This is a genomic window from Sphingobacterium sp. UBA5789 (assembly GCF_002418355.1).
Taxonomy (GTDB): domain Bacteria; phylum Bacteroidota; class Bacteroidia; order Sphingobacteriales; family Sphingobacteriaceae; genus Sphingobacterium.
This window is the reverse complement of record NZ_DIDX01000004.1, coordinates 104,918-162,588: the sequence shown is the minus strand read 5'-3', so window position 1 is coordinate 162,588 and position 57,671 is coordinate 104,918. Positions and strand designations below refer to the sequence as shown.

At 39.1% G+C, this 57,671-nt stretch carries 41 protein-coding genes (1 of these 41 cut by a window edge); 15 read left to right on the top strand and 26 right to left on the bottom strand.

Annotated elements, in window-relative coordinates:
• Both B4B65_RS10045 and B4B65_RS10040 read right to left on the bottom strand, forming a co-directional pair.
• Positions 1-1,522, bottom strand: partial view of a tetratricopeptide repeat protein gene (locus B4B65_RS10045; protein ID WP_293915526.1) — the 5' portion only. 80 nt of this gene lie to the left of the window's left edge; 1,522 of the gene's 1,602 nt are visible here — the first part of the coding sequence; it begins with the start codon at positions 1,520-1,522; its stop codon lies off the left edge, out of view.
• Between the two features lie 148 nt (positions 1,523-1,670).
• Positions 1,671-2,519: a hypothetical protein gene (locus B4B65_RS10040; RefSeq protein ID WP_293915525.1), complete on the bottom strand. Its 849-nt coding sequence runs from the start codon at positions 2,517-2,519 to the stop codon at positions 1,671-1,673.
• A gap of 319 nt (positions 2,520-2,838) precedes the next feature.
• Between B4B65_RS10040 and B4B65_RS10035 the strand changes: the two genes are divergently transcribed.
• On the top strand, positions 2,839-3,489 hold the full coding sequence (locus B4B65_RS10035; RefSeq protein ID WP_293915524.1) for an SLATT domain-containing protein: 651 nt from the start codon (positions 2,839-2,841) through the stop codon (positions 3,487-3,489).
• A 216-nt stretch (positions 3,490-3,705) separates the two neighbouring features.
• Positions 3,706-4,443: an NERD domain-containing protein gene (locus tag B4B65_RS10030; protein WP_293915523.1), complete on the top strand. Its 738-nt coding sequence runs from the start codon at positions 3,706-3,708 to the stop codon at positions 4,441-4,443.
• Between the two features lie 279 nt (positions 4,444-4,722).
• Here the strand turns inward: B4B65_RS10030 and B4B65_RS10025 are convergent, their stop codons facing one another.
• From B4B65_RS10025 to B4B65_RS09990, 8 genes are all read right to left on the bottom strand, one after another.
• Entirely contained in the window at positions 4,723-5,817 is a 1,095-nt protein-coding gene (locus B4B65_RS10025; protein ID WP_293915522.1) for a Fic family protein, read from the bottom strand.
• An 817-nt stretch (positions 5,818-6,634) separates the two neighbouring features.
• Positions 6,635-8,266 carry a type I restriction-modification system subunit M gene (locus B4B65_RS10020; protein ID WP_293915521.1) on the bottom strand — a complete coding sequence of 544 codons (1,632 nt, stop codon included), beginning with the start codon at positions 8,264-8,266 and terminating at the stop codon, positions 6,635-6,637.
• Positions 8,267-8,283: 17 nt separating this feature from the next.
• On the bottom strand, positions 8,284-9,468 hold the full coding sequence (locus tag B4B65_RS10015) for an AAA family ATPase (RefSeq protein WP_293915520.1): 1,185 nt from the start codon (positions 9,466-9,468) through the stop codon (positions 8,284-8,286).
• A 3-nt stretch (positions 9,469-9,471) separates the two neighbouring features.
• Positions 9,472-10,740, bottom strand: coding sequence for a restriction endonuclease subunit S (locus tag B4B65_RS10010; protein WP_293915519.1), 1,269 nt, complete (start codon positions 10,738-10,740; stop codon positions 9,472-9,474).
• Entirely contained in the window at positions 10,727-11,764 is a 1,038-nt protein-coding gene (locus B4B65_RS10005; protein WP_293915518.1) for a PDDEXK nuclease domain-containing protein, read from the bottom strand. Before B4B65_RS10005 ends, B4B65_RS10010 begins: the two co-directional genes overlap by 14 nt.
• A 4-nt stretch (positions 11,765-11,768) precedes the next feature.
• Entirely contained in the window at positions 11,769-14,780 is a 3,012-nt protein-coding gene (locus B4B65_RS10000; RefSeq protein ID WP_293915517.1) for a type I restriction endonuclease subunit R, read from the bottom strand.
• Entirely contained in the window at positions 14,777-14,965 is a 189-nt protein-coding gene (locus B4B65_RS09995; protein WP_132775921.1) for a helix-turn-helix transcriptional regulator, read from the bottom strand. Before B4B65_RS09995 ends, B4B65_RS10000 begins: the two co-directional genes overlap by 4 nt.
• A 525-nt stretch (positions 14,966-15,490) precedes the next feature.
• Entirely contained in the window at positions 15,491-16,237 is a 747-nt protein-coding gene (locus tag B4B65_RS09990) for a metallophosphoesterase (RefSeq protein ID WP_293915516.1), read from the bottom strand.
• An 876-nt stretch (positions 16,238-17,113) separates the two neighbouring features.
• Between B4B65_RS09990 and B4B65_RS09985 the strand changes: the two genes are divergently transcribed.
• Complete coding sequence (locus B4B65_RS09985) at positions 17,114-17,701, top strand: hypothetical protein (protein WP_293915515.1); 588 nt, start codon at positions 17,114-17,116, stop codon at positions 17,699-17,701.
• Positions 17,702-17,779: 78 nt separating this feature from the next.
• On the top strand, positions 17,780-18,316 hold the full coding sequence (locus B4B65_RS09980) for a hypothetical protein (RefSeq protein ID WP_293915514.1): 537 nt from the start codon (positions 17,780-17,782) through the stop codon (positions 18,314-18,316).
• Between the two features lie 41 nt (positions 18,317-18,357).
• On the opposite strand, the gene B4B65_RS09975 is transcribed toward B4B65_RS09980, so the two are convergent.
• From B4B65_RS09975 to mnmE, 9 genes are all read right to left on the bottom strand, one after another.
• On the bottom strand, positions 18,358-18,747 hold the full coding sequence (locus B4B65_RS09975) for a hypothetical protein (protein WP_293915513.1): 390 nt from the start codon (positions 18,745-18,747) through the stop codon (positions 18,358-18,360).
• 29 nt (positions 18,748-18,776) lie between these two features.
• Positions 18,777-18,986: a hypothetical protein gene (locus B4B65_RS09970; RefSeq protein WP_293915512.1), complete on the bottom strand. Its 210-nt coding sequence runs from the start codon at positions 18,984-18,986 to the stop codon at positions 18,777-18,779.
• Between the two features lie 33 nt (positions 18,987-19,019).
• Entirely contained in the window at positions 19,020-20,477 is a 1,458-nt protein-coding gene (locus tag B4B65_RS09965; protein WP_293915511.1) for a relaxase/mobilization nuclease domain-containing protein, read from the bottom strand.
• Positions 20,461-20,796, bottom strand: a complete 336-nt coding sequence (locus B4B65_RS09960) for a plasmid mobilization protein (RefSeq protein WP_293915510.1) — start codon at positions 20,794-20,796, stop codon at positions 20,461-20,463. Before B4B65_RS09960 ends, B4B65_RS09965 begins: the two co-directional genes overlap by 17 nt.
• A gap of 611 nt (positions 20,797-21,407) precedes the next feature.
• Complete coding sequence (locus tag B4B65_RS09955) at positions 21,408-22,394, bottom strand: replication initiation protein (RefSeq protein WP_293915509.1); 987 nt, start codon at positions 22,392-22,394, stop codon at positions 21,408-21,410.
• A gap of 16 nt (positions 22,395-22,410) precedes the next feature.
• Positions 22,411-22,740, bottom strand: a complete 330-nt coding sequence (locus B4B65_RS09950) for a helix-turn-helix domain-containing protein (protein ID WP_099366114.1) — start codon at positions 22,738-22,740, stop codon at positions 22,411-22,413.
• Between the two features lie 124 nt (positions 22,741-22,864).
• The gene (locus B4B65_RS09945) at positions 22,865-23,350 is read right to left on the bottom strand and encodes a hypothetical protein (RefSeq protein WP_293915508.1); all 486 of its coding nucleotides are present in this window, start codon (positions 23,348-23,350) and stop codon (positions 22,865-22,867) included.
• A 443-nt stretch (positions 23,351-23,793) separates the two neighbouring features.
• Entirely contained in the window at positions 23,794-24,921 is a 1,128-nt protein-coding gene (locus B4B65_RS09940; protein ID WP_293915507.1) for a tyrosine-type recombinase/integrase, read from the bottom strand.
• 189 nt (positions 24,922-25,110) lie between these two features.
• Positions 25,111-26,487 (bottom strand): tRNA uridine-5-carboxymethylaminomethyl(34) synthesis GTPase MnmE, encoded by a 1,377-nt coding sequence (mnmE, locus tag B4B65_RS09935; RefSeq protein WP_293915506.1) that lies wholly within the window; start codon positions 26,485-26,487, stop codon positions 25,111-25,113.
• A gap of 211 nt (positions 26,488-26,698) precedes the next feature.
• Between mnmE and acnA the strand changes: the two genes are divergently transcribed.
• From acnA to B4B65_RS09910, 5 genes are all read left to right on the top strand, one after another.
• Positions 26,699-29,473, top strand: coding sequence for an aconitate hydratase AcnA (gene acnA / locus B4B65_RS09930; RefSeq protein ID WP_293915505.1), 2,775 nt, complete (start codon positions 26,699-26,701; stop codon positions 29,471-29,473).
• Positions 29,474-29,743: 270 nt separating this feature from the next.
• Entirely contained in the window at positions 29,744-30,823 is a 1,080-nt protein-coding gene (locus tag B4B65_RS09925) for a zinc-binding dehydrogenase (RefSeq protein ID WP_293915504.1), read from the top strand.
• A gap of 6 nt (positions 30,824-30,829) precedes the next feature.
• Entirely contained in the window at positions 30,830-32,080 is a 1,251-nt protein-coding gene (locus tag B4B65_RS09920) for an MFS transporter (protein WP_293915503.1), read from the top strand.
• Positions 32,073-32,801, top strand: a complete 729-nt coding sequence (locus B4B65_RS09915) for an HAD hydrolase-like protein (RefSeq protein ID WP_293915502.1) — start codon at positions 32,073-32,075, stop codon at positions 32,799-32,801. Before B4B65_RS09920 ends, B4B65_RS09915 begins: the two co-directional genes overlap by 8 nt.
• Positions 32,802-32,833: 32 nt before the next feature.
• Positions 32,834-33,820 carry a metallophosphoesterase family protein gene (locus tag B4B65_RS09910; RefSeq protein ID WP_293915501.1) on the top strand — a complete coding sequence of 329 codons (987 nt, stop codon included), beginning with the start codon at positions 32,834-32,836 and terminating at the stop codon, positions 33,818-33,820.
• A gap of 101 nt (positions 33,821-33,921) precedes the next feature.
• On the opposite strand, the gene B4B65_RS09905 is transcribed toward B4B65_RS09910, so the two are convergent.
• The 3 genes from B4B65_RS09905 to B4B65_RS09895 all read right to left on the bottom strand — a co-directional run bounded on the left by B4B65_RS09905 (position 33,922) and on the right by B4B65_RS09895 (position 39,842).
• The gene (locus tag B4B65_RS09905; RefSeq protein ID WP_293915500.1) at positions 33,922-36,309 is read right to left on the bottom strand and encodes a PQQ-binding-like beta-propeller repeat protein; all 2,388 of its coding nucleotides are present in this window, start codon (positions 36,307-36,309) and stop codon (positions 33,922-33,924) included.
• Between the two features lie 233 nt (positions 36,310-36,542).
• Positions 36,543-39,011: a mechanosensitive ion channel family protein gene (locus B4B65_RS09900; RefSeq protein WP_293915499.1), complete on the bottom strand. Its 2,469-nt coding sequence runs from the start codon at positions 39,009-39,011 to the stop codon at positions 36,543-36,545.
• A gap of 96 nt (positions 39,012-39,107) precedes the next feature.
• Positions 39,108-39,842, bottom strand: a complete 735-nt coding sequence (locus B4B65_RS09895) for a GntR family transcriptional regulator (protein WP_201678900.1) — start codon at positions 39,840-39,842, stop codon at positions 39,108-39,110.
• Positions 39,843-39,963: 121 nt separating this feature from the next.
• Here B4B65_RS09895 and B4B65_RS09890 point away from each other — a divergent pair, with 121 nt between their 5' ends.
• From B4B65_RS09890 to B4B65_RS09880, 3 genes are read left to right on the top strand one after another with little or no spacing between them, the layout of a single operon-like run.
• A complete protein-coding gene (locus tag B4B65_RS09890; RefSeq protein WP_293915498.1) occupies positions 39,964-41,286 on the top strand; it encodes a sugar porter family MFS transporter in 1,323 nt (440 codons plus the stop codon).
• A 38-nt stretch (positions 41,287-41,324) separates the two neighbouring features.
• Positions 41,325-43,061, top strand: coding sequence for a class I mannose-6-phosphate isomerase (locus tag B4B65_RS09885; RefSeq protein ID WP_293915497.1), 1,737 nt, complete (start codon positions 41,325-41,327; stop codon positions 43,059-43,061).
• A gap of 37 nt (positions 43,062-43,098) precedes the next feature.
• Positions 43,099-44,391, top strand: a complete 1,293-nt coding sequence (locus B4B65_RS09880; protein WP_293915496.1) for an amylo-alpha-1,6-glucosidase — start codon at positions 43,099-43,101, stop codon at positions 44,389-44,391.
• Positions 44,392-44,503: 112 nt separating this feature from the next.
• Here B4B65_RS09880 and B4B65_RS09875 read toward each other — a convergent pair whose 3' ends face one another.
• The 3 genes from B4B65_RS09875 to B4B65_RS09865 are packed head-to-tail and all read right to left on the bottom strand — an operon-like array spanning position 44,504 to position 52,390.
• The gene (locus B4B65_RS09875) at positions 44,504-47,659 is read right to left on the bottom strand and encodes a GH92 family glycosyl hydrolase (protein ID WP_293915495.1); all 3,156 of its coding nucleotides are present in this window, start codon (positions 47,657-47,659) and stop codon (positions 44,504-44,506) included.
• 30 nt (positions 47,660-47,689) lie between these two features.
• Positions 47,690-49,279, bottom strand: a complete 1,590-nt coding sequence (locus B4B65_RS09870; protein WP_293915494.1) for a RagB/SusD family nutrient uptake outer membrane protein — start codon at positions 49,277-49,279, stop codon at positions 47,690-47,692.
• Positions 49,280-49,315: 36 nt separating this feature from the next.
• Positions 49,316-52,390 (bottom strand): SusC/RagA family TonB-linked outer membrane protein, encoded by a 3,075-nt coding sequence (locus tag B4B65_RS09865; RefSeq protein WP_293915493.1) that lies wholly within the window; start codon positions 52,388-52,390, stop codon positions 49,316-49,318.
• Positions 52,391-52,976: 586 nt separating this feature from the next.
• Between B4B65_RS09865 and hisG the strand changes: the two genes are divergently transcribed.
• The 3 genes from hisG to B4B65_RS09850 all read left to right on the top strand — a co-directional run bounded on the left by hisG (position 52,977) and on the right by B4B65_RS09850 (position 57,375).
• Positions 52,977-53,828, top strand: a complete 852-nt coding sequence (gene hisG, locus B4B65_RS09860) for an ATP phosphoribosyltransferase (protein WP_002996247.1) — start codon at positions 52,977-52,979, stop codon at positions 53,826-53,828.
• 24 nt (positions 53,829-53,852) lie between these two features.
• Positions 53,853-55,139: a histidinol dehydrogenase gene (gene hisD / locus B4B65_RS09855; RefSeq protein WP_293915492.1), complete on the top strand. Its 1,287-nt coding sequence runs from the start codon at positions 53,853-53,855 to the stop codon at positions 55,137-55,139.
• Between the two features lie 208 nt (positions 55,140-55,347).
• Positions 55,348-57,375 carry a M3 family metallopeptidase gene (locus tag B4B65_RS09850; protein ID WP_293915491.1) on the top strand — a complete coding sequence of 676 codons (2,028 nt, stop codon included), beginning with the start codon at positions 55,348-55,350 and terminating at the stop codon, positions 57,373-57,375.
• Positions 57,376-57,426: 51 nt separating this feature from the next.
• Here the strand turns inward: B4B65_RS09850 and B4B65_RS09845 are convergent.
• The coding region (locus B4B65_RS09845) for a hypothetical protein (RefSeq protein ID WP_293915490.1) at positions 57,427-57,671 on the bottom strand (245 nt) is incomplete at its 5' end.

Here is a 57,671-nt window from a genome sequence, read left to right as displayed (position 1 = left end):
GCAGACTATCAGTAGATATCCCCAACATCACGGCTATCTCGGGTGAACTTAGATTCATTTTCATCAACGCAATAAGACGAAGATCTGAAGCTGTCAATTCTGTGCTGTAATTTTTCAGCTTTTCAAAAAACTGCTGATGGACCTGTTCAAAAGCCTGAGCAAATTCTTTCCAGTATTGTTCTTCACCGAAGGAATTATCGATCTCCTGTATAAGCTGCTGAAGCTGTCTTTTCTGATCACGACGTTCATCTTTTACCATGGCAGAGAGGTCTGCCCGCAATTGTTCCAGAAACTGTTTATTCTTGATCAGATTTAAGGTATGAATGGAGAGTTCATTTCCTTTGAGTACGAGTTGTTCGCGCAGCAAATCCTCTTCCAGCAGTTTATTTTCCAGCTGCAACTGCACAAAAGCATGTTCTGCCTCCCGCTTTTCGACCGTATTTTTCTGATCCCTGTTTTTCAGACGCTGCTGGCTGATGATCACCAATATCAGAACAACAGACAGTAAGGCACCAATAGAGAATGCAATCACCATAATACGGTTTACCTTACGGATACCATTCAGCCGGGCAATCTCATCAGCCTGTTTATTCATATCATAGAGTACCTGTAAAAAAGAGGTTTGCTTGAGTACCTCTTCCGAATAGACTTCCAGACTATAGGTACGGCTGAGTTCGGCATAATGATAAGCGCTGTCCAGTTGCCCCATTAGACCATAGGTCTTGCCCAGATCTTTGGTTGCTGAAGCCTTTTGATAGGTGTTTTTTGTTTTTTCGGACAGACGCAGGGCTTCTTTGGTTTTCGCGATACTTGCAGCATACTTTCCGGTTTTGCGTAAGATATCCCCCAGGTTATTGATGACTTCTATTGTGCCGGTCTCATTGTTTTGTGCTCTGTAAAGCAACAGAGACTGATTAAAATGTTCCTGCGCTTCATCATACCGCTCCAGGTCTTCATAGATGCTACCCAGATTTTCATATATTTTGGCTGCTCCTTCCGGATTATTACTGTGCTGAAACTTTTCGAGGGCCATTTTTTGGTAATAAAAGGCGCTGTCATATAACTGTCTCTTTTCATACACCTGCCCCATACTTCCCAGAATATTGGCTTGCCCTTCCTGATTTTTGGTCTTTTGATATAAGGTCAGCGCCTTCTTAAACAAATGCTGTGCCTTATCGTGTTGCTTATTGTAGAAATAGAGCATTCCGGTCTTCCCGAAATTCTGCGCCAACAGATCGGAATTTCCGACCTTTTCAAATGCGCTTTCGGCATCAATATAAAATTCAAGTGCCTGCTGATAATGTCCCTGATGGAAGCAGATCTCTCCCATTGCCTGCAGATATTCCCCTTCCAACTGCGGATTGTCAGCCTGTCTGGATTTCGCATAAAGCTCCTGTAAGGATCGCAAGGCGGTATCCGGGTGTTGTGTAGCCACAGCCTGTACCTTCCGTGGTACCTCCGACTGACCATACAGCAGATTTGCAATGGACAACAAATAACAGAAACAGAATAAGCGCAGCATAAGGTTGTTTGTCTTAATTGCCACAAAGTAACTGATACAGTATTAAGTTAATGTTAAATTAACAAGTAAGGTTGGGGATTGGGGGATATAAGGATGGAAGCTACAGGCGATTGTATAAATAGCAAAAGCACGAAATTATGCAGATTCTTTATTCCTCATTACTTACTGCACAATTTTTCATTTCAATACTAAACTCCAGATCTGGCATTTGGTTTAGAAAATCGATATTCCTTTTATCCAACAGCTTACCACTGCTTTCTATGGTGAGCTCCTGTAAATGGATTAAGTTTTGTAAAGGCAATAAGGTATTAAAATCGCTCGTATTCGCCAGAAAAATTGTCTTTAAGGATTTTACCTGAGAGAGAATTTCGATTACATTTTCCATGTTTTTGCAAGAAGTGAAATCTATATCTTCAAGTTGTGAAATCCCCGTAATCCATGTGATATCCACAATCGAAGGAATACTAACCAGATACAAAGCTTTTAAATTTTTGAAATTGGGTAAAGAAGCCCAGTTACAATCCTTACTCTTATCAATGGAAAGTGTTTCCAGTTGGGAATTAACCGGGAATTCAAATCCTTCTTCCTCAAATTTTTCGATGTACAGTGTTTTGAGCACCGGATGAGTAAACAGATTTTGAAAACGTTTGGAATAGCTTGTAAACAGTTCTTCCAGATGTTTCAACTGCGACCAGTCAAGATCTTCTTTGCCGTTGAACTTACAGTTTTTGATTTCTAATCGCTTTACGTTTTTAAATTGAAACAGCTCTTCACTTTTCCCGAATCCGATATCGCTCAGATGGACAATTTCCATTTCACTAAAGACTTCAGAAAACGCAGTATTGCTTAGCACATCTGACCCGGCTTCTTTTCCTGAGACAATCAGATTGCGAATATTTTCTGCTTTCATCATAGCAGAAATATCTGCTGCTGAATCTCCCTTTTCCAGTACAATAAACTGATCTGTTCTACCTTGTGTGGTTGTTCCCAGATACATGTTGCGATCTTTTATGTTTTTTTAGTTTCAATTTCCGGATAATAAACTTATCATACATTATGTGTAGTGGGGATTTTGGTTTTGGTTACATCGCAACAAAAATTATAAAACAAACGTAAATTTAGAACGTATTAAAAAAAACATGTGGTTTAATAAAAATAAATCTATAATTTAACTTAAATAGATACAATCAAATATTAAAATAACAATTAGTACATTTGTATTAATAATTCTAACCTGCTATAACAAAGATCAATATTAACTTTATTCTAATTCATTTTACGTACACATAATCTTTGAATATAGCAATAAATAACTTATGACAGAAAAATCTATATTTACAGGAGAAAAGGCATACTTAGAAAAAAGCTTTTTAGAAGAACTTTCATTAAAGGTGTGGACAACAAAAGGAGCAAGATTTCAGGCTGATCAAAGACTGCGTGCTAAAGCAAGGATGTCAAACATAAGTATGTCCATTTTTTCAGCCTACTTAATTATTGCAAGTTTGATATCAGTCTATGTGGATAATCATACGAATAACAATTTCCAACTGATTAATTACTTCGTAACAGCCTTATCTATTATATTATTAGTTCTTTCACAGTATGAAAACGCACAAGATTATAAATTGCGTGCTGAAAAACTGCACCAATGTGGATTAGATATAAGTGAGATTTATAATGAAGTAAGAATATTTAAAACTCTTACAGGTAGCACTGATGAGGAAATCAGAGTATTCTGCAAAAATATATCTTACAGATATCAGGCAATCTTAAGTAAATATGAAAATCATATGTCGATTGACTATTCTATGTTTAAAACGACTCAATCCCACTACTTTGACAATCTTAAGCCAAAGGACAGCAAAAAAATAAAGCGAAAGCTATGGTGGATAGTAAACGGTTGGTATACAATGTTAATAATAGGAACTCCTTTGGTATTTATAGCATTGAGTTTAATGAGATTTTAAAAGAATTTCACAACGCAATTAAATTTTCTCCATTAATTCGTCAGTTGCTAATTGCTTTAATTAATACGCTACATATAAATTCTATTAACTACTTTAATTATACACCATACAACAAGATTGGCATTCTATTATGCTCACAGATTAATAATATCAAAAGAACTACAAGAAATTAAATAAAGAGAAGCTAATTATTAACTTCACAAATGCATAGGTTTCATGAGTATCTCTAAAAATGACAAATTCTTAATTATTATTGTGCTTTTAGTAGGTTTTGTAATCTTAACTAGATTATTAAAACCAAAAATAAAAGGATACTTTGGTGAATTGCTAATCCGGTTTATTCTTTTATTTCTCAACAAAAAAGAATATAAAGTAATAAACGATGTAAGGCTTTATTACAATAGTTTAATGTCACAGATAGATCATATTGTAGTATCTCAATATGGAATATTTGTTATAGAAACTAAAAATTATAAAGGGTGGATCTTTGGAAGTGAAAACTCCTATGAGTGGACTCAAGTTATATTCAATAATAGATATAAACTATATAATCCATTACGTCAAAACTTAGGACACATTAAAGCTCTCAAAGCTAATTTAGAGAAGTACCCATATCTGGATTATTTTCCAATCGTTGTATTTACAGGTAAGGCACATTTGAAAGTGAATAGCTCATTTCCTGTAATAAAGTTTTATCGACTACTTAAAACAATAAAAAACTCAAGAGAGATCAATATTAGTGAATCAACAAGAGATGACATTTACAATTTATTGCTCCAATTAAATGGAAATAAGCCTAATATAATTCCTAAAAAATATGATAGTGAGAATTTAGAGAATAAAAATAATTTATGCCCAATGTGTAATAGTTCATTAATTTACAAGGAAGGAAAGTATGGGAGGTTTTTGGGATGTGCAGATTTTCCCAGATGCAGATATACTAAGAGAGTTTAATAACTTTTTCTAATCTTTCATAAACAGCTTCATTTATATCTAAATAAATGAAGCTGTTTATGATTTACCTTCAAAGAATATTATCATTTCCATATTTGCTATTTCATACAAAAAAACAACCTTAGTATAAAGTTGAAAATTTACTGACTACGTGTCTTTCTGATTATAAAATAGTAATAATTAACAATAAAAAATAACTTAGATTGATTTATGAGAGTTTTACTAATTTCATTTCTACCGGATACAAACAGTGATTTGTAGTCAGTAAAAATGAAATTACTACCAATTTAACTTATAATTTGTACTTCTACCTCCAGAATCTGTCTTAGATAAAATACCTTTACTCACGAGATCAGTAATATCACGGAGTGCGGTATCGGCAGAAACTTTTGTCATCTTTGCCCACTTTGATGAAGTCAAATTTCCTTCAAAATTATCCATTAATTTATTCAACATCATTCGTTGCCTGTCATTACTGATATTAACATTGTTTTGCATCCAAAAGTGATGTTTTCTGACGACTTTATCTATTATTGTATTTGAAGCAATAATAGCTTCTTTCAGGCAGTATAAAAACCAAACTACCCAACCGGTAATATCCGAATCTCCTTTTTGCGTTTTTTCTAGAATCATATAATACTCCTTACGTTCCTGTTTAATTTGCGCAGACATACTATAAAAGCGTTGATTGACACCATCTGCTTTCGACAATTGCATATCTGTTAATGCACGAGCAATCCGTCCATTTCCATCATCAAATGGATGTATAGTCACAAACCATAAATGTACAATAGAAGCTTTTAAAACTGGATCTATAAGGGAATCCGTATTAAACCAACCTATAAATTTCTCCATTTCTTCTTCGAGCCGTTCAGCTCCAGGTGCTTCAAAGTGTACAACTTCTTTTCCCATTCCTCCTGAAACGACTTGCATATCACCGCTTCTCCATTGCGCCACATCAATTTTGTACAATCCACTTCTTCCGATTGGAAATAATGCACCATGCCATCCAAATAATCTTTCTTTACTTACGGTCTTATCAGTATTCTGTGTAGCGTCTAGCATCATTTCTACTACACCATCGATATGACGATCAGAATTTACAAGACCCGAAGTGTCCAATCCTAATCGAGTAGCTATTGATGAGCGCACTTGTTCTGGATTTAATATCTCCCCTTCTATTTCTGATGATTTAACAACATCTTGGATAAGTGTTTCCAAGTTTGCTTCGTCTTTTAACTCAAATCCTAGCAATTCTACTTTTCCAATAAGCTTTCCTTGAAGATGCCGAACTTCGCTTAATAGATGAAGTATCTTCTCATCTTCCCATTGAAAATCTGTCCAATTATGTCGTTCGTGTATATAGACTGCCATAACCTCAAAATTATATGCGGTAAATATAAGCATTATTTACCGCAAAAAAAGCGGAGAATAAACTATTTATTCTCCGCTTTTAAAAACATTAATCGACATCGTTTTTCCCGTACAACAAAACATTAGATATTAGATAACGCAATTGAAATTTTAGGTCAAAATCCATATCAATCAACTCAGCGAGCCCGTATAATTTCAAAAGTTTAGCTAAATTATCGACATGCCCAGCATTCTCACGCTTGAACAAATTACTTAATTCTTTAATTCCTTTAAAAGGACTTCTTGTACTAAAAATTTTCTCTGCTATTTTCGCTCTTAATTGGTCAGGGTCTACAGCATCAGATAAAAAATAAAAGTCATTTTCAAAATTATCAACTTCAGCAAAAAACTCATTAATTTGGTTAAAGCTTTCAACAAAAGTTTTAGAAGTGACAGTGTGCTGATAAGTTCTGTTAGTTTCAAAGATAATTCCGACATTCCAAACTCCTGATGTAAATCACTGATTATTTGAATCTTCATCTTTTTAAAACTTTACAACATAAGAGTTCAATCAAAGTATCTCATTCAAAGAAAAGTCAAAAAGAACTAAATAACTGGTTAACAAACGAAGAAACACAAAATAAAAACAGCTTTACTTCCCGATACAAAAAGTGTTACACTCTGATTTTTAGCGTATTAAATTTTAAAAAATACAGATTACGTACAAGCGATTTTACATTCAAATCTAGGTATGTAGTAATTTTCCGATTTTGTAGACTTCAGCGTCCTTTCATCAAATTCTGTATTTTTTTGTTTAAAGCCAATTTATGAAGGACTATTATATTGTTTTCAATCCCAATTCTTTCAAAAATTCATTGTGTTTATTGGTACTGCTATTGATTTTTCGTTCAATTATTTCCAATTTCCTATGCACCTCTTTTAAATCGATAATCACTTCATCTTCTGCTGTACTTACATAACGGGAAATATTCAAATTATAACCGTTCTTTTCGATTTCATCCATCGAAACTTTGCGTGAATACCGCTCTCTTTCACTTCGAAATTGGTAAGTTTCTACAATATTTTTAATATGGTTCTCACTAAGTGAATTTTGTCGTTTTTCTTTTTCGTAATGTTCTGCTGCATTGATAAATAATACATCCTCTTGCTTCTTACACTTTTTTAACACCAAAATGCAAACTGGAATACCTGTAGAATAGAACAAATTAGGAGGCAGACCAATAACCGTATCAATATGGTTGTCTTTCAACAATTTCGTTCTTATGCGCTCTTCTGCACCACCACGAAACAGTACTCCGTGTGGCAAAATAATCGCCATCGTACCTTCTTTGCCAAGAAAGTGAAAGCCGTGCAATAAAAACGCAAAGTCGGCTGCCGATTTGGGAGCTAAGCCATAGCTTTTGAAACGAAAATCTTCACCCATTGTTTCGTTGGGTTCCCAACGCAAACTAAATGGTGGATTGGCAACGATGGCATCAAACTCTGTTTTTTTGCTTGGGTTCATTTCATTGAGTAAATCCCATTGATTGAGCAAAGTATCGCCGTGGAATATCTCAAACTCGGTATCTTTCATTCCGTGCAATAACATATTCATTCGGGCAAGGTTGTAGGTAGTAATATTCTTTTCCTGACCGTAAATTTTGCCAATACTTCCCTTAGCGTTTTTTAATTGATTACGAACATTCAAAAGTAAGGATCCCGAGCCGCAAGCCATATCCAGCACTTTATCCAACTTCGGTTTCAAACCTGTTGTAGGGTCTTGGCTGTCTAAAGTAACGATTTCGGAAAGAATGGTTGAAACTTCTTGCGGTGTGTAAAATTCTCCTGCTTTTTTTCCTGAACCTGCTGCAAATTTACCAATTAAATATTCATAAGCATCTCCAAGTGTATCGGTATCCGTTGAGAAATCAGCAATGCCCTCGGCAATCTTTCCAATAACCTTACAAAGTTTATCATTCCTTTCTTTTGGTGTTTTTCCTAACTTCTCCGAGTTGAGATTAATTTCAGAAAAAAGTCCTTTAAAGGTAGTACCAAACGATTCATTTTCGATATAGCGAAATCCATTTTCGAGTGTTTCTAATAAATCAGCATTTTGCGTACGAGCCAATTCGGTAATGTTACTCCACAGATATTTAGGTTCTATAACATAATGCACTTTTCTACGCATCTGTTCTTCAAACTCTTCTACGTCTTCCTCATTATTTTTGTACCATTCTTCTAACGGTGGCGGAATTACAAAATCGGGTCTTAAATCTTTTGACTTAATTTCAGGATAATCCTTTCCCAATTCTTTTTTAGCAGCTTCTTCGTAATTAAACGATAGATACCGAAGAAAGAGAAACGAAAGCATATAGTCACGAAAATCATCCGCATTCATTGCTCCCCGTAAATCATTCGCAATGTTCCAAAGTGTATCGCCTAATTTTTTATGTTGTTGTTTTTGTGTCATTCTTTTCTATTATTTCTTTAATTAAAAATATCTGGGAGTTTAAATTGATATTTATCAATAAATCCTTTAAGAATTTTTTTGAATAAATCCTTATTGTCATCATTCATAGGTGAAGGAGTAAATATGGAGTGCCTTCCGTGACTAAGTAACTGTACTGCTCTGTGATAAAGCACTTCATCTTCTAATCCATGGATAACTTCATCAATTTTATTATATCCAAAAAAACTCACAGCTTTTTCCATAACTGTTCTTAAACCATTAAAGTGATACGTATGAATAATTCCCGATTTTGCTACTTTTTGCAATTCACTCAGTAAAGCGATGTGATGAAAAAATGGGGTATCATCCGTATTTTGAAGACTATAATTTTGAGGGCTAATTGAATGAAGAAAATAGGTTTTCCCTTTCATTTTTAACTCATTGTGCATCACGTTAAAAAAAAGACTGTGATGTGTGGATATTACCACTTTTACTTTTCGATCTTTTTCTTCTTTTCTTTTCTCTCCAGCATCTTCAATTTCATTATATATCCCACCTTCTATCATAGTTGCTAAACCACAGGCTAGAGCAATAGCATTGTTTTCGTCCAAAGAGGAAATAGGGTCGTCTATATAAACATATTTTACCCAATCGTAACCTTCAGCACTATCGATTGCCAATTGATAAATTGCAAGAAAAAAACACCAAATAAAAAGATTCTCTTCACCTCGAGATACTTTTATTTTTTCGACATTTTGTGTAACTCCATTTACTAATTCTTCTCTAATAAATCTTACTGCCCAATGAATTTCTGGATTAGGCATATTCTCTTCACTAGGTTTAATATAATTAAAATCAATTCTAAAATTGAAATTACTATAATTATGGAGTATAGGTCTAATTTTATTCTCGATATCTAAATCCTCAATACCACCAAAAAACTTAGAATGTTTGTTTAAAAGAAGAACTCTGTGTTCATCATTATCCAAATCATTATCCCAAGTAAATAAATCTTCAGTGAATGCATTAAAGTATAGTGTGTCAATTTCTGGGCTTTTCTTTCTTCTTTTACTAATATTTTTAAACTCAACAGAAAGACGAGTTTTACCTGTCCCATTATGAGCATATAATAATACAAAGTTATGGTCGTTTAAATCGTCCCTTAATCTTACTGCAACATTTCTCAATGTCTTGTACTTATATATTTTTTTTTGATCACTCATCTTCTAATCATTCATTTTAGGAAACAAGCCCTGCATCAATCCTTTTTTATGCTGTTTCAATTGTTCTATTTGCTCGGTTTGTGATGTGATGAGTTCATCTAATGCATAAAGACAAGATGCGATTTTTTGTTGTTCTATCATTTTCGAAGGCAAAAAAACTTCTATATCTTCAATTTGTTGGAAAGACAAATTCGGAGGTTCATTCCCTGCAATATTTTTATTAATATTCTCAATCATTTTTGTTGTTTGAAGAAGATAATAAACAAAACTACTGTCATTGGAAGTTACTATTTTTCCGACACGTTGATTTAATAATGAGTTATTAAAAGCTTCATCAATTCGAGCGATTTTCAGCTTCATATTTAAAATGGGACGAGTTAAAGCTAATACATAATCACCTTTCTTTACTAAGAACTTCTTATATTTTTCTTTAAACTCCATAGGTAAAAAAGACTGCGTGTCATTTTTCATTTCTTGAATACCAACATCAGCAATTTTTATCCATCTTGTTCCGCTAGTGACATTATCATTACTTGCAAATGCATATCCTTGAAATATTGAAAACACTTGCTTTACAGGTTTTTTCTTCCACTCCCCATCATTCTCAAACTCCTTAAACCTATATCTAGGTACTTTCTCCCCCTCTTGCGGAAAAAGATTTTGCATCAATCCTTTTTTGTGGGATTTAAGTAAATCTAACTTTTGGCTGTGAGCTGTAATCATTTCTTCTAAAGATGAAATGCAAGACGCTATCTTTTGTTGTTCTTTTTTATCGACTGGTAGAATTAGAGATTTAGAAAGAAATGTATCATTATGAATGTTTATGGTATTTTTAGCTCCCTTTTGGATGATAGAAGATAAATAATTAATTGTTCTTTCTGGATATTCAAAATATGCATCCAGTATAATACCAATGTCGTTATTTTCAGGTCTAAAGACACCATATAACGGTGAAACAATAACTGGTGTTGAAACTTTACTTTGCTTTATAATTCCAAATGGAAAATCTCCAGTGGGACTTTTAGTATATATAATATCACCTGGCAATACTTTTTTGTAATTACTCGTATTACTTGCGGCAAAGACACGCCCCAAATGTTCAATTTGATTAACTACACCTTTATGTACTGACACTGAATAAACCTCTTCTTTTCCAGTACTTTTTTCTTTGTGTTCAAAGAGTACATCTGAAAGTTTTCTCTCAGCCCAAGTTTCATTCTTCTCAAACTCAGGGAAACGCAATTCGGGTATCAATTTTTTACTCTTGCTCATTTTCTCCTTCTGTTGCGTTTATTTCATTTAATACTAAGGCTTGCAATTCATCTTTTGGTAATAGCAATTGGTATTCGGCTACACCAATGGGCTTATTAATGTCCTGCAAAGCAATTTCTACATCCAAATGATCTTTATCGGCACAGAGAATAATGCCAATAGATGGATTCTCGTTTTCGCCTTTCTCCAATTTATCCAATAGGGAAAGATAAAAGTTCATTTTGCCTACGTATTCGGCTTTAAAACTGCCAATCTTTAATTCAATAGCCACCAAAGACTGTAATCCTCTGTGGAAGAAAAGCATATCTACAAAGTATTCTTTGTTGTTGTATTCCAATCGGTATTGGTTACCTATAAATGAAAAACCTTTGCCTAATTCCAATACAAAAGCCCTGATTTTGGTTATTAACCTGTTTTCTAATTCCAGCTCTTTTACAGGTTCTGTAATACCCAAAAATCCGAGATTGTACGAGCTTTTAAATACTTCGTTGGCATATTCGGCACTTATTTCGGGTAATGTATTCCTAAAATTATTGGTTTTTAGTTGGTTGTCAGCACTGCTATAGCTGTCCATTTTGATGGCGTTGAGTAATAAATCTCTTGACCAGCCTTTTGTAGCTACTTCATTAGAATAAAACGCAACAGCAGAAAGCGATTGGACTTTGTCTAAAAGCAACAAATTATGCCCCCACGGTAAAACTGCTACACCCTGTAGCAGTTTTGTATCTGCTTGATAATAACGTTCATAAAAGCGTTTCATATTCCACAAGTTGCGTGGGGATAAACCCATATCGGGAAATTCATTTTTGAGGTCAATAGATAATTGTTTTACAACACCACTACCGTAACCTTCTTCTAACTGTTTTTCAAAGAGTAGTTTTCCCAAATTCCAATACACGGAATTTGCAGTACTGTTTACCTGCTTTGCAATTAGCGTTCGGGCGGTATTAATTTGGCTTATCGCTTGATGTAAAATCTCCCGATACTCCGAAATATTTATATTTATTGGAGGTTGATTACTCATTTTTTTATTTATTATCATAAGCAGCCAAACCGCTTATTTCTCTACCTTGAGCTAGTTTTTTTAATTGAGGTACAAGGTCTTCCATTAATGACAATTCTTTTGCTCTACGTTCTTTCCAGCTTAAATCTAAAGGCTCCAGCAAATCCGTTAATTTTTCTCCGTCAAAAATCATACGGCTCATAATCGTATCTACAAAGGTTTTTAACACTGTGGTTTGTAAGCCGTACTTGTTGGCAAGGGTTGCAATTTCCTTATTATATTTTTCGTCTTTAAATGTATCGTAACCTTTTCGAAGCTCTTCTTCACTTAATCCTTTATTCCAATCTAAACTATCAATATACTGCGATAAGTCTTCTTCCTCGTCCATTAAATTGGAGTTGGACTTCAATAAACTTTTTACTTGTTCTTTGGTCATCTTCTGCTTACCTGGTTTCATTCCAAGATTTTCAGCAGTTAATCTCATTATGTAGTCATAATCAATTACAGCAGAAGCAAACAACACAAATTCGAAATCCAATTGCTGAATATCATCGGAAGCATTATCACCTTCTTTTTGTTGTATTTCCCGCAATTGTTTTGCCGTCTCTATATATGAACTGCGGAACTCCTGTAAAGTTTCTTTAGATAATATGGATTCAATTTTTTCCTTTTGTCTGTCGTCTAAATCTGTGTATTGGTCAAGCTGTGTTTTAAGTCGCTGTACTTCTTTGAAATTTTTAACAAAAGCAATCCGAGCTGCGTCACCTTTTAAGTTGTATACTTCTTCTGGTTCTCTGAGTAAATTGTTTTCCTGCATAAATACACCTAATTTTTCAACAGCTTCTTTATACTTGTCAATCATCACAGGTGCAGGTTCAACCAACCAAATTTCTCTTGATTTTTCTTTGTTATCTTCTCCCGAGAATAAAGCAATAGCTTGGTTTACGGCTTCTTGTTGTGAACGAAAATCGAGAATATTTCCATACGGTTTAGTGTCGTTCAACACACGGTTGGTTCTGGAAAATGCCTGAATCAATCCGTGATATTTCAGATTTTTGTCCACATACAAAGTATTCAAGAATTTACTATCAAACCCCGTGAGTAACATATCTACCACAATAGTTATATCTATTTTTTCTTTGTGAGGTACGTCTTTGTTGCTGTATTTTTGGTCTTTGATACGTCTTTGTACATCTTGATAATACAAATCAAATTCGTTGATATTATGATTGGTTTTATATTGTGTATTGTAATCGGCAATAATTTGCATTAATGCCTTTTTCTTTTCTTCGGGATTTTGCTGATTATCCTCTCTTTCTTGTGTTAAATCTTCTTGAAGTTGCTTAATGTCAGCAGCATTGTTTTGACTTCTTTGATCTCCATCTTTTGTCATTAATTGAGCAGGTGGAGAAAATACGCAAACGATATTTAGCGGAACAAAGTTTGGATTATTATTTTGCTTTATCTTTTGTAATTCCTTAAAAATTTGATAATATTCAATAGCGTTATTGATAGAAGATGTTGCCAATACCGCATTAAATTTACGCTCGTTAGTTGCTGCATCGTGTTTTTCCAGAATAGCGTCTACTACGGCTTGTTGGGCAATCGCTTCGCCTGGTTTGGCATTCTGCGAGCCTTCGCCTTTGAAATAATCAATATGGAACTTCAATACATTTCTATCGTCTATGGCGTGTGTTATAGTGTAAGCGTGTAATTCTTTTTCAAAAATATCTTGTGTGGTTTTAAAAGTCTCGTATTCTCCTTCACGTATTTTATAAGTAGCATTGTCGGGAAAAATAGGTGTTCCCGTAAAACCAAATAATTGTGCATTAGGAAAAAATTCTTTGATAGCTTTATGATTTTCACCAAACTGTGAACGGTGACACTCGTCAAAAATAAAAACAATACGTTGTTTGCTCAACGGCTCTAAACGTTCTTTGTAGTTTTTCTTTTGGGTACCATCTAAAGCCAAACCTAATTTTTGAATGGTGGTAACAATTACTTTATCCGCATAATCAGTAGAGAGTAAACGCCTTACCAACGTTTCAGTATTGGTATTTTCCTCCACACTGCCTTCCTGAAATTTATTAAATTCCTCACGAGTTTGTCTGTCCAAATCTTTCCGATCTACTACAAACAAGCATTTTTCAATTTCGGGATTATCCTTTAAAAGTGTAGATGCTTTAAAAGAAGTCAGTGTTTTACCGCTTCCCGTAGTGTGCCAGATATAGCCATTTCCACGATTTTGATTGACACATTCTTCAATAGCTTTTACAGCATAAATTTGATATGGTCGCATCACGAGCATTTTCTGCTCACTTTGCACCAATACCATATATTTGCTAATCATCTCGCCCAATGTGCATTTCTTAAGGAATTTATCCGTAAAGTCTTCAAGATGTTTAATTTTCCTATTTTTTTCATCTGCCAAATGATAAGCAGGTAAAAATTGCTCATCGGCATTAAATTGGAAATGTTGTTTTATATTGTTCGCAAAATAAAAGGTGTTTGTTCTGTTACTTACAATAAACAACTGCATAAAGCAAAGCAGTGAATTTCCGAAACCATTGCCTGCTTCATTTTTATAATCCACAATTTGCTGCATTGCTTTTCGTGGCGAAATGTCCAATTTTTTCAATTCAATTTGCACCATAGGCAAACCGTTGATAAGCAAAATCACATCGAATCGTTGATGGCTGTTTTCCGTATTAATACGTAATTGGCTAACTACTTCATACTCATTTTTGCACCAGTCTTTGATATTGACCAATGTATAATGTAAAGGTGTTCCATCTTCACGTTGAAAATACTGTCTTTCACGCAAAACTTTAGAAGCAGCAAATACATCAGGATTAATGATTTGTTCCCGAAGTCTTAAAAATTCACTGTCAGAAAGCCGAACACGGTTCAATTCTTCAAATTTAGTCTTGAAGTTTTGCTCCAGTGTTTTTCTGTCAAAAATATCTGGACGATGAATATATTTCAGCCCTTTTAGTTGCTCAATTAGTTGTTCTTCTATTTGGTTTTCTTTACTCATTCTTCTATCAATAAATCTTTTGCATTAACGCCTAAAACTTTAGCAATTCGATACAAATCCTCGATGCTTGGTTGCCTTACGTTTCGAGCGTACTCGTTAACGGTGTTGTAACTTTTGTCCAACTTCTTAGCAAGCCAAGCTTGTGAGATTCCTTTCTCTTTTAAAACGTCTTTAATTCGGTTCATTGAAGCCTAATTAATTTTCAACTGTTCAAAGATAGTCAAATTACACTGTCCAATAGTGTAAAATATCACAATATTCTAGTGAAAGGTAAAGTTGTTTTTTAGCATTGATAAACTCGCTAAGCTATAATAGATTTATTAAATATTTGTCACAGTTGGGGCTGTACTTATGGTTAAAGCAATGGAGTGAAATTTGAATAGCTATAATACTTACTTATCTTTGCATGAGTAATTTTCACCATAATTTAAAGCTTACATAACAAACCATGTCTCGATCAGTAAGAAAAACTAAAATATTCGGAATCACTACTGCTGAAACAGAAAAACAGGACAAAAGGCGATGGAATAGAATTTTTAGAAGAGTTTGTAAAAAACTAACTAGTCTAGAAAAAGATGCTCCAGTTAGATTGCGTAGTGTTACTAACGTGTGGGATGGTGCAAAAGATGGGAGGAGATATTATCGTAACGCCACAAATAAAGATATGAGAAAGTAGTTTTTGTGTGTCTTTGAGCAAGGATTACTTCAGTCTATATATCAATAATCAATTCTCTCTCGTATCCATTATAAGGTTCATCAATATAACCATGAGAGTTGCAGATAATTTCTGTTTTACCAATATGATAACGTGTCGGGGTATGGATATGGCCATGGATCCAAAAATCAGGCTGGTGCTTTAAAATAAAATCATCCATATTTGAAGCGTAAGCAGAAGTGACTGGATCCTTTCTATACTTTTCAGGAACAGATTGTAAACTTGGACCATGATGTGTGATAACAATATTCTTAGATCTCTCTGATTCTGATAGGTTCCGTTCTAACACCATTCTTGATACTTGATGGATTTTATAAGTATCTATAGAACGTATTTTCGAATAAGATGGATCTCGCCTTATCATCTTGTAGTCATTCATAGCATATTGACAAATAATTCCATATTCAACTGGATCGCCAAAAATTGAAAAGTCTGTCCATAAAGTACAGCCATGAAATCGAACATCTTCTATATCAATAAATGAATCTTCCAATACATGGACATTGGTGTTTTTTGACAATGTTTTTAGTTTATTTAGGATTTTAGGATAAGAGTTTTTGTAATATTCATGATTGCCAAGTACATAAATCACAGGTTTCGCTTTAATCTTTGATTGTATCCAATGTAACCCCTTTATTCCCAAGTTAATGTCGCCAGCAATAGCTATAACATCAGTATTATCAAAAGACAATTCCGACACCCCAAATTCTTGATGTAAATCACTGATAACTTGAATTTTCATCGTTGCAAATCTAAAATTATTGGTTTATTCTTTATCTCATACCTGTCATCCAGCACTCTTGTATCTGAAATTGCTACAATCGGCATATTCAAATTTATAGATTATACGCTCTAAAACAATAAAAAGTGGTATAAATATCCGTAAATCCGTATATTTATACCATTAATTTATTGAACGAAACAGCGTAAGCTATCGTTATGGTTTATCAGAAATTGCGACCTTCAGATTACAACCGTTATAGCGATAGACTTACGCCCGTGCCTCATAATGGGCGTGGGCTAAGTCTATCTGGTTGTAAGGGCCGTCGCAAGCCTCTGATAAGGATATGATTTTAGTTCCACGCTTTTTTGTTTCCCAAACAATTTAGAGTATGGCGCAACCTCGATTTTATTTCAAAAACAGCAAATCAGTACTTCAGATTTTGTCAGACTCCAAAATTGAGTCGGTAATCCATCTCTATAAGCGCAAGATGTCTGTTGAAAAAATTAAACTGCAGCTTAATATTAAAACGGAACTTAAACAAGTAAGTCTTTATAAACAGTTACCATACGAAAGGTCATCTGACAAATGCCAGTGCGGAAATACTATCTATTATAAGATTCCAGCTAACACAATTCAACATAGACAGCTCTTTACATGTCTTTCTTGTGGACATTCCGAAGCTCCAGGGTGCTCTTGTGTTGAATGTGTAAAAATGAGAAACATAAGGCGAGAAGAAGGTATGAAGGAATTTATGACCTGCATGATGGAACATTTGTTCCCTGAAGGAAAGGAGGAGTATCAAGACCCTTTCGAATCTGCCCAAACAATAATATGTACACCATCTAAATAAAACCCTATTAATACATCTTAATATTCAAATTAAAAAATACTCATATGATCAATAAAAATTTAATTTCCTCTACATTACTTACATTAACAGTAACACTAGTATTTGTGACAAGCTGCAAGCCTTCATTGACAAAGGAGTCAAACGCAATACAGACAACAATCTCTATACTAGATACAATTTCAAATGATAATATTGTGATAATCCAAAATCAGATAAAGGAGGCTCATCCAAGTATGGAGGCATATCAAAATAAGGTTGAGGAAATATTGGGATCTGATGATTTCGATTTCAAACTAAATGACATCTTTTCAAAGCAAAAAGAATTAACAGCATTGTACAGCAATAATGTCGAAAGATATGACAAAAACCTTACTGGAACACAACGTAAAGTTTTTAGAAAATCGATGCTCGGGGGAGTAAAAAGATCTTTTGAATTTGTACTTAAGCTCGATACCATTACAACTCCAGAATTTTCAAACCTGTCTAATGAGGAAAAAATAAAAACTGTAGCGGATATTGAAACTCAGATCGCTAAAGAATTTGAGGGAATGTCTGCGACGAATGAATACTTCAAGAAAAAAATTCACAATACTACGGAGGCGATATTGGGGACGAATGAATATCTTGAATAAGATACATGTGCAACTCTATCATTTTATAAAATAGGCTTATATTAAGAGAAAATATTAAAAATACTTATAATTATCATCATGCAACAGGCAATTTACCGAGGAAACCATCGAGAATTCATCCGTGAACTGTTTTCAACGGAGTTTTTAGAAGCTTCAAAAAAAACCATCCAATTATTTGTTGGTCAGTTACTTGAAAAAGTTGCTGTTGAAAAGAAAGACACATGTTATGTGTACCCGACAAACCTGTTCGAAAGGTTAAACTATGCTTGCGGAGATCACAACCCCGAATTAGATTATGAGTTGTATAAACTGTTAGATGGACTAAACATGTCATCGCAGAAGATTCTTTCTATATTAGTAGCAGATATTATTAGCTCGGACGAACAATCACTGGGCTATTACTTAGAAGCTTTCAGTCAACAAAGTGAGGAAGTTCAAGGCGCTATGATCGAAGATTATTTCGCCGAACAGCACGATTCACTTCCTTATTATTTACGAAAAAAACTCAGTGACATGATCTATAATTTCGCAAGCGAATTTGATCTGTCAGATAGCCGGTCCGATATTGAAACTTATCATGAGAAACTTGAATACTATAAAGATTTAGCCGGTTAAAACTTGCGAAAATCTTTTCCTCGAACGAATTATAAGACCTTTCAACGCCTATTGAGAAAAGCTCGAACAACCATCTTTATCAATAAATAGCCACCATAACCCAAAGCGATCAGCAGGCCTACCCCATAAAGGGTAGATAACGTTTGAAAACTTGTCAATGCCATCAAACCAATAGAAAATCCTGCTACTCCTACAATGTACAGACTATTTTTCCAACCAAACCAGTAGCTTAAATAACAGTATGCCCCGATAGTTCCAATTATTGGCATTACGTACAGCGCCGGAGAATTTTTTAGCTCTTCCGGAAAGTTGGGAATGTATAATAATTTATACAATATGATTAGTATAGCAATGTTAAACGCTATTTTGAATAAAAATCCATAAAATTTTACGGATGATCTATAATCTTCCTCATCCTCGTAATAACTCATCCTAATTTATTAAAATCTACCATAAGGATTTACTCGCTCCATAATGTCAAGATAGCAGTCCCCATATCAGATGGGACAAATTTAAGTTTTGAAAGCTTACCCGTACTCAAATTTTTACCGTACCATTCATCACTTGCACAATCCATTGTTTGAAAAATCATCGGAACATCAGCCAAACGGTATTTTTCCAATATGTGTTCGTGAATCTGATACAAAAGCATTTTTTTCTCTTGATTCATATTCTAAAGATACAAATATTAAAAATGCTAATATTATAAAGATGGCTTATTTTTAGATTTTCTATCATTACGCCTGGTGTTCAGTCCATCTTTAGAATAACCAGGATTAAACAAAGTACTGATACCACTAATGTAATCAGCAACCCCTTCTCCAATCGTTTCTGCTTGCTTATAATGTATATTATTTGAGTTTGCTGCACCTGTAGCTGATTTGATATCTGGGAGATTAACTGTTCGGATTTTGAGTTCTCCGTTTTGATTCGATTGAAGATTACGACCTGATTGTTTTTCAGTGTCTCGAATCTCCCCAACACTTGCTGTTGGAATTTGATCTCCATATCGCGCTCTTGTTGTAGCGTTTGATTTGCTAATTGTCTCGCTGTCTCTAACTTGCTCATAACCCAGCTTTTTAAATATTTTATTAGAACTGAAATTCCTGTCTATGTCGCTTGATTTATAAGCTTTACCATTATGGATTAAGCTCATTCCAGTCACACGTCCAGTTTTGGCGACATTGAATCGGCAATTGATATCATTCTGCTCTAAACTTCTTAGAAATGCCCCGATTGATTTATTCTCCGCTAATGCTTGATGTATAACTGCCTTTATAAATACAGAAGATCTCTCCCTAATGGGATTTACATATAAGCCCTTGAATCCCTGCGACACCAACGCCTTATTTGTACGTTCATTGACGTAATTCGCAAACTCAGGTAATTTATGATGATCTGTAAGTTTAAAATATTCTAAAACCCTTGGCAATACAAAATCTCTTTTGAGTTTCGAAGCGGGTATCACTTTCCCTTGATAGAGGAAAAGTAGCCCAACCGGATGGCTATCTTCATCCTGTCGGAAGAATATCTTGATTCCCTTTTCCTCTAATCTGTTGAAGAAATCATTAATATCAACGGCTTTAGCTTTCGCAACGGACACCAATGGTTCAAGCTCAGCTTTTAACGTCGGTTTCTTAGTTCGCAGCATGTACTCAATTTCATTTTTTGTTATATTCTTATTTGTAGAATCGTAAATACTGTCAACTTTTATCAAGCCGTATTTATCTTCCAAGTTCCGAAGAATCTCATTGCTTTTATGATAACTGTTACTATCAGAAACTGTCTTTCCATCGAGTTTAGTTCGGTGACAAAGAATATGGCAATGTGGATGATCGGTATCATTATGCCGGACAATAGCATACATATTGTCTCCAAATCCCATTCTATGCATATATTCTTTCGATATAGATAGCATTAATTCATTAGATAACACTTCACCTTTACCAAAATTTAAACTGGTGTGGAATGTGGTGCGTTCTAGATTTGGATTTAACTGTTCCAAAAACAGGAGTTCTTTTTTAACGGAATTTGTCTCCAACGAAGAAAAATTTGATTCAAGCAGTTCAGCTCGCTCGTCGATATCAGGATGATTTAATTTGTTGGTATTGTATTCTAATGCTCCTATAAAATTTTTCCCTATTTTAATTTTGGCTATCATGATTGATCAAATATTTAGTAAGCCCCTCAAAATTCATTCTGATAGATTGAATATTTGTTAAAATCAAATTCCCATCGATGGTTCCCGCATTAATGCTTCGAGCTATCTGATTGATATTATTTCCAATCCTTTTAAGCTCAACAAATGAAGCTTGGTCTACTAAGGGTATATCGGCGGGCTTAATCTTTGCTGTGAGCACTGCCATTCGCACCAAGTCTGAAGTACTCATTCCGGCAAATTTACAGAGTCGTTCTATTTCCCAAAGCTCAGCTTCAGAAACTCTAAACGTAATCTTTATAGGTCTATTTTGTTTACTCATAATAATGCGAACACAGTGAGAATTTGAGAATGAGCAAGCGTGGTTTGTCCGACAACCACATAGCTTGCTCCCTTAAAAAAACATTCTGCTTTACAATTAAATCTCCTTTGAAATCCTTAAAAATCAGTTGCCACATTTAACTAAAATTTGCCTTTCCGAAATTCGTTGTAAGTCCTCAATTGATTCGGAGGATCAAAAAGATCCTATTATTTGAACTGACTATTTAGAGATAGGGGGACAACAAAATGCTATTTATTAAAGAAACCCAACTTCCCAAATAGAATTTTGAAATTCTCAATTTCAAGATTGATTTCGGAAACAACATTACTCCTTTCCCTATTGCTTTCTTCAAGATTCATCGTAAAAAACACCTAAATCCACTATAAAACTCATTGATAAAATATTGTTTAATCATATTGATATATTGTAGCGCAACTAAAACACATCTGAAACACCTTAATATTTAGACAATTACATGTGTATTTATGAGTGTGGTTATTAAAGAATCCCAACTATTCTATTAAAGAATCCCAACTTAATATTAAGAAATCCCAACTTTCTCCGTTAAGAAAACCCAACTTTAGTGATTGCATATTAAGAAAACCCAACTTTTAAGCCTGAAACCGATTAATCAACGATTTTTTGACATAGCTCACCTTATGTTGTACCTTACCAATTCCATTAGATAGGTGTAATAACTTGTCAATGAATTGATCTTTTGGAGCTGAACGAATAATCGCCTCCATTTCTTTAATATCTGCTGAATGAAAACCGAAATGTAGTCTCAAAATATTCTCAATCTGTTCCGCTTTCATCCGCTCGGCTTCCGATTTTTCTCTTGTGGTTAATTTTAATCTCAAATGATAGGATCCCTCCTTACTTTTATGAATACTAGATCTATCAAAGTCAAACCACACGTCATTGAATTTTTTAAGCACTTCACGTGCTGGTTCTAAAATATGTTTCTTGAAGTTTGACGGTATTCGATAAGCCTTTGGTAGTCCCATAGAGAGACACAAATCATCTAGTTTTACGTTAATCTGGGACTTACTTCTCCAAAGGGAAAGATAGAGGTACAACTTAATCGTATTTTTTGTTCTGGTAAACAGTCGAATATTAGTATCTAATTTTGAATAGTATGCGGGTAATCTATTTTGGTTCCTTCTGAAATTTATGAATAGTTTCGCCACAACAACGTCCATGCGGATTTTCACAAAAGATGAATAATTAGGAACAACCGGAATACTCACACTAAATAAACTTCCACTCCAGATCTTACGTTCATTTGATTCATCATACTTTATTTCACAATGGATTTTAGACATATTTAAAAATGCCTTTTTGACATCTCTGTACTCCGATGCATTGGAAATTTCCGAAAGTGCGATTTGCATAACTATAACCTCTTCACCAAACAAACTTCTCTGTCCCGACAAATGATTATCGAACTCTTTTTGAGCAAAACCTTTAAGATTCTCCAAAATCAACAGAAAGATGTGCAATTGATAAGTGGAATCTACAAACGATAAAAGATCCATCACATGGTTTGGAGTGACTACCAAAGACTTTCTTCTATTTTCAGTTACCTTTGCTATCATTATGCTTTTACGATCTCTATTTAACCATCTTTCGTAATTGCATTAGCTCAACCAGGCGTGGTGTCAAGCGTTTTCCATTACCAAGCCATTCAATAACTTCATCCCGCTTATAAATTATAGGCGTTTCAGAGGAATAAATAGGAATAGTTCCGCGTGTATTATAGGCGTAAATCGTTGTAAGCTTTACTTTGGCCAGCTCAGCAACTTCTATCGCGTCCAAAAATTCCGGTTCGCGCTTAGTTTTCAATTCAGAAAGACCAAGCTTTCGAAATGAGTTATCTAAGTTTACTATTAAGTCTTCGATTTTCTCTAAACGCTGACTTAAAGTGATGAATGGATTTTCCATAGCTTATACTTCTTTGTTTGAAGCAAAACTATTATCCTTTTAAATCTAATTATAAGCATATGCACAATATGTACAATGCGTCTAAAATTCCCTTTAATTTATTTGAACACAGTCATATGTAGTCTTATTTTGATAAGATCAACGATCTCAAATACTCTTTAGTTTTTTTTGAAAAATCAGGCTTGTTGTCATCATCTCGTAAACTCGTCTCGTCTAAATCTTGATAATTAACCACAGCCTTTTTCAATCTATCAAAAAATAATTTTTTATTCCAACAACTCTGTGGGTATTTGAATCGGATTTCATCTAATAGTTCATATATGCAATAAAAATATGTTCGGTAATATCCTGCTTTTCCCCTAGGTATAACAAAGGGATCTATATCAACATCATAAATCATGTTATGCAGAATGTGAACATATTCTGATTGAGTTATTTTGAGTTTGTCTCCTAGAGCACCATTTTTCAACGGATCTAAGAGTTTGTGTATAATTTCAACAGGAAATCCAAAAAAAAGTAGATTCTTTCCATCAATATCCTCCTCTTTCTTAATAAGATGTTGTTTTTGATCTATATTTGACGTATCGAAATTCGTCAACGGAACTCTCATCTGGTCAACCTTATTATAAATATTAGATCTTCTCCTCTGACTATCTACGAACATTATGGAAGCATTATCTATACTACAGAGCTCGTCTTTTGAGAATAGGAAAGCACACAATAGAATTCCAGTTATTACAGAAAGGAGAAAAACTACTCGTCCCAAAAAATTGATATTCTCTCGTAGAAAACAAAAGCCCACGAAAATGGCCGTCAATAATATAAATATGCGAAATACCGATGCAAAATATTTCTTGATTATGAGCACTGTCTTATAAATTTGGATATTTTGGTCATTGAATATTTTCGATGCAATATTGAACCCCACCATCCTCATTTCTTTTGAGCCATCGAAATAGAAAATCATTTCATGGAACAAAAACCTAATTTTTGAAAACAGATGGTTCTCACGAAAATTCTCTTCATTTATATAAATCAAATTGGTCATAGCATTTAAAATTTTATACGATTTGCAGCCTCCACTTTTTTCGAATTTAACACTTTTGCATATATTTCCGTCGTTCTCAACTCTTTATGTCCAAGCATTTTTGAAACAGTATAAATGTCTTCGCCAGCACTAATCAATAAAGTAGCATTAGTATGGCGAAAGCAATGGAAGGTAATATGTTTGTTAATTCCTGCGTTCATTGCCCATTTTGCGAGTAAGAAATTATTATGCGAGCTATAAGTCAATCCCTTGAATACGTATTCGTGTAAATCAATAACCGGCTTTCCGAGTTCGTTAACCGCTTCCTCTGTGATAGGCAAAGTTTCATAAGACTTTGTCTTGTTCTGATTAAAACGTACAAAATAACCTTGATCCTCTGAATACTGTATGTCGATCCATTTTAGCTTCAGACAATCTCCCCAGCGCATACCCGTACGTATCGACCAGAATGCAGCTTTTTCCAGGACGGGATTGTCACAGCGAACAGCTTTCAATTTTTTAACTTCATCCAGTGTCAAAAATTCACGGAAGCTTTCTCCTTGCGGAAACGCTTTAATTCTCAAAATCGGATTATGGTGAAGGTGCTTATCTTCCATTGCCTGCTTGATAGCTGCACGAAACTTATTGAAATAGCTATACTTTGAATTCGCTGACAATTTATAGGCCGAAGACTTCTTCGTATAGCAGCTGTCTAAATAATCCTTAAAACCCTCACAAAAACCTTCATCTACTTGTGACATCACACATTGCCCCTTAGTATAGTCCTCTAAATAGTTATACGTTGACAACCAATTATCGTAATTACCTTTGGAGGTGTACCGTTTCTTGACGATACTTTTAAAGTATGCTAGAAAGTCTAAATCTTTACTGGAGATAAATGGCATATCAAGCGTTTGACCGAGAAGATCCATCTGCCATTCGCTTTCTAATTGTTTGGCCTTAACTATCGTAAACTTATTATGTTCACGTTCTATTTTGTTTGCGGGCTTTTCAAACAGATAAAGGTCAAGAAACTTACGGCGGGTTTCTTTCTTTTTCTTTTCGTCGTAGATAGGCGGGTAAATGTCCAAGTAAAGACTGGTTCTACCGGACTTGTTTTTTTGCTCACGTAGCGTAACTCTGTAAGATTTCATAAGATAATAGTTTTTAAAATTTGTACGTCATGTACGTGGCGAAATCAAAAAATACAAACCACGTACAAAATCATTCAAGATGCATCGTTTCAAAACTAATGCATTACAAACAATAAAGCATTGAAAATAATTCATATTCAATGCTTTATATTTATTGACTAATATCTATTTATATCCAGTAATATGCAACTACTTGCCGATACAAAACTTACTAAAGATATTATCCAGCAGATCATCTGTCGAGACACTACCTGTGATTTCTCCCAGATGATACAGCGCCTGGCGGATATCCATAGCCAGAAAGTCAGAAGTAACCGGATTATCAATACCAAACAGTACCCTGCTCAGCGAATCTTCCGTATGTTGCAGCGCCTCGACATGGCGAATATTAGTCACCATTACATCATCCGTATTCAGATTAGCCAGGTTCACCTGACGCAGCAGTTCATCCTTCAGTTCCTCAACGCCGATCTGCTCCTTAGCAGAAATAAATACCGGAGAAAGAGACTGGTATTCAGCACGCTGTTCTTCCGACAGCAGATCCGACTTATTGATAATCGTAACAAAAGGAATATTCAGACTTCGTACCTCTTTCAGTTGCGTTTCCACATCCGCAATCGTATCCTGTACCGGATCAAAGAGATAGATAATCAGGCGTGCCTGCTTCATCTTTTCTCGGGTACGCTCTACACCTTTTGCCTCAATCACATCAACCGTTTCACGTATACCAGCCGTATCAATAAAACGGAAGGTCACTCCATGAATATTAATCTCATCTTCGATTGTATCCCGTGTAGTACCGGCGATATCCGATACAATAGCACGTTCTTCATTCAGCAAAGCATTCAGCAAAGTAGATTTACCCACATTCGGTTTGCCGGCAATAACCACCGGAACACCATTTTTGAGCACATTCCCCTGTTCAAAAGACTGAATCAGTTTTCGTACTACCGAATTGATCTGTAAAATCAGCAGCTTCAGCTGATCCCGGTTTGCAAACTCCACATCCTCCTCCGAAAAGTCAAGTTCCAGTTCGATAAGCGAAGCAAAATGAATCAGATCATCCCGCAGCTTCCGTAGCTGATTAGAAAACCCGCCCCGCATCTGCTGCATAGCGATCTGATGAGAAGCTGCCGAATTAGACGCAATCAGATCCGCCACCGCCTCTGCCTGCGAAAGATCCATACCACCGTTCAGGAAAGCACGCAGTGTAAATTCTCCCGGTTTGGCAGCCCGTGCCCCCTTGCGGATCAGCAAGCTGATAATACGTTCGATAATATATTTAGAGTTGTGTGTAGATATTTCCACCACATGCTCCTTCGTATAAGAATTAGGACCTACAAATAAAGTGACCAGTACCTCATCCAGAATTTCCTCTCCATCCCGGATGGTACCGAAATGAACCGTATGAGAAGGTTGGGCAGAAAGATCCTTGCCACGAAAAACCTGATTGGCAATTTCAATAGCATCCTTGCCCGAAAGACGGATCACAGCGATAGCACCATTACCGTTGGCCGTAGCCAATGCAACTATAGTCTCTTGTTGTTGAATAGAAGATGTAGACATGCTGCAAAGATACGTATTTCAACAGCAAAGAACAGGCGCAGAAAGACACAATCTTGCCTGTTTTAAATTCCGGTTTTCCCTCAGCCGAAAGATCGTTGGCAACAGGAAGATGACAGCCGTATCTGAAACAAAACAGTCCTGAGCGAAAATTTCATTTTTTTGACAACGATTTCAAAAATCACTTGTTAATACTATACAAGAGAGATAATTTATGGACACATCTAAAGCAAAATCACTTCAGAAACTTGATGTTAATGGCACAACCTATCATTACAGTTCGTTGAAAAACCTTCCCGGAGGTTCGGTAGATCATCTTCCGTTCAGTATCCGGATTTTATTGGAAAATGTACTCCGCAATTTTGACGGGTTCAGCATTACCGATGAACATGTCAATACATTGCTTCACTGGTCACCGGCACCGGTAGACAAAGATATACCCTTCAAGCCGGCGCGTATCCTGATGCAGGATTTCACCGGTGTACCCGCTGTCGTGGATATGGCCTCCCTGCGGGCAGAATATGTACGCCACGGTAAAGACGGACAAAAGATAAATCCGGCTATCCCTGTGGATCTGGTCATTGACCATTCCGTGCAGGTAGATTACTTCGGCACAGATTATTCCTATGATAAAAATGTACAGCTCGAATACGACCGCAATACCGAACGCTATGAGCTCCTGAAATGGGCGCAAAAAGGACTCCGTAATTTTACGGTTGTCCCTCCCGGAATGGGAATCTGCCATCAGGTCAATCTGGAATATCTCGCCAAGGGGGTCATCAGCAGAGAAGGCTGGTTATTTCCGGATTCTTTAGTCGGTACCGATTCACATACCCCGATGGTAAATGGTATTGGTGTGATTGGCTGGGGTGTAGGTGGTATCGAAGCAGAAGCCGCAATGCTGGGACAGCCCATCTTTTTTACCTGTCCTGAAGTCATCGGTCTGAAACTTACCGGAAATATCCCGGATGCCTGTACCGCTACGGATATGGTACTTTCCATTACCAAAATATTAAGAGATAAAGGCGTAGTAGGCAAATTTGTGGAAGTCTTCGGCGAAGGGCTTGACAACCTGACGGTGACGGATCGTGCTACAATCTCCAATATGTCTCCGGAATTTGGCTGTACAGTGACCTACTTCCCTATTGACAACCGCACACTGGAATATATGCACGCCACCAATCGTTCTAAAGAGCAGATACAGATTGTAGAAACCTATTGTAAGGAAAATCTGTTGTGGCGTACCGGTCATGAAAATATTCAGTATTCATCTTTAGTCGAATTTGACCTGTCCACATTAGAACCTACCGTGTCCGGACCAAAACGTCCGCAGGACAAGATCATCGTCAAAGAACTGGGAAGCAAATTTGCTACTTTGCTCGATAAAGAGCATAACAGAGAATACCAGCCTTTTCAGGATCGGCGGGAAGCTGCCTGGCTGGCAGATGGGGGATCAGGAACTGAATTCACCTTTGGAAAAGTTCCACTCACGGCACCCAATAATTTTCAGGTGGATAAAGAAGCCATACAATCTGTACGCATCAAGCATAAGAATAAAGAATTTATCCTGAGTGATGGCAGTATTGTGATTGCAGCCATCACCAGTTGTACCAATACCTCCAATCCTGCCGTCATGATCGGCGCCGGACTACTGGCCCGCAATGCGGTAGAAAAAGGATTACGGACCAAATCCTGGGTCAAAACATCTCTGGCTCCGGGATCTAAAGTCGTCACTCAATATCTGGAACGTGCCGGACTGAATGTAGATCTGGATGCTTTACGTTTTCATACCGTTGGATACGGCTGTACTTCCTGTATCGGTAACTCAGGCCCCCTTCCTCCGCATATTGCCGAAGCCGTAGATAAAGGCGAGCTGGTAGTGGCATCCGTTCTGTCCGGTAACCGGAATTTTGAAGCCCGTGTACATCCGCAGGTAAAAATGAACTTCCTCATGTCACCTATGCTCGTTGTTGCCTATGCGCTGGTAGGTCGTGTGGATATCAACCTGCTGGAAGATCCGTTGGATTATGATCCGAATGGCAATCCGGTATATCTGAAAGATATCTGGCCAAGCCGGGAAGAGATTATCCAAACGATCAATGACTGTGTGAAACAGGAAGATTTTCAGGAAGTATATGATGTCATCTTTGACGGGTCTACAGACTGGCAAAATCTGCAGGTCAATCTGGAACAAAACTACGAATGGAAATCCGATTCTACCTATATCAAAGAGTCACCATTCTTTGAGGGCCTGAAAGAGACTTTAAATCCGGTAACCGATATCAAAGATGCACGGGTGTTATTATATCTCGGAGATTCGGTCACGACAGATCACATCTCCCCTGCGGGTTCATTCAGAGATAACACTTCAGCAGGCCAGTACTTACTGGCTCACGATGTTGCGCAAGCTGACTTCAACTCCTACGGATCCAGAAGAGGAAATCACGAAGTCATGATGCGGGGTACTTTTGCCAATGTACGTATCAAGAATAAGATCGTCGATAAAGAAGGCGGATACAGTATCTATTTTCCAGATAACGAAGTCAATACCGTATATGAGACCGCTATGGCTTATCAGAAAGACCATACACCGCTTATTGTATTGGCAGGTAAAGAATACGGATCAGGGTCTTCCAGAGACTGGGCTGCAAAAGGAACATTCCTGTTAGGCATAAAAGCAGTAATAGCGGAAAGCTTTGAACGTATACACCGTAGTAATCTGGTCGGTATGGGTGTAGCACCTTTGGTGTTTCTAGAAGGCCAGAATGCCGAATCTCTGGGACTGGACGGAACAGAAACGTTTAATATTACAGGGCTGGCTGAAAACCTGAGTCCGCACAAATTGCTGGATGTAAAAGCTGTTCATCCATCCGGAAAAGTAACCGACTTCAAAGTCAAAGCACGGTTAGATTCCGCTATAGAGATAGAATATTACAAGAATGACGGTATCCTGCAATATGTATTGAGAGAATACCTGAAGAATAATTAACAAGCTGACTGAATATAGCAGCATCTACCCCTGAACTTCTCAGGGGTATTTTTATTTCCTGTAGTCAGGAAAAAGTGAAATCCATTATCTCTGAAATTTCTCCCCTTTCCTTCTTATTTTTTCCGGATTTATCTTTCTGAACGCAACAATTCAAGCGAGAATACCGCGAACCTTTCCTGCAATCTTCATAATTATTTAACACTAATAAAATACAGTATAAATAAACATTGTTTAGTATTACAAAACATTTTATATATTTATACTACCATTATGATAAAACAAGGGAATTTTCTGGTTTTTGAACGTTCAAACACGCCTCTCACTTCGCTCAGTATGCCCGTGAGGTCGCTCTCAGAGGGAGAAATATTAGTAAAAATCTGCTATACTACGCTTTGCGGAAGTGATCTTCATACTTATTGTGGTATGCGTCAGGAACCCTGTCCGACCATTCTGGGACACGAAATTGCAGGAATTATAGAAGATATCGCTCCTGATTATAAAGGAACCGATGCTATTGGTATTCCCCTGCAAAAAGGCGATCTGATTACCTGGACTGTATTTGCCAGCGATCCGGAGACGGACAGCTACAATCCGGAAATTCCGCAGAAAAACACAGCACTTTATAAATACGGGCATCGTCAGCTTACAGAAACAGACTGTTTCCATGGGGGACTGGCTACGCATATTATTCTGCGCCCCCATACCTGTATCCGTCAATTATCTCCATCATTACCTCTGCCAGTAGCGGCGACGATCAATTGCGCTGTGGCTACGGCTGCCGGAGCCCTGCGTCTGGCCGGATCTGTAAAAGGGAAACGTATCCTGATCTCCGGAATGGGGTTGCTAGGCCTGGTTTGTGCTGCAATGTGCAAAGAAGCCGAAGCAGCCTATATTATTGCTTCGGATATGGATCAAAAAAGACTGGAACTTGCCCGAAAGTTCGGTGCAGACCAGACATTCAATCCGGCAGATCAATCCGAAGAACTGTCGGGCTCTCTTCTGGTGGATTGCTTTTTTGATATGAGTGGTTCACCTGAGGCCATGGAATCGGGCATTGATCACTTAGCTGTTGGCGGATATGCGATATTGATTGGCGCTGTCTTTAAACAACGCAGGCTTCAAATTGATGCAGAGCAAATCATAAGACGTATACTAACCATACGCGGACTGCACAATTACAATTATTCGGATTTCAATACAGCTGTTGATTTTATTACGGATCATCTGGACAACTATCCTTTTGCCGGACTGATCGAAAAAGAATTTTCGCTGGAAGAAGTCAACGAAGCATTTGCCTATGCAAAAGATAAAAAACCGGTACGTGTCGGCATCCTTATCCATCAAAACTAATACAGGATGGATATTCAAAAAAAATTCAGAAAAGAACAATGGAAAATGTTGCTTATCACCATGTTTTGCTACCTGTTCTTCTATACCGGACGCCACAATTTCGGATGGGCAGCCAAAGGTATGGCCGCCGAACTGCACATTAGTTTTCAGCAGATCGGATGGATCAGTTTTTCGATGCTAATGGGGTATGCCCTGGGACAGCTTATCAACGGCAATCTGGCTGACCGCTTCAGTCCGAAGATCATGATATTGACAGGTGGATTTCTGTCCATTATCTGCAACCTCAGCATCAGTTATGCAACAACCTATACAGCTATTCTGATTCTCTGGACATTAAACGGCTACTTTCAGTCTATGGCCTGGGGCTCGGGCAGCAAGCTCATATCCAACTGGTGGGACAGTAATGAAAGAGGTAAAGCATTCGGATTCTACACTATGGCAGCGGGAAGTTCTTCTGTACTGACATTCTTTATGGCTTTATTACTGGTGCAGCAGGGACAAAGCTGGCGCACACTTTTCAGATACCCCATTTTATTTCTACTGTTTGCCTTGGTTCTGTTTCTGATTATTGCACGCAGTCATCCTTCCCTAAAAGGCTACAAAACAGCAGAAAGCTCCTCTGCCGGAACTATCGAGAAAAAGTCTGTATGGAAATCCTCCTATAAAACGGTATTTCAGAACCGCAATTTTATGATTGCTTCCGTGGCTATAGGATTTCAAAGTATGGCCAGATATGGTCTTATCTTCTGGGTGCCTATTCATTTTCTAGGAAATAATTACAAAGAATCTTCTGAAAACCTTTGGCTTACCTTGTTTATTCCGGTCGGAATGGCTATCGGCGCAGTTTCTTTTGGTTATATCTCAGATGTTCTCTTTAATAAAAACAGAAGCAAATCTATCCGGATCGGGATGCTGTGCAGCTGCGCTGTAGCATTACTTATTTACGTTATACCAGCTCCACATCATACGCTGGCAGCAATTCTTATGTTTGCTGCAGGCTTTTTTGTATACGGGCCACAAGCTAATTTCTGGACGCTGAGTCCTGATCTTCTCGGGTCAAAACTCGTCGGTACAGGAATTGGTATTATGAATATGTTTGCTTATGTATTTGCAGCTGTAGGCGAACCTCTGTTTGGTAAAATAATCGATTATACCGGAAACACCTCCAATATTTTTTTAATAGTCGCTGTCATATGCGCAATATGTGCATGCATTATATCATTTATAAAACCTCAACAGATCAATAATCATGAGTAAAATTAAATTAGCCTTGTTTGATATGGCCGGAACTACCGTACAGGACAATCGTGAAGTCGAAAAATGTTTTTTCGAAGCCATTCAGGCAACACAACTGGAAGTATCTTCCGAAAAAATAAACGGCATGATGGGCTGGTCTAAACACCGGGTATTCGAAACCATCTGGAAAGATGAAATCGGAGAAAATCATCCCTCATTTAAAGAGAAAGTAGACGAATCCTATGCTTTTTTCTGCAATACACTCGAACATTATTATGAAACATATGGAGCAAAACCTTACGACGGGGTATTGGAAGTATTCGAATTTTGCCGTGAAAACAATATCCGGATCGCACTGACTACCGGATTCTACCGAAAGGTAACTTCCATTATTCTGCGTAAACTGGGTTGGGATAAAGATCTGGACAGTCATTATGTAAGACTCCATAATACCGCAGACAACATTATTAATTGCTCGGTATCCAGCAGTGATGTAGAAAATGGCAGACCTGAACCGGATATGATTTATCTTGCAATGGAAAAATGTCAGATCCGGGATGCGGGTACGGTGATCAATATAGGCGATACCCCTTCGGATCTGCAATCTGCACATCGTGCCAATGTAGCTTATTCGGTAGGATCACTCTATGGAACGCATGCAGAACATGAACTGAATTATTATCCGTCGGATAAACTTATACATCAGCCATTGGAAATTATAGAACTTATAAAAGCCTTATAACACAGGAATTACGGCTAACAATAAAACCAGTTATGATAGACAGAAAATCATTTTTAAAAATCGGAGGACTCGGGATCACCGGTCTGCTGATAAATCCGGCTTTTGCCTCTGCCAAAGCAGGTACAGATAAAGCCAGTCAAAGCATAAAGTTCGGTGTAATCACGGACCTGCATTATGACCTGATGCATGACAGTGAGAAACGGGCGGCTGCATTTATTGCAGCGATGAAACAGGAGAAACCGGATTTCATTATCCAATTGGGGGATTTCTGTATGCCTAAACCGCAGAATAAACCTTTGATGGATATATGGAACAGCTTTAAGGGAGATAAATACCATGTGTTGGGTAATCATGATACCGACGGAGGATATACCAAAGAACAGACCTTAGCGTTCTGGTCTTTGGATCGTCCATACTATTCGTTTGATAAGAATGGTTTTCATTTTGTGGTCCTTGACGGTAACGAGAAAAGTGAAACAACCGAGATACCGGGTTATCCGCGTACAATAGCAAAGAAGCAACTGGAATGGCTTAAAGAAGATTTGAAAAAGACTTCCTTAAGGACCATAATATTCTGTCACCAGGGTCTGGAGAATACCTTAGGAGGACTTGATAACGGAATGGAGGTTCGTTATCTGTTAGAGCAGATAAACGAAAAGGCCGGGTTCAAAAAGGTCATCCTCGTATTGACAGGACATCATCATATGAATTATCATAATGAAATAAACGGAATACATTATGTACAGATCAACAGTGCATCTTACTACTGGGCCGGAGAAGAATTCAAAAGCCGCGCATTTTCAGAAGACTTTTATAAAAAACACCGGATCCTGCAGTACACACTGGTCTATGAGGAGCCGATCTGGGCCATGATCGATATTAATAACAAGAATAAAATCTCGATCAAAGGCAAAAAAACCAGCATGGCCGGCATACCGCTGGAACAGACAGGGATTGATATTTACAAAGATGTCTATCCCATCAGTTCGAAAATCGATTCCAGAGTACTTAAATACTAAATGACAACGCCCCTGAAATCTGTTCAGGGGCGTTTTCGTTTTTAGGAAATCAGCTTTTCAGTACGATCAGTACTTTGAAAACCGTCTAAAGTTTATAGCTGCTATTTCATCTTAAAACAATGTACATTACCTGAAAAATCCGCTACATACATATAATGATCTGCAAGAGTTGCCTCGGCAAATACAGGCGCTCCCAATGTAATAGCCTGTACGAGTTTACCCGTCTGATCAAGCACATAAAACTGTCCGTCTGAAGCTCCGAAGTACAGATTGTTTCCTACAGCAATGACACTGCTTTCTACTGTACGAACAGGTTTATGCTGATCCGGACTGGTATAGGCTGAAGTATATACCAGTGCTTCTCCGGTATTAAACTGCCATTTTTCTTCCAACGTCTTGAGGTCGTAACTTTTCACACCACTTACAGATGTAGGCATGATCAGTTCACCGTTTAAAAGCAGAGGCGATGCCATTACCTTAAATTCATCCTCAAAAATTTTCTTTCTAATGGTCTCTCCGCTTTTCAGATCCAGTACAAACAAACCGTTAAGTCCCGTGGTGTATACATATTCACCATCAAAACTCACACCGCCGCTTCTGAAACGAAGTCCGTCATCATTTCTCTTCCACAACAATTTACCGGATGCAAGATTATGTGCAAATAAGCTATTCCAGTTGCTGCCTGTAAGCAGTACATCTTTTGCAATCAGCATAGATCCGGGCATCCCTTCACCGCTATTCCAATCCTTATTCTGCCAGATTACATCTCCTGTTTTGACATTTAAGGCCGACAGGTATTTACCATAACCGGTATAGTAAATACCTTTATCTATTACCCCTCCTGTTACATACACCGGCAGCGTTCCGCCGCTAAGATCCTTTGTCCATTTGGGTTTTCCAGTTTTGACATCCAGCGCATATACATTGCCGGCACCATCCGCAGCTAACACCAGCCCTTCAGCCACGTTCAACTTATTCTTAACAGAGCTTTTTGTACGATAAGACCAGATCTCTTTTCCAGTTTTTTTATCCAGAGCAACGATCTTGCTTTTGTCGGTCATTCCGTCATCAATAGTCGCAGCAAGTACCAGATCATCCACAACAAGCGGACTTGCTTTCCATACACTCGCTCCGATGTTGGCACTCCATATCAGCTGCAGAGGCTGATCAGCAACATTCCTGGCTAAGGTGAAAGGTTGTTTCTTTAATTCGCGCTCGCCGTTAGTATATACCACTTCAGTAAGCATTTCATAATTTACGCCATAAGCTACTTTGCCTAATGCCCCCTGCCCTCTCCAGTTCCAATCACTCCGTTGTTCCAGTGATTCTTTAGCGATCTGTTTTCCATACGGGTCATAGATATACGTATGGACTCCGGTTACAGCTCTTTCACTATCATAGATATTGACATTTAACTCCAGTTTATTACCATTCACGGTATTCATACCAGCCGCAGCAGGACTTACTACAGCCACATGCCCTCTCAGATTAGCATATACAGGCTGCACATGAGTAACTCCGTTTCTATCGATGTCAATAGCCATAAACTGACCAGCTGAATTATCGATGCCTCCTTTATTCGGAGCTCCGGTAGAGATCACATACACATTGCCTTCGCCTACGCGTTGTACAAAATTATTATGCCAGTGCCCAAACAGCCAGGCTTTCAGATTATACTGTTTGAGGTCAATCTGCTCTGTCTTACCTTTCATCACAAAATCCTTCCCTACTGCAAAGTCATGATTGATAAAGATCAAAGGCTTATTCTTATCCTTTGCAGCCAGATCCTTTTTCAGCCAGGCGATCACCTGATCCTGTGTATAGCTTGGTGCATAGTCGCCACCGGCCATAGGTGTTACCACAAAATGAGCAGGACCGGCATCAAATGAATAATAGGTAGGACCAAACAGATCCTCAAATAGTTTTTCACCGTATTCCCCTTTTACGAGATCATGATTACCAACAGCGTAATAGGTAGGTCTGCGCATCAGTTCTGAATTGACCTGACGGGCATGAAACTGCATACCCGGTTCGTAACAGATATCGCCGGTATGCATAATTAATGAAGCCCCCTGCTCACGTGCGTAATTACGGACATTATCTATCCATTGCCCGTAGAGGGGTGTTTCAGTATCGGTAATCTGAATAAAACGTAATTTATCAGCCGATTGATTTTCATCCTTTACCAAGCTGAAGTCATATGTTTCATCCGCTTTGGAAAGTTTAATATAATGTGTTTTCCCGGCCTTATAACCCGATGGAACAGTAATGAAAAGAAAACGGGCTTTTTCATGAGGTTTAATATCAAATTTGCCATTCGCATCCGTTTTGACAATATCATATCCGTCTGATACGAGGATATCTCCTACTCCTTTTTCATTCAGATCCGGTTTCTTATTATCATTAAGATCGATGTAAACCTGTCCGCGATACTGTGCATGTACCAGTTGAGCAGTTAAAAATGCACTGATAAGTAATATTTTTCTCATGATGACATAGGGGCAAACTTTGCATGTGCAGCAGTTTGCTGAAAATTATTATTTTAGAATTGATTATTCGTTTTTAATGATGCAACATACTACAAACTACACCAGTTGTTTATAAATATTAAAAAATACAAAAACGAAAGGCATATATTCCGGCAAAAATAAGCGCTGTAGTTTAGCATTACTTAAACTCAATGTTAAATAAAAAATTTTATCCCTGCAAAATAATTTTATTTTTAGTCTTTTGGATCCTCCTCTTTCTCAGATGCGGAAGTAATATGAAGATCCTGTTGAGGAAATGGAATAACGATACCTTCTTGCTGAAAGAGCTGATGTATGGCCTGCATAAGGTCACTACGGATCTGCGAAGCATCTCTCAGGCTTCGTACCCAGAAATATATATCCATATCTATAGCGCTATCAGCAAACTGATTGTACTGTACGACAGGCAAAGGAGACGTCAGAATACTTGCCTGTTTGCCAATCACAAGTAACAGTAAGTCCCGGATATGTTGAAGATCGCTGTCATAAGCGACCCGCAATACGATGTGCATGCGCTTTTTATAGCCACCCAATGTCCAGTTGATGACATGAGAATTGAGCAAATCCCCGTTGGGTAAAACAAGATCAGCCCCGTCAACAGTTGAAATAACACTGCTTCTGAAACCAATAGACTTGACTGTCCCGCCTTGTCCGCCGACCTCGATTACATCTCCCACATTGACCGGTTTTTCAAAAGCAATGATCAATCCGCTCACCAGATTATTAACCAGCGTCTGCAAACCAAATCCAACTCCTACGCCTAATGCTCCCAGGATCAGCGTAATCTTATCCATCGCGATACCTGCTGCAGCAAAGGCAAGAAAAAGTCCAAGTACAATAATCGTAATCCGGATTAGCAACAGCCAGCTACCTACTTTCAATTTTTGCTTACGTTGCCCTTCCTTGCTGTTCCATTGCTGATCAGATGCGAAATATGAAACAACTTTTGAAACGACTGTAGTGACGATCATAATAACAATAAAAGTCAACAGATTATTGATCGAAAAAGTATAGCTTCCTAAGGTATGTTCCTGTTCGAAAAAGTTCTTTAGCGGCTCGGATATCTGCCTGAACTCGTAGAAGTTACGACCAAACAACACAAACCAGCCAATCACAAGGAAGATGTAAAAAAATGCTGGTGCCTGTGTCCCTACCCGGTTATAGTTCAGATAAAACAATCGTTGCTCCTGATGTGTATAAACCAGAGAGGCATACTGCAGGCCTTCATTAATTAACCGCACGACCCACAAAAACAGAATTGTGATGATCACACTTAACAGTCCCGATACCATCAGCACTTTAGCCAGATTGTACTGGCCAAAAACAACACTGAAACATGCTGTCAGTGTAAATGCTGTCATAAGCCCTATGGGATACAATATCCATCGTTCCCGCAACTCTTCGTGTTGCTTTCTATTGATCAAGGCATACAGTCCGACACCGAAACTCCATGCAGAAATAATCAGGATAAACCATCGTTCCGGTCTGGAGGCTTGCAGAATCATATTATCCGTACACGCCAGCACAAAGAATACGAAGAGAGCCAGCCATATCTTCATCCAGTAAGCACTTATATATGTACGAAAGATAACGGAAAGTAATATACCGGAGAGTATCCACAGCAGCGCACTGAAAATAAAGGGCGGAGCCGGAAATATAAACTGAAAAATACTGCAAACAATAATAATCGCTGAACAAACCGGATGACGGATTACTAGTCCTTCTGCTTTCTTCTCTGCTTTTTCCTGTTGACTTAAGAATACCTTTTTCAAAGAAGTAAGGTAATAAGCGGAGCATAATATCAGGAAAATAAGAAAAAGCAATTTACCCCAATGTGCTTTGAAATAAAACACCATTACTAAGTAAGCCTTATGCACAGAATAATAGAGAAGCTCAGAAAATGGACGGTCAAAAGTGTTAGGCTCCCATATATTTACAAACTCCTTATTAAAAATCCGCTCAGAGATCTCTTTCTGATAAAAGTTAATCTCTTCCATATGTGCATTCAGCCGAAACAGTTCCAGATTAATCTTCGTTTGTAAATGCTGAATATTATAAATTGCTGTCTTTAAGGATTGGGTGACAGGAGATATCTCTACTGCCACAGCACGCAACTGTTGGATATAATTAACAAGTTCTGCCGAATCTGTCGGAAACTGAAATAAGGAAGGATCATTTGACAAGGAATCCAGTGCAAAACGAAATTGTATAAGTTGAGTCTGGTACCGGTCTATTCTGTTTTTCTGAACAGCTACATCTTTTGAAAGTCCGACAAGTACATTGTAGGATGTCGTCAGGTTACGGGAAGTCTGTGCCGTTCCCAAATGATTAAAAACTCCATCACCGGCTATTTCGTGCCATTTTATAATATTATCCAGATCCGAATTTATCTGTAAGGAGTCTACTCCGTTTTTAAGAAAAGCACGCGCTCGCTGATTAGTTCGCTTGATCTGCTCGAGAATCTCATTTTGGCGTACCATAGCACGATCAGCATCATAATCCTTCCGGCTTCTGGCGGCCGATTGTTTTGCAAAGTCCTGCATCTGACTTACAAAATCCTTCTTCACAGCACTATCCTTCGCTAACGTATCGGTCTGCAAAGCATCTGCATACGCCCGGCAGAAAAGACTACAAAATAGGATAACGATTATAAGCTGTTTCATATTCGGTTGGTAGATATTGCATAAAAATAAAGCATTTCATGCATATTATCTACATCGAGAACAAGAACTTAATCTATATTTTGATTGGATAAAGACTTAATAATCTCTGCGGCTTTCGACCGTATAGGTAAAACTTTCTGCTCTGTAATAGCCCAGATTATATTCAATAGGACGTCCGGACTGATCATACACAAAACGCTTTCGGGATAAAATGGGATCTCCCTGATTGATTTCCAGTTTGTCTGCTATAAACTTATTCGCAGCTTTAGCATCAATTTCTTCCTGAGAAAGATCGGCTATAATATGGTGATCCTGTTCCAGAATCTCATACAAAGGACGTTTGAAATCCTCCTCACCGGTTAATCCGACACGAGGATGAAAATAGGAAACAAAGTAGACAAAAGGATCGTCCTTCTTTCCTCTTAGGCGCTCCAGTTTCAGGATCTTCTGATCTTCCTTTATATCAAAGAAATGCATAATACTTTTCTCAGGGACTACCCAGCTTACATGCAATTCAAAGTTTTTGACTTCTATTCCTCTGTTTTTCATCTCCTGAGAAAAGCTCAGCCAGTTTTTAGACTTTGAGCTGAATTTGGATGTGACGACTTTGGTACCTACTCCCTTCTTACGCACCAATAGTTCTTCATAAACCAGCTTATTGATCGCAAGGCGCAGTGTCGTACGTGAAATAGCAAGACGACGCGCCAGTTCTACTTCATTAGGTAATAACTTGCCGTCAATATACTCCGGATCCTTGATAAGTTCGCGAAGTAACATTTCGGCCTGTATGTGTAAAGGAACGGGACTCTTGTGGTCTATCTGAAGATTCATAATACGCGGATAAAATTTTCTGCTTTGCTGTTTCAATAGCTAAAGTAACATTATTTGGAGAATTAAAAAAATACACATATGTTTGTATGTATGTACATATTAAAATAACCAATGTAAATTTATGAACACACTCTTTAAACTTATTATTGCAACGGTCTCTTTGGGCGGGCTGCTTTTTGGATTTGACATGGCTGTTATTTCGGGTGCAGTACCGCTGATTAAAGCTCATTTCAATCTGACACCCGGACAGGAAGGTATGTTTGTCTCTTCCGCATTAGTAGGTTGTATTATAGGTGTGCTATTTGCCGGACGCTGGAGTGACCGCTTAGGCCGAAAATCCACGCTCGTCATTGCGGGTACATTGTTCCTGGTTTCTGCAATAGGCTGTACTTTCAGTCCGGATTTCATCTCTCTGCTGACCAGCAGATGGGTTGGTGGTCTCGGTGTGGGTATTGCCTCCATAGTTGTCCCCCTTTACATTGCTGAAATATCACCGAGTCAGTACCGTGGCCGTACAGTGACGATCTATCAGTTAGCGATTACGATAGGTATACTGGCGGCATATGTCAGTAATGCACTGGTACTAAAATATGACATCAGTATCGCTTCCGAACATTGGCGCATGATGTTTCTGCTTGGTGCAATTCCGGCCTTATTGTTATGTCTGGGACTATTTATAGTACCCGAAAGTCCAAGATGGCTCATCCTGAAGGGAAAAGAAAATATGGGATACCAGATACTTGCCCGATTAAATATAACCGACCCCATCACTCCTGTAGCTCAGGAAGAACGACAAAAAGTATCTCTTTTCTCGCCGATCTACAGAAGAGCTTTTATACTGGGACTTTTACTTCCTTTATTTTCACAATTGAGCGGTATAAATGCTATCGTCTACTTTGGTCCGAGTATCCTGCTTCAATCCGGCCTTTCACTGGACAGTTCTGTGCAGGCACAGGTGTTTTTCGGACTGGCGAATGTGATCTTTACCTGTGTGGCCATCTGGAAAGTAGACACCTGGGGCAGAAGACCGCTGTATCTCACCGGTACATTAGGAGCTACGATCAGCTTACTGTTAACAGGCTGGTTTCTGAGTCAGGATATCCATACCTATGGTAATCTGCTCATCGTGTCCATCCTTTGTTTTCTACTGTTTTTTGCCTTTTCTATAGGTCCCTTAAAGTTTGTGGTTGCATCGGAGATATTCCCGGCGGCTATCCGTGCGCGGGCTATGGCAGTCAGCATCCTGGTCATGTGGGTTGCGGATGCCATCATCGGCCAGCTTACTCCTATCCTGCTCGATCAGTGGGGAACAGCATGGACATTCCGGGTATTTGCCATCTGCTGCGCAATTGCCTTTATTACAGTATACTACCTGTTGCCTGAAACCAAAGGAAAACGTCTCGAAGAAATAGAGGCATATTGGAAATCAAAAATCAAAAAGTAATATTAAAAAAGATAACATATCATTAGTCATATCATAACATGGAAATCGAAGTAAAAGATAACAGCGTAAACTATACTATATTACCTACACATAAAGCCAAAGGTCATATCTACAGCGGATATGATTCACTGGCCACAGCTTTGTCTGCCGAATCGCTTTATATACTTGACGGATATATCGGAGTGAACTGGCAGGAAATTGTTGATGGGCTTGAAACTGCTTTTCGCAAAAGTGCGGTAAATGTCCGTTTTATACCTTTCGAAACAGCCCTGAAAGAAACATATGAAATCGAGGATATGGTACAACCCTTTTTAGGGGGTGACGACCCTTTGTTCGGTTACAGAACTTATCTTTCCATCAGCGATTTTTACGATCTGGCAAAAATAAAAATGCTCGTACCTGCACATGCTGAAGGATTGACTATACTTTACGGTACTGGAGCAGCATGTTACGATACAAAAGCTCCTCTCGCCTACTTTGATTTGCCTAAAAATGTACTTTCTCATCGAATGCGTCAGGGTCTGGTCAGCAATCTCGGAGCAGATATTCAGGAAGACAAGAAACAGATCTACAAACGATTTTATTTTGTGGACTGGGTCGTATTGAATAAACATAAGAAAAACATACTTCCGCGGACAACTATTATGGCTGATCAGCAGCTTACAAACCACATCACCTGGATGTATGGCAAAGACCTGCTGGATACATTGAAAGATATGTCAGCCTCCTTCTTCAGAGTAAGACCCTGGTTTGAGCCGGGTGTTTGGGGCGGACAATGGATGAAAAAGCATATGAAACAACTGGATCAGAACGTCGAAAATTATGCCTGGTCGTTTGAGATGATCGTTCCGGAAAACGGACTGGTACTAGCTGACGGAGATCATCTTCTGGAAGTTTCCTTTGATCAGTTGATGTATACTGCCGGCGAACAGGTACTGGGTAAAGCATATAGCCGGTTTGGAGATGAATTTCCGATACGCTTTGATTTTCTTGACACATTTGACGGAGGCAACCTTTCTATACAGTGTCATCCGGGAACACAATATGCCAAAGATAAGTTTGGAGAGAATTTCACACAGGATGAGACCTATTATATTGTGGATTGTGAAGAAAATGCAGAGGTATATCTGGGCTTTCAACACGATATACAGCCCGATGATTTCCGAAATGCATTGGAAGAAAGTTTTAAAAACAGTACGGCTATTGAAATTGAAAAGTATGTTCAGAAATTCACGGCTCAGAAACATGATCTCTACCTGATCCCCAACGGTACGGTACACGCATCCGGAAAAAACAATCTGGTGCTGGAAATCAGCGCCACACCTTATATTTTCACATTTAAGATGTACGATTGGGTACGTCCGGATCTGGACGGGAAGCCCAGACCACTTAATATAGCACGTGCATTTGAAAATCTGGATTTTTCACGCAAAGGAAGTGTAGTACAGGATACATTAATATCCAAACCAAAGGAGACGGTATTGGATGCCCATACAAATTATATTGATCTGCCCACTCACGAACAGCATTTCTACACGATATGCAGATACGACTTTACGGATCAGGTATCTGTAGAGACAAAAGGCCAATGCCATATTCTTATGCTCGTAGAAGGATCAGCAATCGAGCTGACTACTGCAGACGGAAAACAAGAGGTCTTCCATTTTGTAGAAACTTTTGCGGTACCTGCTGCTGCCGGTTCATACAAGCTGCGTAATCTGGGTGAAAAACAGGCAAAAGTAATTGTCTCATTCGTCAAAGATGAAGCCTGTTAAATCATGTAAAACAATCACTTATAAACTATAAAAAATAATGAATAGAATAGCCTTATTAGCCTTAGCAGGTCTACTCACAGCATGTGGTTCGTCTAACGGAAAGAAAGACGCAGCTTCACTGTCCACACGTATGGAAGCGGATTCGTCTCTTCAGATCGTCAAAGACAAAGCACTGGAAATCGTTAAGTCCGGATTCAATGCCGGAGACGGATACAGTGAAGTATGGATCAGAGATTACAACACATTTATCACTGTTGCTGCAAAAGTACATCCGCACGAATTAATCAAAGAGCAATTGCTTACATTCTTCCGCTTACAGGGGGAAGATGGCAATATTGCGGATGGTTTTGTCACAAAAGCAAGCCTGAAAGGCAAGCCCTCAGATTATTATACCATTACCAATGTGTTGGCTCCACAGTTTGCAGCTCATAAGAATACCGTCGAAACAGATCAGGAAACATCACTGATACAAGCTGTCCACAGGTACATCAAAGCGACAAACGACACCAGCTTTCTGGAAACCAAAGTGGGTACCGCAACAGTGAAGGAACGTATGGAACAGGCTATGGATTTTTTGATGAAGCACCGTTACAATGAAAAGTACGGCCTCCTCTGGGGAGCAACAACCGCAGACTGGGGAGATGTACAACCGGAACATGACTGGGGTGTACATCTGGATGAAAATTCTCATCTCGCTATTGACATCTATGACAATGCCATGTTCCTGATCGCATTGGACAATTATATGGATATGGTGCCTGCAGCCGCTACGAAATGGAATTCAATACGGGAGGAGATAGCAGGTAATACAATGAAACATTTATGGGATGACAAGAATCAGAAGTTTATACCCCATATTTACCTGACCAGCTCTCCGTTTGACAAAAGTTTTGATGAAAATCAGATTTACTATCACGGAGGAACAGCTGTTGCCATAGAAGCTAATTTACTATCAAAAGAACAGATCAAAACGTCTCTTGATAAAATGATTGCTAATGTCAAAGCATCAGGAGCGGCGACCATAGGACTGACCCTCTACCCAACCTATCCGGAGGGGTCATTTAAAAATAAAGGGATGTACCCTTACGGTTATCAGAATGGAGGTGACTGGACCTGGTTTGGCGGAAGAATGATTCAGCAACTTATCAAAAACGGCTTTGAAAAGGAAGCCTACGAACAGTTGAAACCGATGCTTGATCGGGTCATTGTCAATAAAGGCTTTTTTGAGTGGTACACCAAAGACAATAAGCCTAAAGGGTCAGGAACATTTCGCGGAGAAGCGGGTGTATTATATGATGCCATTGTATTACTGGAAGAGACACAGAAGTAACAAAAAAAACAGCATCCGGTAAAACTGGATGCTATGTAACATTAAAAGATAAATACATTTAAATATTTCAAGTGTCCGGGGATTAAGTCCCGGGCACTTTTTTTTCAGGTATCTACTGGGCTACAGGAATACCTCCTGTTCCCCAGTTTTCGTTGGGTATTGGTCCCATTTCAAGTATGAGTGAACCACCTTTCAAAACTTGTGAGGCAGGAAACCAGCAGTTATCAAGTTTCACCCCATTTAATGTAGCTTTCTGAATATACTTATTCTTTTTGCTTGTATTTCTGGCTTCGATCACAAACTCTTTCCCTCTTCCGTACCGGTTACCCAGGTCGACAGTTACTTTCTCAAATAGCGGACTTCCTATCTCATAGATCGGATCTACTCTGGACCCTCCGTCCATCTGAAACAATCCGAGTGCATTCATCACAAACCAGGCGCTCATCTGTCCCTGATCCTCATCTCCCAGGTACGCATTAGACAAGCCATGTCCGTAATAGCGGTCCATAATCGCCCGACTCCATTTTTGAGTAAGCCAGGGCCGGCCGCCCCAGTTAAACAGAAATGCAAAATGCATAGATTGCTGATTCCCCTGTACAACCGGATAATCCCAGTATTGATCATTCGGACCATTGAAGCGCCATTTGTAACTCTCCTCAAATCCCCACTCCAACCGTTTCAGAAATGTATCCTTGCCGATACGCCTTGCTAATCCGGGGATATCCTGTGGCACAAAAAAAGTTAGCTGCCAGGCATTTCCTTCTACATAATGCTCGTTGGCACCTGATTTGAACGGATCAAACTCCTTATACCAATCTCCTTTTGCATCCCGCATACGTGCGTAACCAGTCACGGTATCAATGGCATTTTTCCACCAGGATCCACGCGCTCTGAATTGATGGAATTCCCTCTCCTTATTTAAGGCTTTCGCCATCTGCGAAACAGTCCAGTCGTCAAAGCTATATTCAAGTGAATTGGAAAACCGTCCCTGATCATATGGTACGTACTGATGTTGCAGATAGGTCATCAGATCCCTGTTGCCCGCATAACCGCCTTCTACAGGAGCAGATGCTGTCGTCTGCATTTTGACCATTGCTTCAAACGATTTCTGCACATCATAATCCCGGATTCCCATCTGGTAGGCACTTACCATAAGTGGAATTTCATGCTCTGCAACCATGACTGGGATATATTCCATACCGGCAGGACCTTTAGCCAGCCAGCCATTGGCATCATACATCGCCAGCTGAGAACGCACCCATTTGCTGGACCATTCCGGTGTCACCAGATTCCAAAACTGGTTCAGGTTCCAGAACGTATTCCAAAAAGCATCACATCCGAGTGCTACATCTGTAGATCCCGGAAGTTTACGGATCTTCTCATCAGCTGATACCCAGCTTCCGTCTACATCGCTGAATGTATTTCTGCTCGCAAGAGAACGATACATATTGGTATAAAAACGCTCTTTCTGTAAGTGGTCATTTGAGTTTATAGAAATTCGTCCCAATTGTTCATTCCAAATCTGCCTGTGGTGGGTATATACCTTATCGAATGACCAACCAAATGGCTTACTGATCTCCTGTTGCAGATTCAAATCTGCATTTGCAATACTGACATAAGAGATTCCGGTTCGCAATTGTACTGTTTTATTTGTTTTGGTATCAAACTCGACATACATCCCGGCATCGGTCACTTCCGATTCATCCAATGTTTGCTGCATCAGCACCTCCCCGTTTTTCCAATATCCGAAATTCCGGATCGGACGATCAAATTCCATTACAAAATGTACATTATACTCCTGGTCAATACCTCCTGACCATACATGCTGGGACAGTTGCCTGCTCACTCCCTCAATCCGGTAATCGCTTATTTTGGTCAGCTTTACGGCTTTGATTTTGTAATCATACTCCGTAGACAATTGCAGATCAATCATGATCCGCCCCGTATCCGCACGATGATACGTATACTTCTGGAAGCTCGTTCGTGTTCCCGCTGTCAGTTCAGCCGTAATATCATAATCCGTCAGATCCACACGATAATACCCTAAAGGAGCCTTTTCGGTTGTCTTATCGATGCGTGATCTGTATCCTCTATCCGGATTATCCTGATCACCCATATGAATATTAAGCTTTCCTGATACCGGAAAAGTACCCAGACCTGTCATCGTCCATTCATGGATATGGCTGAATGTTCCGATAGATTCTATAGTAGGATCATATCCGGCCTGCCATCCGCTACGCTGATTATCCGGGCTTAGCTTGACCATCCCGAATGGCATCCAGGGTCCCGGTGCAATCATCCATCTGGAATGCGCCACTCCCATCATCGTGTTGACATAGTCTGCCGGACTAACGAGCTTTTGTGCCGACCGTTTCACCGTCCCTGCTCCTATTTTCAATCCGTCTGCACAGATTTCGTAACGACTTGTTTTGGAATTTTTCACTGCCGGCATAGGGGCTTCCAGCACATACCTTCCGATATCCAGATGCTGCTTCAGAATGCTGCTTCCATCGAGCATAACCTCTAGTTGCGCATGTTCTTTCAGGGATGATACATCCACTAAAAGAGCCTGAAATTTTTTATTTCCTTTTTCTGTCTCATAATCCGCTGCTGACACGGTTTTCAACCAGGCTGTACCAGGCTTTAAGAGATTAACATGTGCCGGACCATAGAGTGATAAATTATCAAATATCAGCCATCCGCCCTGCAGGGTAGTCAATGTGATATGGTTTGAGCCGTCTTTCAATAGTCCCTCAGGGATTTCAATCCGAATGCTTTGGTTTTCGGCCCGGTCAAACGGACCTACCGGATTTTCGTGGCCATTTCCCTTCTTTAGCAGAAAGTAGTACGGTTTACCATTGACAGAGATCTTAAATGAAGGGGCTTCTTTAGGATCAGTCTGTAAAATATTGACTTCAAAACCGAACTTATCCTGTGCAGACAGATGCCCGAGTCCAAAATCAATATTCAGAAAATGGGAACGTATACCTGCAGTTGGTCCCGTTCCTCCCCAGCTGTTGACCGGTCCGGGTAAGACATAAGGCCATTCGGTCTGACTATCTGAATGACCGATCATAAATGACCGGTCTTCAAATCCAAAATCTTTCTCAATAAAGTGTTTATAACCTTCCGGAGCCAGCGCCATTCCTGCCGGACTACGATCTTGTTTTCCAATCTGCCAGATCACTTTACCACCAGGCTGTGCCTTTGCCTGAAAGACAGCACCCAACAGGAAAAAAAACAGGTAACTTATTTTAATTATTTTCACTTTAGACTGTATACACATATTTTTTCTTCTTTAATATCCCGGATTTTGCTCCAGAAGCGGATTTCGCTGTAACTCATCTGTAGGAATAGGTAACAACAGATTTTTCTCCAGAATAGTGGCTCCTTTATCATTTGCATGGCCGATCACCGCTTCAAAATTAATATTTCCGTCAGTTGTACCTGCAGGAACCGGAAACATTCTTGTACGCTGTATATCAAACCATTGTCTTCCTTCAAATACAAGTTCGCGATACCGCTCTTTCCAGACTTCCTTGACAAACTGATCTGCCGGAAGACTTCCCAATTGCTGGCGGATAATCGCCGGATCCGTCTTCCAGTACGCCCTTGCTCTTACCTGACTGAGGTAATCCACCGCTTCTGCTGTGACACCTTCTGAAAGTGCTATCGCCTCTGCCGCCATCAACAAGACATCAGGATAGGTATATATCGGTAAATCTTTGCCTGAGGTCGCTGTCTCAAATGATGCCTGATCATCCTGCCACATGTAAGGCGCAGTCGGAAAATTAAGGATCGTTCCGTTTGCCCGTTCCAGTGAAGAATGAAAAAACTGTTTTTCCTGTATACGAAGATCATCTGCAGCGCCATAGCCCTTCAGAAATTTAGACGAAGGACCATAAGCATTATTGGTAATCGCAAATACAGTAGCAGAAGTAGCTGTCGTTGGAAAAGCCCAATGTGCATGTGTGGAAGTCGCAATTCCTACAGTAAACTCATAGGAATAAATATATTCATTGCTTACATTATCGACCAGACGCAATTTATTATAAGCTGTGCTTTTCAGGTTGACAGAGCCATCCGGATTGCGGTCATGTGCCGTAAGCTGATAAATCCCGCTCGTGATAATGGAACGTGCTACTGCCGCACTTTTAGCATATTCATTCTGCTGTAACGGGTATCCGCTCATAGTCAGATAGACATCGGCCAACAGTGTTGCAGCCGTACCTTTACTTACTCTTCCTGCATTTGCGGACATGGTCTTATCCGCAAGATTTCCCTCATTGACAGCAAAAGTCAGATCCTGTACAATCAAAGCATAAACATCTTTTACCGGAGAACGTTTCACATTGATATTTTCCAGATTCTCATAAGGTTCGGTTATCAAAGGTACATCACCAAACATTCTCACCAATTGAAAATAGCCCTGTGCTCTGAAAAAATAAGCTTCTGCCAGCAATTGACTTCGCTGAATATCAGATAAACCCGGTGTTGTCGGGATGTATTTGATTGCATTATTTGATCTCGATATACCCCTGTATATGGTACTCCAGATGTCGTGAAAATAAGTGGATAAATTGGTGGCATTAAAGGTCATGTTCTGTGCATGCTGTACATGTACTTCCTGCCCCTTGAAATCATTGTCTATATATCCGGTAAGATAAGGTCCGAAGAACATCTTGGAGCCGGAATAATGAGCACCCGAACCATCATACAGCTGTGGAGCTCCATTTCGGTACAAACCGTTTACAGCGTTAGTAGCATGCTCAGGTTGCGTGAAATACTGGTTGCCGGCGAGTTCATCCTTTGGGTTTTCTTCCAGAAATTTTTTACAGGAAGTCATCATGGCAAGTGTGATGATTATTAATATTATAGTCGGTTTCATGAGTTGTTATATTAAGATTAACATAAATTTTGGATACTAAAACTGAAAGCTTGTACCTATCGTAAATGTGCGGGGTTTTGGATACTGGTGAAAAAAGATGTTTTGTCCCCATTGATTATCACCCCATGAAGTAGCTTCCGGATCATATCCTTTAAAGCTGTCCGAAGTAATCAGAAATGCATTTTGCACACTTGCATATACTCTCCAGTTCTTAAGACCCCATTTTTGCAACTGATCGTTGTGAAATGTATACCCCAGACTAATGGCATTTACACGTAAGAAAGAACCGTTTGCCACCCAATGATCATCTACTTCACTGTTTTGTCCCGAATATGGACCGTTGCGTATCTGCTGGATCACTGTATTTTGATTTTGCTCGGTCCAGCTATCGTACAATGTTCTGCGAAATCCGTTGGAATAGCCTGTACGGTCTTCTGTAGAATGAAAAAACTGCTGCAGGATATCCACTCCATATACAAACTGCATATCTACCCCAAGATCCAGTTGTTTGTATCTGAAATTGTTAATAAAGCTTCCGGTCCAGTCCGGCAACCCTTTACCGATAATGGTCCGTTCTGCACTGCGTTTGGCTTCACCGGGAATAGCACCGACTTTAGCCGCTTCTGCCGCCTCCGCTGTACCCCAGGTACCTAACCTTCTGTATCCCCAGAATGAGCTCAGACTTTCACCGACACGTAAAATAGTCTGACTGCCGGATACCCAGCTGGGACCGGGAAAAATATCTTCATTATTCGCTCCGAGTGCCTCTATCTGATTTTTATTGTATGTAAAATTCAAGGTAGATTCCCAGTTGAAGTCGGAAGTTTTGACTGGTACAGCACTTACCAATACCTCTACCCCTCTGTTCGATACAGAACCGATATTATCCCGTACAGCCATAAATCCGGTAGACGAAGGCACAGGTCTGTCCAGCAACAAATCTGTAGTCAGCTTGTGGTAGTAATCCAGCCCCAGTTTCAGACGTCTGTCAAACAAAGCCAGATCCATCCCGATATCAAATTGCTTTGATTTCTCCCATTCCAGATTAGGATTCGGAAGTCTGTTGATATAACTCTGAGATACACGTGTACCATTGATCAGAGTCGTTTCAGAAGATATGGTACCTAATGACTGATAGGTCGGAATTTCCGTATTTCCGGTGACCCCATAACTTGAGCGCAGCTTCAACTCATTGATGGCAGATACATCTTTCAGAAACGGTTCTTCTGAAATTACCCAACCGATACCTGCAGAAGGGAATACACCGTATTTGTTGTTTTCACCAAACCGTGATGATCCGTCAATACGTCCTGTAAAAGTGAGAAGATATTTACTTTTATAGCTGTAACTTCCCCTCAGAAAGTAAGAATTCATTGCCCATCTGTCATATAATGACCCTGGAGCACCTGGTTGACTTGCAGCCTGAATGCTATTGTAACGGAAGAAGTTATCGGAAAATCCCTTTGCTGAAATCCAGTTATTCTCCGCTCTTCTTTCCTGCCAGCTGAGACCAATCACTCCGTTGATACGATGATCCCCAAAATCCTTGTTATAATTCAGATACGTCTCTTCCTGCCAGTAAAAAGAATGTTGATTTTCTATATATGCATAACCCAGCGGAGCAGAAATATTAATCAGGTCTGTAGGATCATAATTCTGGATCAGATTATCATTTTTATCAAATCCGAATTGGGTGCGCAGATCCAGCCCTGGAAGAATATGAAAAGTCAGATAGGTATTTCCGAAAATTTGCGTGCGTTTGCGTAACCGGTCCTGCGTAGTCAATACATGTACCGGATTCGGAATAGATTCCAATGAATATGCATCTGTGATCATACCACTGTGTGCCCAGGTTCCGTCCGGAAATCTGACCGGAAATATCGGAGGCATTTCCAGCATAGAACGTCGGGGCATCTGATGACCTCCCTCTTCTTCAAACTCATTCCCACGGGTATAGTTTACGAGTACATTTGTACCCATAGAAAGCCATTTTTTAGGTTTGGCATCATAAGCCAGTTTACCATTGATCCGTTCCAGCCAGTTGTTAAGCATAATTCCTTCGGTCTTGGCATAATTCATAAAAGCTCCGAACGAGGATTTTTCACCCTTGCCCAATACAGATAGCTGATGATTGTGGGACAATGCAGTACGGGTAGCTTCATCCTGCCAGTCTGTGTCATACAAGGGATTGCCCTGTGCGTCAAACAGTCTGGGATCTGAAGTTGTAAATACCGGGGCCGTGCCGGTAGGATTATATTTGCTGTAATTGTCAAAACCCCTTTTTATCACTTCCAGAAATTCCTTTGCATTCAGCAATTCCAGCTTTTTAGGTAATACCCCTATGCTCACAAAACCATCATATCCGACCACTACTCCATCTGTAGACGCGCCACGTCTGGTGCTGATCAGAATAACACCATTGGCTCCTCTGGCTCCATAAATAGCAGTAGAAGAGGCATCCTTCAAGACTTCCATACGTTCGATATCATTGGGATTTAGAAACTGCATATTCTCCATGACCACTCCGTCAATGACATATAGCGGACTTGAAGACGAATTAATCGTACCCAGACCCCGAATCAGTACACGGGGACTTCCGGTAGGAGATCCGGAATTGAGAAATACATTTACTCCAGCGACTTTGCCCTTTAAAGCTTGCAAAGCATTATTAACCGGAACATTCAGCAGTTCTTTGGAAGATACTACCGCAACCGAACCTGTCAGGTCAGATTTACGCTGCGTTCCATACCCCGTGACAACGACTTCTTCCAGTTCTTCTCCAGATGCGGATAAAAGGATACGCAGATTTCTTTGCGATCCGATGGTGATCTCCTGAGATTTCATACCGATAAAACTGAAGATAAGTACCGCTCTTTCATCCTTCACTTCAATCTGAAACTGTCCTTTATCATCTGTAGTCGTCGCATTGGCGCTCCCTTTCTCCAGGATGCTGACACCTGTTAAAGTAGAAGACGAATTTCCGTTTTCAGAGACCATCCCTCGTATCACGAGCCCACTCTGAGCGGATGCAAGATAAGGACAGGCGAGCAAAAAGAGCAGCACTGCCCGGAAACAGGACATAAAATGTCCATACATTTTGTTTTGATTCATGGTTAGTTAGTTTAAATTGGAAAAGTATAAGTTTATGGTTATTTGATTCGTTCTGGAGATAAAAAAATGGTCTCAACACTGCACTCAAGCACATTTTAAAGAGCATAAGAGAGCAGTATCTGATACTATCAGAAATAATCGATGATGAGATTTATTTTACAGAAAACTGTAGTATTTCCCCGATTGATGTAAACAGGAATCCTCATAACATTGGTTTTTATAATGTCGCACATTAAATGTACATACATACAAACATATTAATATATTAAAAAGATTCCAACTTTTTTTTTCATTTATCAGCAAAAGCAGGTATGTCGTTGTTTCCGGATCTTCTGGTGAAAAAAAATCAGATGTTATGTAACTTTTTATTTATTTCAAAAAACAGACATTTTTATTTGATAATTAGCAATAAAACTCTATTTTTGATCCGTTATTAATACAAACATGATTTATACTCACGTACATCATTTTCATTTCCATCATCGCCCCTGCGGCGATATGTAATTGATATGTTTCTACGTGAAGCATTTTTCCCCTTGTGTTTGAATCCTATTTATTAATAATTTACTGCTAACATTATAAAGCGTTGAAAAATCTCAAAATAGCTATCCAGAAATCGGGTAGATTAAATGAAAAATCAGTCCAATTACTCAAAAACTGCGGTTTAGATTTCGAAAACTACAAAAGTTCACTGATTACCTCTGTTGCCAACTTTCCTCTTGAAATACTGTTCTTAAGAGATGATGATATCCCCGGATATGTGGAGCAGGGTATTGCAGATCTGGGCATTGTAGGAGAAAATGTGATTGATGAATCCGAAGCACAGGTTTCTTATGTCAAACGTTTAGGTTTCGGAAAGTGTACACTCAAATTAGCGGTGCCAAAAGACAGCAAGATCGAAGATCTGAAAGACCTGAATGGCAAGGCTATTGCGACCTCCTACCCTGTTATCCTGAAAAATTTTCTGGATGAATACCAGATCACGGCAGATATCCGTTTAATATCAGGATCTGTAGAGATTTCTCCCGGTCTGGGATTGAGTGACGCGATCTGTGATATCGTATCGACAGGCGGTACATTGAAAAGCAACGGTCTGAAGCCATTTGCAGATGTACGTCGCTCAGAAGCAATCCTTATCGGAAGAAAAGGTCTGGAAGATAATCTGATCCTGACAGAATTGGTGCAGCGTATAGAATCTGTACTGCTGGCCAAAGAGACCAAATATGTGGTTCTCAATGTCGAGAAAAAGAATTTACCGGCGATTACCTCTCTGCTGCATGGTGTAAAGAGTCCTACAGTCGTTCCGTTGGCCGAAGAAGGGTGGGTAGCCGTGCATACGGTTATTTCGGAAGATGATTTCTGGGAGAAGATCAATACACTGAAATCTGCAGGGGCACAGGGAATAGTAGTGATGCCGATCGAAAAGATTATCTTGTAGGTGTAATCAATAAGAGAAAACAACATGTTGAAAAAGTATAACTACAGTCAGCTATCTGCACAGGAAATTGCTGATCTGGTAGACCGTAATACAGACCCCTCATCTGCGATACAGGATACTGTCCTGCATATCATTGACGAGGTGCGCCGGCACGGAGACCGTGCATTATTGGATTATGCGCATCAGTTTGACAAAGTCAAGCTTGAAAAACTGTATCTGGATGCGGATGATATTGACGAACTGGCTTTCACAATCAACAGAGAACAGCAACGGGCATTGGAAATTGCTTTCCAGAATATACACAAATTTCACAGTTATCAGCTAAAGCGTGAGCGTGTAGTCGAAACTATGCCCGGTGTAAAATGCTGGCGTGAGCCCCGCCCTATCGAAAAAGTAGGCCTTTATATCCCGGGCGGATCTGCTGTATTACCCAGCACACTGCTTATGCTTGGCGTACCGGCGCGTATTGCCGGATGTAAAGAGATAGTGGTCTGTTCTCCTCCCCAAGCCAGTGGCAAGATCAATGGCTTTGTGGCCTATTGCCTTAAACTGTTAAATATAAAACGTATATATCTGGTCGGTGGTGCTCAAGCTGTGGCAGCAATGGCCTTCGGAACAGAGAGTATTCCAAAAGTGGATAAAATCTTTGGTCCCGGAAATCAGTTTGTGACCAAGGCAAAAAGTATGCTGCAGGGTATGACAAATGTTAGCATTGATATGCCTGCAGGACCGTCTGAGGTATTGGTGCTTGCTGACGAAACGGCTAATCCGGCATATATAGCCGCAGATTTGCTGGCACAGGCCGAGCATGGAGTGGATAGTCAGGCCGTACTGGTAGCTACTTCCGACACCCTGATAGATGCCGTTAATAAACATCTGGACGAACAACTGGCGGTATTACCACGTAAAGAGATGGCACAAAAAGCATTGGAAAACTCTTACGCCATCCTGGTCAGTGACCTTACAGAAGGTATGAAATTTTCGAATGCCTACGCTCCCGAACATCTGATCATAGAATCTGATCAATGGAAATCTATTTCCAACCAGATTCTTAATGCCGGGTCTGTATTTTTAGGCCACCTGACACCGGAAAGTGCAGGAGACTATGCTTCGGGAACAAACCATACTTTGCCTACTTCAGGTTATGCCCGCTCTTATTCTGGAGTATCAGTAGACTCTTTTGTCAAAAAGATCACGTTTCAGCATATCTCGGAAGAAGGTCTATTACAGATCGGCTCTACTGTAGAAATACTGGCCGAACTGGAAGGTCTTCACGCTCATAAGAATGCGGTCAGTATCCGCAAAGGCTGATCCGGAACTTTTTCTCTTAGTTCTCTATCGAGACATATTAAAAACTTGTGCGTCTGTTCATACGATTCCGTCTGCAGACGCACATTTCTTTTCCTCTCTCTATCTCTCTCCTGTCTATTCCCAACATTTTCTATCATTATTTTGCCATTATTGTAACTTTGGGATTCTAAAATTATTGGCTCTGCTATTATAATCTTAAATTTACATCATGAGTATTTTAACGAACTATTTTGACACAGTACATAATACTGCGCCATTTTCCCAGATAAAGAATGATGATTATATTCCAGCTTTTGACATTGCGATAGAAGCAACCCGAAAAGAGGTAGATGCTATAGCACAAAATCCGGAAGCCCCCACATTTGAAAATACAGTAGCCGCCATGGCTTATTCAGGAATGACACTGGATCGCATATCCAGTATCTTCTTTAATCTGCATTCGGCCGAAACAAGTGATCAACTGGAGCAGATCGCACAGGAAATTGCACCTAAACTTTCTGAACTAAGTAACGATATCACGTTGAATTTTGATCTTTTCAAGCGTATAAAAGCGGTATATGAACAAAAAGATCAGCTGGACCTTACCACAGAGCAACAGACATTGCTGGAAAAAAGTTATAAGGACTTTGTCCGAAATGGTGCGCTGCTTAATGATGAGCAGAAAGAACGCTTACGTAAAATAGATACAGAACTGTCGGTATTGAAGCTCAAATTTGGTGAGAATGTACTGGCAGAGACAAATGCTTACCAGCTTCATATCACAGATGAAAACGATCTTGCAGGACTGCCGGAAGGAAGTATTGAAGCGGCAAGAGCATTAGCACAGTCTGAAGATAAAGAGGGATGGATATTTACTTTGGATTTCCCTAGTTACCTGCCTTTTGTCACCTATGCTGATAACCGTGAGCTACGCAAAGAGATCGCTGTGGCAGCAGGAAGAAAAGCTTTTCAGCAAAACGAATATAATAATGAAGAGATTGTTCTTAAAATCGTCAACTTACGTTTCCAGCGGGCGCAACTTTTAGGTTACAAGACACATGCAGATTTTGTACTGGAAGAACGTATGGCACAGCGTCCTGAAAAAGTAGACGCTTTTCTGAAAGAATTACTAAGTAAGGCTAAGCCGGCCGCTCAGAAAGAATTTGATGAACTGGCTGCATTCGCAAAAGAAAAAGACGGTATTACTCAACTGGAAAAATGGGATGGTTCGTATTATGCTGAAAAATTAAAACAGGAAAGATTCAGCCTGGATGACGAAAAATTAAAACCTTACTTTAAACTGGAGAATGTACTGAACGGGGCTTTCGAAGTTGCAGAAAAATTGTTTGATATCCGCTTCAAAGAAGTTCACAATATAGACAAGTACCATGAAGAAGTACAGACATTCGAAGTCTCGGATAAGGAGGACAAGTTAGTTGCTGTCTTTTACGCTGACTTTTTCCCGCGTAAAGGAAAACGTAACGGAGCATGGATGACATCTTTCAAACCTCAGTATGTAAAAGATGACACCCAGCATCGTCCACACGTATCTATTGTCTGCAACTTCACCAGACCTACCGCTACAAAACCTTCTCTGTTAACTTTTAATGAAGTCACCACCTTATTCCATGAATTCGGACACGCTTTGCATGGAATGCTGGCAGACACCATATACCCTACACTGTCAGGAACTTCTGTTTTCTGGGACTTTGTAGAACTGCCCAGTCAGATCATGGAAAACTGGTGCTATGAAAAAGAAGCGCTTGCCCTGTTCGCCAGACATTACGAGACCGGTGAAGATATCCCGATGGATCTGGTAGAAAAAATCAAGGAAAGTGCTTCTTTTCTGGAAGGAATGGCCACGATACGCCAGCTTAGCTTTGGTATGCTGGATATGGGATGGCATGGCCATGATCCGGCAAAGATCAAAGATCTGAAAGCATTCGAAACCGAGCAATTCTCAGATACACAACTTTATCCGGATGTAAAGGAAAATGCGATGACTCCGGCATTCTCACATATCTTTAATGGCGGATATTCATCCGGGTACTACAGTTACAAATGGGCAGAAGTACTGGATGCTGATGCATTTGATTACTTCAGTCAGAATGGTATTTTCAATAAAGAAATTGCAAAAAAATTCAAGGATAATATTTTATCTAAAGGAGGTACAGAACATCCTATGGTTCTCTACAAACGATTCAGAGGACAGGAGGCTACACCTGACGCACTGTTAAAACGGGCAGGTTTACTATAGAATAAGAAAGGGCGGAAATAAATTTCTGCCCTTTCTTATTTTTATGGATGGTTAAGCATCCTTTTTATCTGCATCTGTAGTAGCTGTACTTGAAGCTGCAGGCGCTGTTGCTGGTTTAGCCGCAGAAGAGGCTGCCGTAGTCTTTGCCGGAGTTGCTTTTGCTGCTGCTGGTTTAGCTGCAGAAGACGCCGCCGTAGTCTTTGCCGGAGTTGCTTTCGCTGCTGCCGGTTTAGCTGCAGATGATGCCGCCGTGGTTTTTGCAGGAGCTGCTTTTGCTGCTGCCGGTTTAGCTGCAG

Excerpts from the sequence above, each read along its gene's own strand:
- B4B65_RS10040 (WP_293915525.1), bottom strand. The coding sequence starts at position 2,519 with ATGTATCTGGGAACAACCACACAAGGTAGAACAGATCAGTTTATTGTA.
- B4B65_RS10035 (WP_293915524.1), top strand. The coding sequence starts at position 2,839 with ATGACAGAAAAATCTATATTTACAGGAGAAAAGGCATACTTAGAAAAA.
- B4B65_RS10030 (WP_293915523.1), top strand. The coding sequence starts at position 3,706 with ATGAGTATCTCTAAAAATGACAAATTCTTAATTATTATTGTGCTTTTA.
- B4B65_RS10025 (WP_293915522.1), bottom strand. The coding sequence starts at position 5,817 with ATGGCAGTCTATATACACGAACGACATAATTGGACAGATTTTCAATGG.
- B4B65_RS10020 (WP_293915521.1), bottom strand. The coding sequence starts at position 8,266 with ATGACACAAAAACAACAACATAAAAAATTAGGCGATACACTTTGGAAC.
- B4B65_RS10015 (WP_293915520.1), bottom strand. The coding sequence starts at position 9,468 with ATGAGTGATCAAAAAAAAATATATAAGTACAAGACATTGAGAAATGTT.
- B4B65_RS10010 (WP_293915519.1), bottom strand. The coding sequence starts at position 10,740 with ATGAGCAAGAGTAAAAAATTGATACCCGAATTGCGTTTCCCTGAGTTT.
- B4B65_RS10005 (WP_293915518.1), bottom strand. The coding sequence starts at position 11,764 with ATGAGTAATCAACCTCCAATAAATATAAATATTTCGGAGTATCGGGAG.
- B4B65_RS10000 (WP_293915517.1), bottom strand. The coding sequence starts at position 14,780 with ATGAGTAAAGAAAACCAAATAGAAGAACAACTAATTGAGCAACTAAAA.
- B4B65_RS09995 (WP_132775921.1), bottom strand. The coding sequence starts at position 14,965 with ATGAACCGAATTAAAGACGTTTTAAAAGAGAAAGGAATCTCACAAGCT.
- B4B65_RS09990 (WP_293915516.1), bottom strand. The coding sequence starts at position 16,237 with ATGAAAATTCAAGTTATCAGTGATTTACATCAAGAATTTGGGGTGTCG.
- B4B65_RS09985 (WP_293915515.1), top strand. The coding sequence starts at position 17,114 with ATGATCAATAAAAATTTAATTTCCTCTACATTACTTACATTAACAGTA.
- B4B65_RS09980 (WP_293915514.1), top strand. The coding sequence starts at position 17,780 with ATGCAACAGGCAATTTACCGAGGAAACCATCGAGAATTCATCCGTGAA.
- B4B65_RS09975 (WP_293915513.1), bottom strand. The coding sequence starts at position 18,747 with ATGAGTTATTACGAGGATGAGGAAGATTATAGATCATCCGTAAAATTT.
- B4B65_RS09970 (WP_293915512.1), bottom strand. The coding sequence starts at position 18,986 with ATGAATCAAGAGAAAAAAATGCTTTTGTATCAGATTCACGAACACATA.
- B4B65_RS09965 (WP_293915511.1), bottom strand. The coding sequence starts at position 20,477 with ATGATAGCCAAAATTAAAATAGGGAAAAATTTTATAGGAGCATTAGAA.
- B4B65_RS09960 (WP_293915510.1), bottom strand. The coding sequence starts at position 20,796 with ATGAGTAAACAAAATAGACCTATAAAGATTACGTTTAGAGTTTCTGAA.
- B4B65_RS09955 (WP_293915509.1), bottom strand. The coding sequence starts at position 22,394 with ATGATAGCAAAGGTAACTGAAAATAGAAGAAAGTCTTTGGTAGTCACT.
- B4B65_RS09950 (WP_099366114.1), bottom strand. The coding sequence starts at position 22,740 with ATGGAAAATCCATTCATCACTTTAAGTCAGCGTTTAGAGAAAATCGAA.
- B4B65_RS09945 (WP_293915508.1), bottom strand. The coding sequence starts at position 23,350 with ATGAGAGTTCCGTTGACGAATTTCGATACGTCAAATATAGATCAAAAA.
- B4B65_RS09940 (WP_293915507.1), bottom strand. The coding sequence starts at position 24,921 with ATGAAATCTTACAGAGTTACGCTACGTGAGCAAAAAAACAAGTCCGGT.
- mnmE (WP_293915506.1), bottom strand. The coding sequence starts at position 26,487 with ATGTCTACATCTTCTATTCAACAACAAGAGACTATAGTTGCATTGGCT.
- acnA (WP_293915505.1), top strand. The coding sequence starts at position 26,699 with ATGGACACATCTAAAGCAAAATCACTTCAGAAACTTGATGTTAATGGC.
- B4B65_RS09925 (WP_293915504.1), top strand. The coding sequence starts at position 29,744 with ATGATAAAACAAGGGAATTTTCTGGTTTTTGAACGTTCAAACACGCCT.
- B4B65_RS09920 (WP_293915503.1), top strand. The coding sequence starts at position 30,830 with ATGGATATTCAAAAAAAATTCAGAAAAGAACAATGGAAAATGTTGCTT.
- B4B65_RS09915 (WP_293915502.1), top strand. The coding sequence starts at position 32,073 with ATGAGTAAAATTAAATTAGCCTTGTTTGATATGGCCGGAACTACCGTA.
- B4B65_RS09910 (WP_293915501.1), top strand. The coding sequence starts at position 32,834 with ATGATAGACAGAAAATCATTTTTAAAAATCGGAGGACTCGGGATCACC.
- B4B65_RS09905 (WP_293915500.1), bottom strand. The coding sequence starts at position 36,309 with ATGAGAAAAATATTACTTATCAGTGCATTTTTAACTGCTCAACTGGTA.
- B4B65_RS09900 (WP_293915499.1), bottom strand. The coding sequence starts at position 39,011 with ATGAAACAGCTTATAATCGTTATCCTATTTTGTAGTCTTTTCTGCCGG.
- B4B65_RS09895 (WP_201678900.1), bottom strand. The coding sequence starts at position 39,842 with ATGAATCTTCAGATAGACCACAAGAGTCCCGTTCCTTTACACATACAG.
- B4B65_RS09890 (WP_293915498.1), top strand. The coding sequence starts at position 39,964 with ATGAACACACTCTTTAAACTTATTATTGCAACGGTCTCTTTGGGCGGG.
- B4B65_RS09885 (WP_293915497.1), top strand. The coding sequence starts at position 41,325 with ATGGAAATCGAAGTAAAAGATAACAGCGTAAACTATACTATATTACCT.
- B4B65_RS09880 (WP_293915496.1), top strand. The coding sequence starts at position 43,099 with ATGAATAGAATAGCCTTATTAGCCTTAGCAGGTCTACTCACAGCATGT.
- B4B65_RS09870 (WP_293915494.1), bottom strand. The coding sequence starts at position 49,279 with ATGAAACCGACTATAATATTAATAATCATCACACTTGCCATGATGACT.
- B4B65_RS09865 (WP_293915493.1), bottom strand. The coding sequence starts at position 52,390 with ATGAATCAAAACAAAATGTATGGACATTTTATGTCCTGTTTCCGGGCA.
- hisD (WP_293915492.1), top strand. The coding sequence starts at position 53,853 with ATGTTGAAAAAGTATAACTACAGTCAGCTATCTGCACAGGAAATTGCT.
- B4B65_RS09850 (WP_293915491.1), top strand. The coding sequence starts at position 55,348 with ATGAGTATTTTAACGAACTATTTTGACACAGTACATAATACTGCGCCA.